Origin of the sequence: Vulcanisaeta distributa JCM 11217, from assembly GCF_001316005.1 — an archaeon.
GTDB lineage: Archaea > Thermoproteota > Thermoprotei > Thermoproteales > Thermocladiaceae > Vulcanisaeta > Vulcanisaeta distributa_B.
Map to the genome: position 1 here is coordinate 56,241 of NZ_BBBJ01000009.1, position 55,386 is coordinate 111,626.

The 55,386-nt window shown below is 45.4% G+C and carries 66 protein-coding genes and 14 pseudogenes (2 of these 80 running past the window's edge); 37 read left to right on the forward strand and 43 right to left on the reverse strand.

Annotated features, from left to right (window positions below; genetic code table 11):
* A protein-coding gene (locus JCM11217_RS10100) for an SRPBCC domain-containing protein (protein WP_243679179.1) crosses the window boundary here: on the forward strand, positions 1-78 show its end. The gene continues 330 nt to the left of window position 1, outside the view; the window shows 78 of its 408 coding nt (coding positions 331-408); its start codon lies beyond the left edge, outside the window; it ends in the stop codon at positions 76-78.
* Positions 79-128: 50 nt separating this feature from the next.
* Complete coding sequence (locus tag JCM11217_RS10105; RefSeq protein WP_054842845.1) at positions 129-968, forward strand: alpha/beta hydrolase; 840 nt, start codon at positions 129-131, stop codon at positions 966-968.
* Here the strand turns inward: JCM11217_RS10105 and JCM11217_RS10110 are convergent.
* Together JCM11217_RS10110 and JCM11217_RS10115 are read right to left on the reverse strand one after the other, a co-directional pair.
* Positions 942-1,937: a Gfo/Idh/MocA family oxidoreductase gene (locus JCM11217_RS10110; RefSeq protein ID WP_054842846.1), complete on the reverse strand. Its 996-nt coding sequence runs from the start codon at positions 1,935-1,937 to the stop codon at positions 942-944. The genes JCM11217_RS10105 and JCM11217_RS10110 overlap by 27 nt on opposite strands.
* 22 nt (positions 1,938-1,959) lie before the next feature.
* A complete protein-coding gene (locus tag JCM11217_RS10115) occupies positions 1,960-2,601 on the reverse strand; it encodes a flavin reductase family protein (protein WP_243679138.1) in 642 nt (213 codons plus the stop codon).
* A gap of 55 nt (positions 2,602-2,656) precedes the next feature.
* On the opposite strand from JCM11217_RS10115, the gene JCM11217_RS10120 reads away from it, so the two are divergent.
* Complete coding sequence (locus JCM11217_RS10120; RefSeq protein WP_054842848.1) at positions 2,657-3,289, forward strand: hypothetical protein; 633 nt, start codon at positions 2,657-2,659, stop codon at positions 3,287-3,289.
* Here JCM11217_RS10120 and JCM11217_RS16120 read toward each other — a convergent pair.
* Positions 3,284-3,652, reverse strand: a complete 369-nt coding sequence (locus JCM11217_RS16120) for a hypothetical protein (protein ID WP_243679139.1) — start codon at positions 3,650-3,652, stop codon at positions 3,284-3,286. The genes JCM11217_RS10120 and JCM11217_RS16120 overlap by 6 nt on opposite strands.
* Positions 3,653-3,693: 41 nt before the next feature.
* Positions 3,694-4,227 (reverse strand): hypothetical protein, encoded by a 534-nt coding sequence (locus tag JCM11217_RS16125; protein ID WP_243679140.1) that lies wholly within the window; start codon positions 4,225-4,227, stop codon positions 3,694-3,696.
* A gap of 276 nt (positions 4,228-4,503) precedes the next feature.
* On the opposite strand from JCM11217_RS16125, the pseudogene JCM11217_RS10130 reads away from it, so the two are divergent.
* Positions 4,504-5,174: pseudogene (locus JCM11217_RS10130) on the forward strand (metallophosphoesterase).
* A 222-nt stretch (positions 5,175-5,396) separates the two neighbouring features.
* Positions 5,397-5,600: pseudogene (locus JCM11217_RS10135) on the forward strand (TRAM domain-containing protein); the annotation flags it as partial.
* 131 nt (positions 5,601-5,731) lie between these two features.
* Here the strand turns inward: JCM11217_RS10135 and JCM11217_RS10140 are convergent.
* From JCM11217_RS10140 to JCM11217_RS16150, 8 genes and pseudogenes are all read right to left on the reverse strand, one after another.
* Complete coding sequence (locus JCM11217_RS10140; RefSeq protein ID WP_243679141.1) at positions 5,732-5,944, reverse strand: hypothetical protein; 213 nt, start codon at positions 5,942-5,944, stop codon at positions 5,732-5,734.
* A 22-nt stretch (positions 5,945-5,966) separates the two neighbouring features.
* On the reverse strand, positions 5,967-6,719 hold the full coding sequence (locus tag JCM11217_RS10145) for a hypothetical protein (protein ID WP_054842850.1): 753 nt from the start codon (positions 6,717-6,719) through the stop codon (positions 5,967-5,969).
* Between the two features lie 49 nt (positions 6,720-6,768).
* Positions 6,769-6,873, reverse strand: a pseudogene (locus tag JCM11217_RS16130) (NAD(P)-binding protein); the annotation flags it as partial.
* 60 nt (positions 6,874-6,933) lie between these two features.
* Entirely contained in the window at positions 6,934-7,926 is a 993-nt protein-coding gene (locus JCM11217_RS16135; RefSeq protein WP_243679180.1) for a glycosyltransferase family 2 protein, read from the reverse strand.
* A 46-nt stretch (positions 7,927-7,972) separates the two neighbouring features.
* Positions 7,973-8,485, reverse strand: a complete 513-nt coding sequence (locus JCM11217_RS16140) for a glycosyltransferase family 2 protein (protein WP_243679142.1) — start codon at positions 8,483-8,485, stop codon at positions 7,973-7,975.
* Positions 8,486-8,514: 29 nt separating this feature from the next.
* Positions 8,515-9,159 (reverse strand): DUF2067 domain-containing protein, encoded by a 645-nt coding sequence (locus JCM11217_RS10155; protein ID WP_054842851.1) that lies wholly within the window; start codon positions 9,157-9,159, stop codon positions 8,515-8,517.
* A gap of 30 nt (positions 9,160-9,189) precedes the next feature.
* Entirely contained in the window at positions 9,190-9,741 is a 552-nt protein-coding gene (locus JCM11217_RS16145) for a cation transporter dimerization domain-containing protein (protein ID WP_243679143.1), read from the reverse strand.
* Positions 9,742-9,745: 4 nt separating this feature from the next.
* The gene (locus JCM11217_RS16150) at positions 9,746-10,579 is read right to left on the reverse strand and encodes a cation diffusion facilitator family transporter (protein WP_243679144.1); all 834 of its coding nucleotides are present in this window, start codon (positions 10,577-10,579) and stop codon (positions 9,746-9,748) included.
* Between the two features lie 135 nt (positions 10,580-10,714).
* Here JCM11217_RS16150 and JCM11217_RS16155 point away from each other — a divergent pair, with 135 nt between their 5' ends.
* Positions 10,715-10,921, forward strand: coding sequence for a hypothetical protein (locus tag JCM11217_RS16155; RefSeq protein WP_243679145.1), 207 nt, complete (start codon positions 10,715-10,717; stop codon positions 10,919-10,921).
* Positions 10,912-11,718: a hypothetical protein gene (locus JCM11217_RS10165; RefSeq protein ID WP_243679146.1), complete on the forward strand. Its 807-nt coding sequence runs from the start codon at positions 10,912-10,914 to the stop codon at positions 11,716-11,718. The genes JCM11217_RS16155 and JCM11217_RS10165 overlap by 10 nt, the downstream gene beginning before the upstream one ends.
* A gap of 56 nt (positions 11,719-11,774) precedes the next feature.
* Here JCM11217_RS10165 and JCM11217_RS10170 read toward each other — a convergent pair whose 3' ends face one another.
* From JCM11217_RS10170 to JCM11217_RS10190, 5 genes are all read right to left on the reverse strand, one after another.
* Positions 11,775-12,338, reverse strand: coding sequence for a hypothetical protein (locus JCM11217_RS10170; protein WP_054842852.1), 564 nt, complete (start codon positions 12,336-12,338; stop codon positions 11,775-11,777).
* The gene (locus JCM11217_RS10175; protein WP_054842853.1) at positions 12,335-13,129 is read right to left on the reverse strand and encodes a hypothetical protein; all 795 of its coding nucleotides are present in this window, start codon (positions 13,127-13,129) and stop codon (positions 12,335-12,337) included. Before JCM11217_RS10175 ends, JCM11217_RS10170 begins: the two co-directional genes overlap by 4 nt.
* Positions 13,130-13,193: 64 nt before the next feature.
* Positions 13,194-13,880, reverse strand: a complete 687-nt coding sequence (locus tag JCM11217_RS10180; RefSeq protein WP_054842854.1) for an NDP-sugar synthase — start codon at positions 13,878-13,880, stop codon at positions 13,194-13,196.
* A 7-nt stretch (positions 13,881-13,887) separates the two neighbouring features.
* Positions 13,888-14,232 (reverse strand): hypothetical protein, encoded by a 345-nt coding sequence (locus JCM11217_RS10185; protein WP_054842855.1) that lies wholly within the window; start codon positions 14,230-14,232, stop codon positions 13,888-13,890.
* A 71-nt stretch (positions 14,233-14,303) separates the two neighbouring features.
* Positions 14,304-15,248 carry a carbohydrate kinase family protein gene (locus tag JCM11217_RS10190; RefSeq protein ID WP_054842893.1) on the reverse strand — a complete coding sequence of 315 codons (945 nt, stop codon included), beginning with the start codon at positions 15,246-15,248 and terminating at the stop codon, positions 14,304-14,306.
* A 64-nt stretch (positions 15,249-15,312) separates the two neighbouring features.
* On the opposite strand from JCM11217_RS10190, the gene JCM11217_RS10195 reads away from it, so the two are divergent.
* On the forward strand, positions 15,313-15,855 hold the full coding sequence (locus tag JCM11217_RS10195) for a hypothetical protein (RefSeq protein WP_054842856.1): 543 nt from the start codon (positions 15,313-15,315) through the stop codon (positions 15,853-15,855).
* Positions 15,856-15,857: 2 nt separating this feature from the next.
* Here the strand turns inward: JCM11217_RS10195 and JCM11217_RS10200 are convergent.
* Positions 15,858-17,666: pseudogene (locus JCM11217_RS10200) on the reverse strand (ATP-dependent DNA ligase).
* 133 nt (positions 17,667-17,799) lie between these two features.
* On the opposite strand from JCM11217_RS10200, the pseudogene JCM11217_RS10205 reads away from it, so the two are divergent.
* Positions 17,800-19,095, forward strand: a pseudogene (locus JCM11217_RS10205) (serine hydroxymethyltransferase).
* Positions 19,096-19,114: 19 nt separating this feature from the next.
* Positions 19,115-19,768 carry a hypothetical protein gene (locus JCM11217_RS10210; RefSeq protein WP_054842857.1) on the forward strand — a complete coding sequence of 218 codons (654 nt, stop codon included), beginning with the start codon at positions 19,115-19,117 and terminating at the stop codon, positions 19,766-19,768.
* A gap of 9 nt (positions 19,769-19,777) precedes the next feature.
* Here the strand turns inward: JCM11217_RS10210 and JCM11217_RS10215 are convergent, their stop codons facing one another.
* The 5 genes from JCM11217_RS10215 to JCM11217_RS16170 form a co-directional block, all read right to left on the reverse strand.
* Positions 19,778-20,530, reverse strand: a complete 753-nt coding sequence (locus JCM11217_RS10215) for a 30S ribosomal protein S4e (RefSeq protein WP_054842858.1) — start codon at positions 20,528-20,530, stop codon at positions 19,778-19,780.
* Positions 20,531-20,566: 36 nt separating this feature from the next.
* Positions 20,567-21,058 carry a 50S ribosomal protein L24 gene (gene rplX, locus JCM11217_RS10220; protein WP_054842859.1) on the reverse strand — a complete coding sequence of 164 codons (492 nt, stop codon included), beginning with the start codon at positions 21,056-21,058 and terminating at the stop codon, positions 20,567-20,569.
* 57 nt (positions 21,059-21,115) lie between these two features.
* The gene (locus JCM11217_RS16160) at positions 21,116-21,520 is read right to left on the reverse strand and encodes a DMT family transporter (RefSeq protein ID WP_243679147.1); all 405 of its coding nucleotides are present in this window, start codon (positions 21,518-21,520) and stop codon (positions 21,116-21,118) included.
* Positions 21,451-21,717 carry a hypothetical protein gene (locus tag JCM11217_RS16165; protein WP_243679181.1) on the reverse strand — a complete coding sequence of 89 codons (267 nt, stop codon included), beginning with the start codon at positions 21,715-21,717 and terminating at the stop codon, positions 21,451-21,453. Before JCM11217_RS16165 ends, JCM11217_RS16160 begins: the two co-directional genes overlap by 70 nt.
* 109 nt (positions 21,718-21,826) lie before the next feature.
* Positions 21,827-21,979, reverse strand: a complete 153-nt coding sequence (locus tag JCM11217_RS16170) for a hypothetical protein (RefSeq protein WP_243679148.1) — start codon at positions 21,977-21,979, stop codon at positions 21,827-21,829.
* A gap of 95 nt (positions 21,980-22,074) precedes the next feature.
* Between JCM11217_RS16170 and JCM11217_RS16175 the strand changes: the two genes are divergently transcribed.
* Together JCM11217_RS16175 and JCM11217_RS10230 are read left to right on the forward strand one after the other, a co-directional pair.
* Positions 22,075-22,215, forward strand: a complete 141-nt coding sequence (locus JCM11217_RS16175; RefSeq protein ID WP_243679149.1) for a hypothetical protein — start codon at positions 22,075-22,077, stop codon at positions 22,213-22,215.
* The gene (locus JCM11217_RS10230; protein ID WP_243679150.1) at positions 22,163-22,675 is read left to right on the forward strand and encodes a methyltransferase; all 513 of its coding nucleotides are present in this window, start codon (positions 22,163-22,165) and stop codon (positions 22,673-22,675) included. The genes JCM11217_RS16175 and JCM11217_RS10230 overlap by 53 nt, the downstream gene beginning before the upstream one ends.
* On the opposite strand, the gene JCM11217_RS16180 is transcribed toward JCM11217_RS10230, so the two are convergent.
* From JCM11217_RS16180 to JCM11217_RS10240, 5 genes and pseudogenes are all read right to left on the reverse strand, one after another.
* On the reverse strand, positions 22,672-23,010 hold the full coding sequence (locus JCM11217_RS16180; protein WP_243679182.1) for a HEAT repeat domain-containing protein: 339 nt from the start codon (positions 23,008-23,010) through the stop codon (positions 22,672-22,674). The genes JCM11217_RS10230 and JCM11217_RS16180 overlap by 4 nt on opposite strands.
* Before the next feature lie 234 nt (positions 23,011-23,244).
* Positions 23,245-23,313 (reverse strand): annotated as a pseudogene (locus JCM11217_RS16185) (hypothetical protein); the annotation flags it as partial.
* Positions 23,314-23,379: 66 nt separating this feature from the next.
* Positions 23,380-23,661 (reverse strand): hypothetical protein, encoded by a 282-nt coding sequence (locus tag JCM11217_RS16190; RefSeq protein ID WP_243679151.1) that lies wholly within the window; start codon positions 23,659-23,661, stop codon positions 23,380-23,382.
* Positions 23,658-24,899 (reverse strand): M1 family metallopeptidase, encoded by a 1,242-nt coding sequence (locus tag JCM11217_RS16195; protein ID WP_243679152.1) that lies wholly within the window; start codon positions 24,897-24,899, stop codon positions 23,658-23,660. Before JCM11217_RS16195 ends, JCM11217_RS16190 begins: the two co-directional genes overlap by 4 nt.
* 335 nt (positions 24,900-25,234) lie before the next feature.
* Positions 25,235-25,423, reverse strand: a complete 189-nt coding sequence (locus JCM11217_RS10240) for a sulfurtransferase TusA family protein (RefSeq protein ID WP_243679153.1) — start codon at positions 25,421-25,423, stop codon at positions 25,235-25,237.
* 201 nt (positions 25,424-25,624) lie between these two features.
* Between JCM11217_RS10240 and JCM11217_RS10245 the strand changes: the two genes are divergently transcribed.
* From JCM11217_RS10245 to thyX, 12 genes and pseudogenes are all read left to right on the forward strand, one after another.
* Positions 25,625-26,209, forward strand: a complete 585-nt coding sequence (locus tag JCM11217_RS10245) for a hypothetical protein (protein WP_054842860.1) — start codon at positions 25,625-25,627, stop codon at positions 26,207-26,209.
* A 131-nt stretch (positions 26,210-26,340) separates the two neighbouring features.
* Positions 26,341-26,550 (forward strand): acetyl-coenzyme A synthetase N-terminal domain-containing protein, encoded by a 210-nt coding sequence (locus tag JCM11217_RS16200; RefSeq protein ID WP_243679154.1) that lies wholly within the window; start codon positions 26,341-26,343, stop codon positions 26,548-26,550.
* A pseudogene (gene acs, locus JCM11217_RS10250) lies at positions 26,522-28,355 on the forward strand (acetate--CoA ligase). Before JCM11217_RS16200 ends, acs begins: the two are co-directional and overlap by 29 nt.
* Positions 28,356-28,359: 4 nt before the next feature.
* Positions 28,360-28,923 carry a GPR1/FUN34/YaaH family transporter gene (locus JCM11217_RS10255; protein WP_054842861.1) on the forward strand — a complete coding sequence of 188 codons (564 nt, stop codon included), beginning with the start codon at positions 28,360-28,362 and terminating at the stop codon, positions 28,921-28,923.
* A 168-nt stretch (positions 28,924-29,091) separates the two neighbouring features.
* On the forward strand, positions 29,092-31,188 hold the full coding sequence (locus tag JCM11217_RS10260; RefSeq protein WP_243679155.1) for an ABC transporter substrate-binding protein: 2,097 nt from the start codon (positions 29,092-29,094) through the stop codon (positions 31,186-31,188).
* Between the two features lie 140 nt (positions 31,189-31,328).
* Positions 31,329-31,793: a hypothetical protein gene (locus JCM11217_RS16205; RefSeq protein WP_243679156.1), complete on the forward strand. Its 465-nt coding sequence runs from the start codon at positions 31,329-31,331 to the stop codon at positions 31,791-31,793.
* Positions 31,760-32,370, forward strand: a pseudogene (locus tag JCM11217_RS16210) (ABC transporter permease). The gene JCM11217_RS16205 and the pseudogene JCM11217_RS16210 overlap by 34 nt, the downstream one beginning before the upstream one ends.
* 430 nt (positions 32,371-32,800) lie before the next feature.
* Positions 32,801-33,156, forward strand: a pseudogene (locus JCM11217_RS16215) (ABC transporter permease subunit).
* A complete protein-coding gene (locus JCM11217_RS16220) occupies positions 33,150-33,305 on the forward strand; it encodes a hypothetical protein (RefSeq protein ID WP_243679157.1) in 156 nt (51 codons plus the stop codon). Before JCM11217_RS16215 ends, JCM11217_RS16220 begins: the two are co-directional and overlap by 7 nt.
* Positions 33,306-33,428: 123 nt before the next feature.
* The gene (locus JCM11217_RS10275; RefSeq protein ID WP_243679183.1) at positions 33,429-34,304 is read left to right on the forward strand and encodes an ABC transporter ATP-binding protein; all 876 of its coding nucleotides are present in this window, start codon (positions 33,429-33,431) and stop codon (positions 34,302-34,304) included.
* Entirely contained in the window at positions 34,304-35,260 is a 957-nt protein-coding gene (locus JCM11217_RS10280; protein WP_054842862.1) for an ABC transporter ATP-binding protein, read from the forward strand. The genes JCM11217_RS10275 and JCM11217_RS10280 overlap by 1 nt, the downstream gene beginning before the upstream one ends.
* Positions 35,261-35,312: 52 nt before the next feature.
* The gene (gene thyX, locus JCM11217_RS10285; RefSeq protein WP_054842863.1) at positions 35,313-36,107 is read left to right on the forward strand and encodes an FAD-dependent thymidylate synthase; all 795 of its coding nucleotides are present in this window, start codon (positions 35,313-35,315) and stop codon (positions 36,105-36,107) included.
* Here the strand turns inward: thyX and JCM11217_RS10290 are convergent.
* A complete protein-coding gene (locus tag JCM11217_RS10290) occupies positions 36,091-37,260 on the reverse strand; it encodes a hypothetical protein (protein WP_054842864.1) in 1,170 nt (389 codons plus the stop codon). The genes thyX and JCM11217_RS10290 overlap by 17 nt on opposite strands.
* 42 nt (positions 37,261-37,302) lie before the next feature.
* Positions 37,303-37,566 (reverse strand): hypothetical protein, encoded by a 264-nt coding sequence (locus JCM11217_RS10295; protein ID WP_054842865.1) that lies wholly within the window; start codon positions 37,564-37,566, stop codon positions 37,303-37,305.
* Between the two features lie 83 nt (positions 37,567-37,649).
* On the opposite strand from JCM11217_RS10295, the gene JCM11217_RS10300 reads away from it, so the two are divergent.
* The gene (locus JCM11217_RS10300) at positions 37,650-38,732 is read left to right on the forward strand and encodes a glucose-1-phosphate thymidylyltransferase (protein WP_054842866.1); all 1,083 of its coding nucleotides are present in this window, start codon (positions 37,650-37,652) and stop codon (positions 38,730-38,732) included.
* On the opposite strand, the gene JCM11217_RS16225 is transcribed toward JCM11217_RS10300, so the two are convergent.
* From JCM11217_RS16225 to JCM11217_RS10310, 3 genes are all read right to left on the reverse strand, one after another.
* Positions 38,729-38,956: a hypothetical protein gene (locus tag JCM11217_RS16225; protein ID WP_243679158.1), complete on the reverse strand. Its 228-nt coding sequence runs from the start codon at positions 38,954-38,956 to the stop codon at positions 38,729-38,731. The two genes, JCM11217_RS10300 and JCM11217_RS16225, sit on opposite strands and share 4 nt — an antisense overlap.
* Positions 38,928-39,731: an SDR family oxidoreductase gene (locus JCM11217_RS10305; RefSeq protein WP_243679159.1), complete on the reverse strand. Its 804-nt coding sequence runs from the start codon at positions 39,729-39,731 to the stop codon at positions 38,928-38,930. The genes JCM11217_RS16225 and JCM11217_RS10305 overlap by 29 nt, the downstream gene beginning before the upstream one ends.
* Before the next feature lie 700 nt (positions 39,732-40,431).
* A complete protein-coding gene (locus tag JCM11217_RS10310) occupies positions 40,432-40,986 on the reverse strand; it encodes a PaREP1 family protein (protein WP_054842867.1) in 555 nt (184 codons plus the stop codon).
* A 195-nt stretch (positions 40,987-41,181) separates the two neighbouring features.
* Here JCM11217_RS10310 and JCM11217_RS10315 point away from each other — a divergent pair, with 195 nt between their 5' ends.
* The 3 genes from JCM11217_RS10315 to JCM11217_RS10325 all read left to right on the forward strand — a co-directional run bounded on the left by JCM11217_RS10315 (position 41,182) and on the right by JCM11217_RS10325 (position 42,397).
* The gene (locus JCM11217_RS10315) at positions 41,182-41,562 is read left to right on the forward strand and encodes a HEPN domain-containing protein (RefSeq protein WP_054842868.1); all 381 of its coding nucleotides are present in this window, start codon (positions 41,182-41,184) and stop codon (positions 41,560-41,562) included.
* A complete protein-coding gene (locus tag JCM11217_RS10320) occupies positions 41,559-41,771 on the forward strand; it encodes a nucleotidyltransferase domain-containing protein (protein WP_054842869.1) in 213 nt (70 codons plus the stop codon). The genes JCM11217_RS10315 and JCM11217_RS10320 overlap by 4 nt, the downstream gene beginning before the upstream one ends.
* A 302-nt stretch (positions 41,772-42,073) precedes the next feature.
* Positions 42,074-42,397, forward strand: a complete 324-nt coding sequence (locus JCM11217_RS10325) for a hypothetical protein (RefSeq protein ID WP_054842870.1) — start codon at positions 42,074-42,076, stop codon at positions 42,395-42,397.
* Between the two features lie 4 nt (positions 42,398-42,401).
* On the opposite strand, the gene JCM11217_RS16230 is transcribed toward JCM11217_RS10325, so the two are convergent.
* The 5 genes from JCM11217_RS16230 to JCM11217_RS10335 all read right to left on the reverse strand — a co-directional run bounded on the left by JCM11217_RS16230 (position 42,402) and on the right by JCM11217_RS10335 (position 45,056).
* Entirely contained in the window at positions 42,402-42,893 is a 492-nt protein-coding gene (locus tag JCM11217_RS16230; RefSeq protein ID WP_243679160.1) for a hypothetical protein, read from the reverse strand.
* Positions 42,894-42,898: 5 nt separating this feature from the next.
* A complete protein-coding gene (locus JCM11217_RS16235; protein WP_243679161.1) occupies positions 42,899-43,531 on the reverse strand; it encodes a hypothetical protein in 633 nt (210 codons plus the stop codon).
* A gap of 2 nt (positions 43,532-43,533) precedes the next feature.
* Positions 43,534-43,863 carry a hypothetical protein gene (locus JCM11217_RS16240; protein WP_243679162.1) on the reverse strand — a complete coding sequence of 110 codons (330 nt, stop codon included), beginning with the start codon at positions 43,861-43,863 and terminating at the stop codon, positions 43,534-43,536.
* Between the two features lie 97 nt (positions 43,864-43,960).
* Positions 43,961-44,698: a hypothetical protein gene (locus JCM11217_RS16245; protein ID WP_243679163.1), complete on the reverse strand. Its 738-nt coding sequence runs from the start codon at positions 44,696-44,698 to the stop codon at positions 43,961-43,963.
* A gap of 31 nt (positions 44,699-44,729) precedes the next feature.
* A complete protein-coding gene (locus JCM11217_RS10335) occupies positions 44,730-45,056 on the reverse strand; it encodes a hypothetical protein (protein WP_243679164.1) in 327 nt (108 codons plus the stop codon).
* Between the two features lie 52 nt (positions 45,057-45,108).
* On the opposite strand from JCM11217_RS10335, the pseudogene JCM11217_RS10340 reads away from it, so the two are divergent.
* The 5 genes and pseudogenes from JCM11217_RS10340 to JCM11217_RS10360 form a co-directional block, all read left to right on the forward strand.
* Positions 45,109-45,726 (forward strand): annotated as a pseudogene (locus JCM11217_RS10340) (proteasome subunit beta).
* A 245-nt stretch (positions 45,727-45,971) separates the two neighbouring features.
* Positions 45,972-46,277 (forward strand): hypothetical protein, encoded by a 306-nt coding sequence (locus JCM11217_RS16250; protein WP_243679165.1) that lies wholly within the window; start codon positions 45,972-45,974, stop codon positions 46,275-46,277.
* 47 nt (positions 46,278-46,324) lie between these two features.
* A pseudogene (locus JCM11217_RS10350) lies at positions 46,325-47,112 on the forward strand (THUMP domain-containing protein); the annotation flags it as partial.
* Between the two features lie 150 nt (positions 47,113-47,262).
* Positions 47,263-47,541 carry a rhodanese-like domain-containing protein gene (locus JCM11217_RS16255; RefSeq protein WP_243679184.1) on the forward strand — a complete coding sequence of 93 codons (279 nt, stop codon included), beginning with the start codon at positions 47,263-47,265 and terminating at the stop codon, positions 47,539-47,541.
* Positions 47,538-48,151, forward strand: a pseudogene (locus tag JCM11217_RS10360) (endonuclease V); the annotation flags it as partial. The gene JCM11217_RS16255 and the pseudogene JCM11217_RS10360, both read left to right, overlap by 4 nt.
* A gap of 169 nt (positions 48,152-48,320) precedes the next feature.
* Here the strand turns inward: JCM11217_RS10360 and JCM11217_RS10365 are convergent.
* From JCM11217_RS10365 to JCM11217_RS10380, 4 genes and pseudogenes are all read right to left on the reverse strand, one after another.
* Positions 48,321-48,845: a hypothetical protein gene (locus JCM11217_RS10365; RefSeq protein ID WP_054842875.1), complete on the reverse strand. Its 525-nt coding sequence runs from the start codon at positions 48,843-48,845 to the stop codon at positions 48,321-48,323.
* 54 nt (positions 48,846-48,899) lie between these two features.
* A complete protein-coding gene (locus JCM11217_RS10370) occupies positions 48,900-49,223 on the reverse strand; it encodes a hypothetical protein (RefSeq protein WP_054842876.1) in 324 nt (107 codons plus the stop codon).
* Between the two features lie 55 nt (positions 49,224-49,278).
* Positions 49,279-50,784: pseudogene (locus JCM11217_RS10375) on the reverse strand (APC family permease); the annotation flags it as partial.
* A 225-nt stretch (positions 50,785-51,009) separates the two neighbouring features.
* Positions 51,010-51,315 carry a hypothetical protein gene (locus JCM11217_RS10380; RefSeq protein ID WP_243679166.1) on the reverse strand — a complete coding sequence of 102 codons (306 nt, stop codon included), beginning with the start codon at positions 51,313-51,315 and terminating at the stop codon, positions 51,010-51,012.
* A 272-nt stretch (positions 51,316-51,587) separates the two neighbouring features.
* Between JCM11217_RS10380 and JCM11217_RS10385 the strand changes: the two genes are divergently transcribed.
* The 3 genes from JCM11217_RS10385 (at position 51,588) to JCM11217_RS10395 (ending at position 54,088) form a co-directional block, all read left to right on the forward strand.
* Positions 51,588-52,955 carry a hypothetical protein gene (locus JCM11217_RS10385; RefSeq protein WP_054842877.1) on the forward strand — a complete coding sequence of 456 codons (1,368 nt, stop codon included), beginning with the start codon at positions 51,588-51,590 and terminating at the stop codon, positions 52,953-52,955.
* A 195-nt stretch (positions 52,956-53,150) separates the two neighbouring features.
* Complete coding sequence (locus JCM11217_RS10390) at positions 53,151-53,327, forward strand: hypothetical protein (RefSeq protein ID WP_243679167.1); 177 nt, start codon at positions 53,151-53,153, stop codon at positions 53,325-53,327.
* Positions 53,328-53,488: 161 nt separating this feature from the next.
* Positions 53,489-54,088, forward strand: a complete 600-nt coding sequence (locus JCM11217_RS10395) for a hypothetical protein (RefSeq protein ID WP_243679168.1) — start codon at positions 53,489-53,491, stop codon at positions 54,086-54,088.
* Positions 54,089-54,224: 136 nt separating this feature from the next.
* On the opposite strand, the gene JCM11217_RS10400 is transcribed toward JCM11217_RS10395, so the two are convergent.
* Entirely contained in the window at positions 54,225-54,605 is a 381-nt protein-coding gene (locus JCM11217_RS10400; protein ID WP_243679169.1) for a PaREP1 family protein, read from the reverse strand.
* A 209-nt stretch (positions 54,606-54,814) separates the two neighbouring features.
* Here JCM11217_RS10400 and JCM11217_RS16260 point away from each other — a divergent pair.
* Positions 54,815-55,386: pseudogene (locus JCM11217_RS16260) on the forward strand (ABC transporter ATP-binding protein); it runs 204 nt beyond the window's last position.

Genomic DNA, 55,386 nt, shown 5'->3' on the forward strand with positions numbered 1-55,386 from the left:
TTTGTTAACATAGACTCACTGGTTAAGAGGATTTCCGAGGATACTATTCACGGATTTATAGAATGCCTATTAAAGTAAGTAGTTTATGTATCTCGTAAACTTAAAAGTAGATAATAGGAACTTAACTCATGACTCAGAGGGTTGAGGATAGGATTTCATTGAGTACGGGCGTTAATGCGTATTACAGGTGTTGGTTGGCTGATAAGCCGTTGGGTCTTGTAATTGGGGGGGTTCATGGCTTCGCAGAACACAGCGGTAGGTATGGTGATTTCGGTAATTACCTATCGAGTAACGGATACTCTCTATGCATGCAGGACCTGAGGGGGGGTCATGGATTGACGGCGAGCCCTAGGGATCTTGGTTACGTGGATAGCTTCGATCTATTCCTAAATGACCTTGAGGAATTCATAGAACTAATGCTTAAGAGGACGGGCTTCAACTCGGCATTTCTATTTGGCCACTCAATGGGTGGCTTAATAGTGCTTCATTACCTGGGAAGGATTGGTAAGGGAATCCACGCCGCAGTGACGAGCGGCGCAGCTGCGATAGTCAATGTTAGCGCAGGTTCCTGGTTCATGCTATCACTACTTAATACATTATCACCAAGGTATAGATTAAACTTACCGATAAATCCTGAGCTCCTTACTCACGATAAGAAGGTAGTGGAGGAGTACGTAAATGACCCACTCGTCTTTAAGAAGCCAACGGTCAGGATACTATACGAGCTCGTTAAGGCATCGAGGAGTGTTTGGAAGTATGTTGATAACATATCGGTACCCATAATGATGATGCATGGTGGCGAGGATAAGGTGGTACCACTAAGGGCCACCCAGGAGGTATTCAGTAAATTAAGGATTAATGATAAGGTGATGAGGATCTACGATGGTATGTACCACGAAATACTAAATGAATTGAACAGGGAGGTTGTTTACAAGGATGTGCTAAACTGGTTGAAAGCCCATACTTAACTCACCGCAGCTTTTATACGCGTCTAATACGGCCTTTAAATCACGTAGTGCAATCTCAGGTGGCATTGGGACATCGGTATTATTAAGCACTGATTGAATGAAGAGCTCAATTTCCCTCTCAACAGTATTAACCTTCTCAATAACTACCTCATCCTGCTTACCGTCAATGCTCATTAATAAATCACCGTACGGCTTACCAGGAACTCGACTACCTGGGTCCTCCGTTATGAAGCCGTGCTCGCCGTAAATCTCAAAGGCCGGTGCCCTATCACCACCTGGTGACGACCAGGAATAAAGCAGGACACCCACAGCGCCACTCCTGAACCTAAATATTGATGCACTAATATCCTCACCCTCAAGTCCAGCAAAGCCGTGCGCACATACCGATTTAACCTCCGTATAATCACCACCAAGGTTTAACAAAGTATCAACATAGTGAATACCACCATCGATAAGCGCACCACCACCCATTAACTCCCTAATCCTCCTCCAACCACCTGGCGAGTTATACTGAAGCTTCCTAACTATTATCATTGAGACCCTGCCCAATTGCCTCATTAGCTCCCTGGCCTTCCATACCGATGGATCAAAGTAGTGATTCTCAAGTACCATGAACTTCTTACCATTTGACTTGGCAACGTTTATTACGTTCATGGCCTCCTCCACAGTCCTTGCTATTGGCTTCTCAAGCATCACGTGTTTACCAGCCTCGAGAGCCGCTATGCTCATGGGCATGTGAGCATCGTGGCTAACCACAAGGTCTACTATATCCACGTCAGACCTAAGTACATCACTATACCTCGTGAAGTAGCCATTAGCGCTATACTTTCTATAACAGTCCCTTGCGTACTCCTCAGTCCTACTAAACACGTAAACTTCCAGCCCATACTTATCACGAAGTTTTGATAGCGCATTTAAGTGAACCTGACCAAATCCTCTACACCCAACAACCGCAATTTTAAGTGGCATTCGCTACAACGTTAATGCCATCTTATTTAAGGGATTTCTTGGCAAACACTTTCCTCGGATCAACCCTGTGAAATACCCTGCCAGCCCCCCCATGGAGTGGTATGTTTGTCTTGCTGAAGTCTATGCTCCACTCATCGGCAATCCCAGGTTTCACCTTAACCTTTAACACCTCAAAGACAAAGAGCGTACTTTCACCAACATCTAGCCTATTCATAACCCTCACCTCATACACGGCAATTGCATCCCTCCAGGTCGGTGCCTTAACAATATCACTCGGTATTAGCTGTACCTTAAATTCCCTTATCTTATCCACGTCCCTACCTGAGACGGAACCAAGTTGATAAATTAAGTCGACATGCTCAATGCTCGGCACATTAATCGTGGCCTCAGGGTGGTAATTAAGGCATTGATACGTGAATGTCTCCCTATAAACAGCCACACCAATCGTTGGTGGCTCCTCTGATATTGGTAAATTCCAGCTGGCGGGCATTATATTCACCCTATCACCTGGACATAACGTAACCAGTAGGATTGTTGGTCTTGGATGTAGAAGCCTGTAGAATACGCCATTGTATTCTATGAATGACACGCATAGAGAGTCCACGGTACTTAAAAACCTAGTTCCTCGTTCTCTAGCAATATTACTTACATATTTTCTATACATTATCAATTATTGTAAGTATATGATAATTTTATTTCGTAGAGCCAAGTGATAGTTGATGTATGATTACGTAATTAACTGCGGAAGAATCAATGAGGACTCACTGGTCGGCTCATCGATTAAGGAGGTCATTAATTGGGCAGTGAGTAAGGTCATGGGTAATGAGAGGGCATTGGTCATAATGGGTGAGTCAGGTAGTGGTAAAACCACGGCATTGCTAGCAATAATGAATAGGTTGAGGAGGTTGAGAATACCTGTGGCCTACGTAAATACGTATAATGAGCTTGGACTTAGGTCTGTAAAATTCGTTGATTGCCATAATGACCCAGGTGCAAGAGTCCTTCTAATTGACGACATCGACGCCGTATTCACAGTGCCTAGAATGGCTCAGGGCTTTATTAATAAGGTTCTTGAATTTAATGGTACGGTAATTACCACATTAACGATACCACTACTTGTGGGTAATGACCTGGAGATACTCGAACCATTAATAAAGTTCCTGCACTCTGCGCAGAGGGTGTTTATTGAGTATCGTGATGAGGACTTAAGGGTCTTTGCCCAGAGAATTGGTATTAACTATGTGAGACCTGCTATGAAAACGCCGGGCATGGTGCTAAGGAACTTCAGGAAAATGGGTAATAGCGAATCGACAATTAATAACGTGCTTAATGATAACGACGTAGTACTATAGGATTCCGCGGAACTCATCCCTAGTTCTCTCAATGAGTAATTCCGAGCAATCAAGTATGTTTGTGCTACCCAGGTCTATTAGGTTTATGCCAATACCATTTATCTTGAAGATCTCAGGGTCAATCCAAGTTATTTTAAGGAGGTTAGGATTAATACTGCCTTGGATTGTTGATGCTGTGAGTGCGTGCTCGCCATTTATCGAATACTCAATAATACTATCCCTCTCATCAAACTTAACGTCAAAATACTCACTGAGGGTGTTAAGATCCTCCCTCAATACATAGGCTTTGATGTATGTATCACTCAACTTATTATTGCTTATCAAATACTCAGCAGCGTCAGCGTTTGTTGGGACCCTATTCAAGCCCTTAGTTAGTAGATATATGTACGTGTCAGCGAGAGTGTCTAACCCAAATGTGTCGGGTTTAATACAAAGTATATTGGCAGCGCTATCAGGCTCTCCACCACTATGTTCGTTGGGTTTTCAAACACTTTCTCGAGGGGGGGCATTAACGATTCGCTATCAATACTCCTTACCCTAACATCAATACCGTACTTTCTCATTAATGATTTATCGAGATAAGCCACCCTCTCACCCTCACGTATTGACTTATCCTTACACGTCACTGAGAGTACGCCTTCATTTGTGCTTATTGATATGCAATCATTGAATTCTGCGTATTTAATATTATCAATTGACCAATTATTTATCTTCGCTAAGTCAGCGAGTAGGGCTACGGAATCCTCCGCAACTATGTAATCAATGTTCTTACCATCAACCCTATAATCATAGGCATTGTATGGGTATAGGTTGATTATGTCCTCGGTGCTCAGCGACATTATTGAGCCCTCCTTAATCGCCTTAACTATGAAGGCTTCCTTAACCATGTCCCCCCCAATTATCCTCTTGATCCTTACTAGGATCTCAAGCGCATTCATTTAATTAATGATTGAAATTAAAATTTAAAAACTTATCAACTGATTTTAGCCATCACTACGTCAATGCCCAAATCCCTGAACCCAAGTATAACTTATTTAAGTTAATAAATTAATTATGCATACGTGGACATCACAACGATTAAGGAATTCCTCAGGGAGAACATCGACAAGCTATACAGCGAGTTTAGCGCCTATGAGCCACTCCTTAGGATTACGGCTAATAAAGCCGTAATAATTGGGGACTTGCATGGAGATGTTGATACATTATTACGAATAATGAATAAGTTCCCGCCGGATAATTGGACGTACATAATGCTTGGGGATTACGTGGATAGGGGTGAGCATCAAATAGAGACGTTGTACCTCACATTAAGGCTATTTCTCGAGCATAAGGCCGTGGTACTAAGGGTAATCATGAATCACCATTAACTAATTACGAATATGGATTCTACATGGAATTGCTGAGGAAATTTGGGCCTTACGATGGTGACTCCATCTATGATAGGTTAAAGGACGTATTTTCTCAAATGCCCATATCAGCAACCCTGAATGATAAGTACTTCCTAGTCCACGGCGGTTTACCCATAAATAATATTAGCATTGATAATATAGCCAAACTCCCAAAGCCCGATGAGATACCTAACAATGAAACAACGTTTCAATTACTATGGAATGACCCATCAGACGATATTAAGTATTACGAGCCAAACATCCTTAGAGGGCCGGGCACTTACGTTTTTGGACCTGCATTAACGGAGAATTTCCTCAGCAATAGTGGGTTGAAGATGATTATTCGAGGGCATGAATATACGCCACAGGGTTATAAGTGGAACCATGGAGGTAAGGTGCTCACGGTATTTTCATCTAAAGCTGGTCCATATAGTGGTACGAAACCTCACGTGGCGGTTCTTGATAATGATTCATTAAATATTGTTGATGTTTCATAGTTATGCCGTGCATTGGTTAATGATTAATTGCTCAGTCTGGGGGGGCTTGGCTCAGTCATTGGTCCTAATCAGAGGTGGTCATCACACGCATTAATTGGTTAATAAGGCTGTTTAAATATTAATTGTCTTAGAATGATTTATAAAGGGGGGGTCTTTCTTCATTAATGATGTAAGGCGGTTACTACGTCCGAGTCCGAAAGACCGAGAAGGAGAAACTTCCAAAGAGGTAGGGGCAGAGGTCCAAGAGGTCCTAAGCCTGTAAATGTTGGTGATGTGCTGGAGGTAAACATAGTTGAGACGTCCAAGAGGGGTGACGGTATTGCCAGGGTGAAGGGTTTCGTTATCTTCGTGCCCAATACAAAGCCAGGAGATAAGGTTAAGGTTAAGATAACGAAGATCGGCAGAACATACGCGGTGGCTGAGGTCACGCAGGAGGGAACGCAAACGACGACGCAGGGAGCCACTGAGGGTACGGAGGAAGAGACTGGAACCGAGGAATTCGAAGAGGAGTCTGAGGAGTAGCGCTTTCATTAACTTAGGTTCCTACTGAATTAAAATTATCTGTGCAGTGTTCTCCTGATTATTATCTCAGGTCCTTTCAGTACTGAGAACTTGATCATGGACATAGGCACTTGGTAATACCAAGTACTTCCTCGCATTATCCTCTTAATAAGGTTCCTGGTATTTGATATGGAAAATGCACTTACACCAAGCCTTCCCATGACTAAGTGATCAATTCCATAAGTACCCAATGATAAGTAATAAGCCAATGATAAGTTCCTAATTAATGGTCTAATAACCCCCCAGATAATTATTTGCAAACTCCGCTGGATTACTTGAGTGCCTTAAGGCTAATGCCGCTAATGCACCGCTATACATTGCGTAGAAAATGCCCTCGCCAGTGGTTGGGTCAGCAAGTCCAGCCGCATCACCAACCAGGGCTATGCGCTTAGAGACTAATTTATCGCGGGCTCTAATCGGTATGGGATGACCACGTACATCCCCCTCTCGTAACCCAAGCTCACCTATATACTTAATTAATTGGGTCTTGTAGTTACCCCAATGTATTGATCCAATACCAACATCATACTCTCCATTACCCCGCGGAAATACCCATGAGTAACCCCACTTAATCCTCGTCATATCTATTATACACGCATCATTTAAGTAACTGCCATGCGCTATGGTCATGAATGCCATCGCCGTATTCCTCCTAATATCATTACCCAGTTGCTTCGCTATTACAGAGTTAGCGCCATCAGCGGCAATCACGTACCTGCCAGTATACGTATTGTTCATACCAACAACATTTACGTACTCTCCATGAACGTTAACCCTAATAACCCTATCAACAAGATACTCAGCGCCGATTTTTAGGGCATTAGATAGTAAGTAATTATCGAATTCGTCCCTGGAGACCACGCTTATTATTGGCTCATTATCAGTCAGTAGGAAGGAACCAGCACTATTAATGACAACCACTCTCCTACATGCATCCCTAATTACGCCATTTAATTCAATACCGAGATTCTTAAGTAGAGTCACAGACTTCTGCGTTAAACCACCCCCACAGTTTAACCCTTGGAAATCGAAATCTATCTAATACTAATACCCTCAAGCCAAGCCGTGCGGCTATGTACGCGGCTATCGAACCTGATGGGCCGGCACCAATCACTATGGCATCATATATATTGACCATGCCCACCTAAAATGGAATAGGCACTTTTAATTCATAAACCCTCCATTAATTTCCAGACAATCATCTACGTGGGATTACTAGTCTGAACCCATACAAAAGAATTGCTAATATGCTGGCTATGTAAAACGTAGTTAGCAATTGATTATTTAATATCAATATTATCATTACAGTAATTAGCATTAGAATAATTGATAATTCATGAATTAAGCCCCCCCTTAGGAATGAGTATCTACGGGTCAGGTAGCCCTTTGGTGTTGGTGTCCACTCCCACTCATCTGTTATTAATGACTCTATTGAGTATATGAGCATTGGAAATGACATCAGCGCCGCAAGTAGGGCTGATTTTGCAGCGTTTACCAGGAAGTCCCATGCTTTATAACCAATACCGCCGCTGATTAACCATAGTATTATAGTCAGTGGCAATGTGACGATTGCGTTTAGCGCCTCAAGGAGTAGTATTGGTATTGGTGGGATTAAAACGCCAATTACTGAAAGGACCACGGTTGTAAGTATTGATAATGCGGCAAAGGACATGCTTGGGAATTGAAGCATCCAAAGCACGCCATCCACCTTCTCCCATATAGTGGCGTCATTGCTCATGAGTAGTAACCTCAGGTTATGCTTCATATTCCAAATGCTATTAAATAACCACCTACTGAACTGCTTCTTGAATGCTAGATACGTACTCGGCACCTCACTGTAAACGTCAGAATCGATTAGCCCAACCTTATAACCTCTCGATCTCAATCTTATACTAAGATCAAGGTCTTCACCTGTGCACTCGCAAAAGCCATTAATTGAATTAAGGACTTCCCTCCAAATCACTAGGTTGTTCCCAGTTATTGCCGGAAAACCACCGCTTAGAAATCTACCCCTAATGAAAACTTCATTATACACATCGTACATGAACTTTAGGAGTCTCGAAATAGCATTATCAGTTATGTAGTAGCCCTTCCATACCGCGGTGACGGCATCATAACCACTTAATAATGCATTAACAGCCTTTAATAAGTAGTCGCTGGGCATTACCGTATCAACATCGAATACGGCGATAACCTCACCCCTTGCGTACTTAATACCGTAGTTGAGGGCACCACCCTTATAACCCCCTATTAACTGCCCTATGTATTATCCTGGCATTTATGCCCAACCTACTCGCAATGGGCATTATTATCTTCGTAAGGCTGTTTACATAGTACTCAGGGTCATCACTTATAAATAACACCTCAAGTAGTTCCCTAGGGTAGTTTAGCGATGCTATGGTTCGTAGACTTCGTTCTATGGTTAAAGCATCCTCGTTCTTAATGGGTATTAGTATTGATATGAATGGTAAATCACGCAACGACTCACTGAACCTTCCTAACGAGTTGTTCCCATTATTACGTGCCCTTACGTACCTTAGACTCGTTATGCCATACCTCACTAATACTGCTATTTGTATAAGGCTTAGTATGAGCATGGTTATTGCTATTACGTACGTTACTGAGAGTATTGCCATTGCTACCGGCGTTAATGGTCTCGTTATTAACCCCCAGGGGTATTGGTTCATTACGTATTGCTGAATTAACTCCTTAGTCAATTCCTTAATCTCGATATACTCATTACTACTCATTACGTAATGCCAAGTATTAATTTAGACCCTTAATTTGTGTTTCTCTCACTCTCCATGAGCTCCTGAAGTTTTAATAATGCGTGTTTATAATCCATGGATAGAACGAGCAATTCGGTATCGCCGTACTTCGTTAATAACCCCCCCTTATCGAGTAATTCCCTAATACTGTCTTTAACGTCCTTACCCATTAATAAAGCATAAAGCGCTATTATCCTCTTAGCCTGTGCCGAAACCTCCGCATCAATTAACTCACTATAGATCCTGGAGATGCTCTCAGCAAGACTTACTAAGTCCTCAAGTTTGATGTCTCCCATAATCCTTATCTTAGAGCCATCTAGCTCGGCATTTACACCCCTAATCTGCAGTAGGTCGATTAATAGGTCAATGGGTATCGCAGCGCTAAGCCTAGCCTTACTAAGTATCAACGATACGTCGTAGGCGCGGACGCCGAACTTACCCCTCATTAACTTAATGTCATTATACACGCGCTTAATCTCCATGGAGTAAAGCTCAACCTCATGAGGCTCACCCTGTATTGAGACCCAGACCCTAATCCCACTGCCTGTGTCGTATCGAATCAGCAACTCCCTACTCTTAATCTTGCTAGTGAGCATTTCCATGAATGTCAACGCCTCACTCATGTTACTAAACGTGAATACAAACTCCCTACGCACTATTGATCACATTATAACTCAGGTAATGGGTTATAAGGATTTGGTGTCAGGTAACACGGAGACTACCACGTGGTACGGCATGCTATATACCTTAGCCACCTCGCCCTCTATTTCGGTGGCGATGTTATGAGCCTCGGTAATACTCATGTTCTGCGGCAAATACACTAATATGCGCATGGCGCTGATTCCCTCAATATCAATAACATTAATGTCGCCTATACGTCCACCATACTTAGAGCAAACAGCATTCACAGCCCTTCTAATCTCATCAATATTCCCCCCCACCCTTTTATCGGGTTCTAGGTGAATCCAAACCATTGCATTGGGTATTACCTGCCTTATCCTGCCCTCCACCTCATTTATGGCCTTATTAACATCGCCTAGCTTAGCATCACTCCTAACAACCACGTGCATACTTACTACCACACTGTTTTGGGATTTCATTATGTTCAATTCATGAATATTCATAATTAGTGGGTTCTTAATACCTGCAAGGGCTCTCTCCACCTTTTCGCGGAGCTCAGGCTCTACGTGAACCATGACTATTGATGGACCAACTTCACGCCTTATTGCTGATTCCACGTTGTCAGCGATACTGTGTGCCTCGGCAATACTTAAGTGGTCGGAAACCCCCTATTGTTACTTCTATATGAGCCATTGAGCCAATCCTCCTAGCCCTAACATCCTTCACTGAAACGACGCCCTGCACCGACTTGGTAATGTCGGTAACTCTCCTAATGAGGTCCTCAGACGTTCTATCCATTAATTCATCAATTGACGCCCTCATTATGCGTGCACTAATTACTGAGAAGTAAATGACTATTGCAAAGGCAACCAGGGCATCAAGGATTGTGCCCCACTCATTAAATAGGCTGATGCTTAACCTCTCCATTAATAAGCCGATAATCATAAGGGCAACGACGGAAACCTCAATGGCTACATCGCTCAGGAAGTGGTAAGAATCAGCCTCAAGAGCCCTACTATTCCACTTAGTCGCTACCCTCCTTAATGCCCTTGATCTATTCACGTCAATGGCTATCGCTATTGCCATAACGACTATGGCAATAACATCGGGGCTAAACGGCATCCTAGTTATTATACGCTCAGCGCTTTCATACCCAATGAGTATGCCGGCCACGATTATGAATAAAGAACCGAAAAGCCCGCCAATACTCTCAGCCTTACCATGACCAAATGGGTGCTCCTTATCGGGAGGCTTGGAGCCCACATTAACGGCGATTAACGTTATCGCTGTTACGAGAATATCAAGGAATGTGTGCATGGCCTCTGCAAGAACGGCGAGGGAATTTGTGAGTAGCCATGCGGTTATGTTCATAGCTGTTATTAGCACTGACGCTAGTAGTGAGAATAGGGCGACCCTAGTCTTCTCATTACTCATGTACGTGTAAAGGCTTTTCATGCCTACCTCATTATCCCGAGAATTGCTAATTAACCTATCTTTAGGCATGCTTTAAATCGATAACTGATTCGATATCAGTTTAAAAAGCTAACTGCTGGAGAAGGGTTTATTAACCCCAACTTTAGGGTAACCCTAATGATGCCAAAATCAGGAATTGGACTAATACAGTCGGCAAATCTAATATTGCTTTCACTAGCCATGGTGGTGCTTGGGCTTGGAATATTCAACATAAACTTCCTGCTACACCCACCAAGCCAGCTACCCGTCATCGAAATACTAATAGTGTCCTTATTCCTAGGAATGCTTCATGGAATAACACCTGATGAGCACACATGCCGATAACCTTCAGCTACGCAGTCGGTGAATACAGTACGAGAGGAGGCATGAAGGCGGGCTTCCTATTCTCACTAGGCTTCACGATACAGAGGGCCCTCTTAACGACACTAGGTTATATAGGGCTCGCCTACTTCTACATGAAGTATAATTTGGATGGTCCTGTCTATTTCGTGGTCGGTCTCGTAATGGCCATAGCAGGTTCATACATATTGAGGGGGGGTAAGTACATACACCTGCCAATTGATGTGCTACTTGGTGGGCATCAACACCATACAAATGAGGCTAAGAGAATACCACTTCATGAGGCTCATCCGAGGGAGGTTCCCATAAAGATGACTATAGTTCACGGATTAATAGCTGGGTTTGGCTTTGGTGCGTATGCTTCGATAATCACGTTCGTGTTAGCCCCCCCAGAGATGCCCAGTATTTGGTATGCACCATTGCCTGGTCTCATGTTTGGTATTGGTACGATGATAATGCAGGTAATACTTGGCGCAATATTTGGCGGTTCGTTAAGGGCTAAGAAGTTCACGGAGGAGGAGATTAAGTACGTTGGTAGGAAGACAGCGGGAATAACGCTTTACTATGGAGGTATCGTGTTTGCGTTAGTTGGTTTATTAATAATATTCCTACCACAAATTGATGCCTGGGCAATAAGCACAGGGATACCAATACCAAACCTAAACGCAATTGATATAGGCTTCCTACTAGTCATTTCGGTGGTTGGTATAATTGGTCTATACGGTATAATAAGGTCGTATAAGGAGGCCGTTAAAATACATAGGTTAAATTCCTCACATTAAATACAATGAAATTAAGATCTATTTAAATAAAATCAAAAAATAAAACTCTATCGGAATTAAGGTTTTGACTCGGTCTTTATTAATGCCAGTGCTTGAACAACCCTCCTCACAAGCTCCAGGTCTGCCTTAACCCTGTTATACACGTCCTCAGGTATTTCACCCCTAGCCTTGCTATCCTCAAGTTCCTTAATCATGCCGTCAACTTGGTCCGTAGTTAACGATGTTACATCCATTGACCTAAACCAGTGTTCCTTAATACCCTTATCAATCTCATCAATCTTTGACTTAGCCTCATCATACATATTAGTTAGTTTTGTTAAGGTATCCGTTAACTCCGCGGAGGACTTGGAGTACTCATCATCATCTATTAAGCCAAGTTCCTTCTTAACCTTAAGCATGTCCAGTTCCTCACGTATTGAGTCAATACTCGCCTTAAGTTCATTAATCCTGAGTTCCAGCAATATGTTATCAACATCCCAATTCCTCTTAACATTGCCAACGGCATTCTTGTAGTCTGACCACATGTTGTTAAGGCGTTTTATTTGTTCGGTGTAATTATCGTACGTCTTATTAATCTGCTTTAGTAACTCCTCGTAAATCTTCAGCATTTCCTCGCTCATGATATCACCCCCCCCTCAATCTCGGCCTTCAGCTTCTCATAAACCTCCTTACTAATCTTACCATCCCTATACATCTCCTCAAGCTTAGCCAGCGAGAGCTTAAGCTTACTGATCTCCGGCGTTACCGTAGTCATAAGCAACCTCTTATAATGTTGATTAATTGTTGATTCAACGTCTTGATACCTAGTATTCAATTCCTTAAGCTTATCACCAATCCTATCAAGCTTCTTCTGAATACTATCCTTAAGCTTATTATAAGTATCATCATTAATGAGGCCCATACTCCTCCTAAGCTCAACCTCTTTAAGATCCTCATTGTACTTATTACGAATCCTCTCAAGAATAACCATGTACCTCCTCAGCTTCGCCTTCTCAACCTCCCAACTCTGTCTGGTTGATTGCACGGAGTTCTCGTAATCCTTCCACTTATCATTAAGCGACTTAGCATTGCTCTCAAACTTCGATATTATCGACTCACTGCTCCTAATCAACTCATCCTCAGCATCACCAGCAATCTCAACACGTGCAGCAGTTGCAGCAACTGGTGCCGCGGTAACTACCTGCTGGGTTTGCTGCTGGGCCTGCTGTTGTAATGGTTGTACGGTCTGTGACGGTTTAGTTTCAGCCTTTGCCTGAGCACCCCCCCTAGTCTTCATGTACTGAACGTATATTGGACACTCAAAATAATCACCAAAGCAGTACCACTGGAATGGGTTAATTGGTCTCTGTGCATATGTACATACATAACCGCTTGCTGTCCTTTCAAGCCCTGGACAAACAGCCCTAGACATTATTAATAATCCCTGTATTTTAATTGTTTATATATGTTGCGTTGAATGATTTACGAAGCAATGGTCATGTTACTAACGAGTTAAGATAATCCTGAGGTACGCCAAGATCCACGTAATTACCATCGGTTAGAAAAACCATTATCCTCATACCACTTTGCCGTAGATACTCAATGTACTTATTCATGTCAAGTCGTTCCTTATTCAATCTCTTAATCAACGAACCTCTCATTACGTATATGCCAGTAACTATCGGCAGGGTAATAGTGGGTTTCTCAAGCCAACCCCCCCTAAATTCACCACCAGGACCTATATCAAGTACTCCATACCTGGCGGTTAATTTATACCTAATTGAAATTATGGTTACATCAGCGTTGCTTGATCTATGGTAATCAAGGGCCTTTAATAGAGGTACGTCAGTTAGTACATCGCCATTAATTACCACGACATCGTCATCGTCGTTCACGAGGTCTCTCACGTACCATAACTGACCCGCGGTACCCAATAATTGATCGGCAATGACGAACTTAATGCCAGGCATGGAATTGTTCAGTAATGAGATTACCTTATCGGCCATGTATGCGGTAACTACGATTAAATCATCATAATTAAGGCCTTGCGACTTTATCCAGTTCAGTATGTGTTCAATTATTAAACCATTGCGAAGTGGAAGGTAGGGCTTGGGAACTAGGTATGTTAATGGTCTAAGCCTCTCACCAAGCCCCCCCGCGGTTAGGATAACCGCTTTAATCATTCACGGTCTACATGTAATCCTTAAGTCCAAGCTTCTTAAGATGCTTATTAATCACAGAGGCCTGCTTATCAAGCTTCTTAGCCTCCTCAACAATATCCCTCTCCTTCGTCTCCATATTCCTAAGATCAAGCAGGCACCTACCGTCTGGAGCCATTACATGAGCCTCACAGACGGCGTACTGACATTTATAGCCAATGCAAGGTCCTCCAAACAATGTACATTGGGTAACCACCCTATTACCCTGCCTAACTATCTTCAACGCCTTCTTGGCGCACCTGAAGTATTGGAAGTTGCACCAAGTACCATCACAATACTTAACCTTAACCTGGGCGTTGACATTAACCTTAGACACGGTAATCCCCCCCTAACTCCTATACACAGTGTAGTCACTACATATATAAGTTTTTTCCATTACTAAATAACTTAGGAATAACCAAGCCTACTCAATATCTCATTAGCTAATTTAGCGTAACCAAGGGATTCGAGAAAATCAACGACCTCGTTTAACCTGGGCGATGATCTGGCGCCTTTTCGGGTGACCTTAAGCGATGCCGTCGCATTGGCAAAGATGAGCTTGTCTATTGGGTCTAGGTCTAGTACGGAGGCAACTACGTAAGCTGCGGCAAACGTATCACCGGCACCCGTGGTATCCACAGGGGGAACCTTAAATGCATCAGAGTACTTGACCTCACCATCCCTAAGTAATAATGCTCCGCGGGGGGGACCGAGGGTAACTATCAACTCCCTAACCCTAACCCTACTCGCTATATTCTCTGCAGCCCTAACAACATTCTCTGAATGACCTAACTCCCTAGCCTCGAAACTATTCATGAACCAAATGTCAACATTATTCATGACATCCCTAATAACGTCAAGCCCCTTCCTAGCTAGTGGCGTACCTCCATCAACAGAGACCGTTAGCCCCATGGACTTGGCAATGCGCTTTGCCATCTCAATGATCTCGGTTCTACCAAGGGCCACGTGGACGTGTGATACGCCGTTCATGACCTCATCAGTAATGTCATTGGGTGTTAATCCAAGGTTAGCCCCCCCTGAATACCTAATCATTCGCTTGGAACCATCGAGACCCACAATCACAATTACGGTGCCCGTCTTTTCATGGCTTATGCGCTTTATGAACCTTGTATCGACTCCCTCAGACTCCAATTCCTTAATGAGCATATCACCAAATTGGTCATTACCCACAGACCCAAGGAATCTAGAGCCGAGCCCAAGCCTCGCCACTGCAACGGAGAAATTAGCCGCTGAGCCTCCACCACCCATGTAGGTCTCGTACGCATCAACTGACTCATCAGGCCTTGGTATTGCGTCGGTTTTAACGTATATATCTAGGTTTAAGTTACCCATTGATAGTACTACGGCCTGCTTCTTCACGCGTAGCTTTATTAACTGGACTTATTAATTCTTAACCGTGGACAATGCGGTAGATGTAAAGAGGTTACTTGAGCTTAGGGATAAGTTGGATAGTAGGATTAAGGAGCTTCAGGAGGAGCTTGATCTATTGAATGAAGTTAAGAGCGTCATTGATAGTATAATTAAGTCGCAGTCAATAGTTCCTGCCACGGAGCTAGTGAGTAAGCCGCAGGACTTAGGCAAATTGGTGGAGACTAGGGAGATTAGGTCTAGGGTTGGTAATGAGTTATTGGGTACTGTCGAGGTTTATGAAAATGGTGTGAGCATTAAGCCAATAAAGCCCTTCAATAAGGATAATACGGCCTTCAGGAGGTTCTTTAGGGATAAGATACTCGAGGGTTTTAAGCAGGAGGATGATAAGTTGGTTAAGGATGGGCAATTAAGGCGTGAGGAGGCCTTTAATTATGAGATTAAGCTTGATGGTGATAATGTGGTTGGCATAGTCATTAGGAATTACAGGAGTGATGAGAGGCTTAGGGAAATAATTAGGGCGATTAGGTGGACGTTGGAGAGGGTGTTGAAGGAGGAAGGTGGTGAGTAATTTCATGGATTCGTGCCCTCCTCTATCTTTACCTTCTTCTGCTCCTTATATATCTCGAGTATTTCATCGACAGTCGTTGCCTGCTCCGGCGACTTATCCGTCCTATACCTCCCAGTGAACCTTGGGAACCTAATGGCCAAGCCAACGTCAGGCCTAATAGCACCCATGCAGCAGGTATGGAGTGGGCTTAGGGTTATCTCCGCACCTATTATCTCAAGAACCACTGCAGGCACGAACCACACATCAGGCTCCATCTTAGAGACAACCCTTGGATGTCTATGAGGTATCCTATACGGGTCAAGCATCTGCTTAAGCTTTACCAAGTCCTCATCTGTGAATCCACTACCCACCTTACTCACTGTGTAGAATTGATCGGTCTTTGGATCGTAGGCCGCGATGAGTAGCGCTCCGTATGTGCCAGCCCTCTTACCGCGGCCCCCCCAAAAGGCGCCCACGACAACCAGGTCAAGCGTGTCCGTCAACTCACTCCTGTAGTCGCGCTTATACTTAATCCAGAGCCAACCCCCCCTGGCGCCCATTTCATAAATAGAGTCAGCCTTAATGGACTTACACATCACACCCTCACAACCATCGCTTATAGCCTCATGGAAGAACTTATCAAGTTCCTCAGCATCATTTATTATCCTCCACGTCGCCAAATGAACATACTCACTGGGCTTAAGGATCTCTAACAACTTCCTCTTCCTATCAATGAGCGGCAGGTTTGTTAGGTCCTGACCATCAACGTACATGACATCGAACAGGAATATATTAACCGGGTACTCCTTCATAGCCTCCTTAATATCGTGCTTCCTCTTCCTATGCATCAACTCCTGGAAAGGCCTAAACTCACCCGTGTCTGGGTCAATAGCTATTATTTCACCCTCAACAATGAATTCCTTAGCGTCGATAGCCTCCTTAACGTATTCAGCAACGTCAGGGTACGCATGAGTTATATTCTCGAGCCTCCTACTGAATATTCTAACCTCACCATCTGGTCTTATGCACCTGGGCCCTCTCCCCATCATACTTATACTCAACCATCGCAGTACCACCAAGCTTAGCCAGTATCTCCGCCGGCGTATTTAGTCTCTCGGCAAGCATTGGCTGTATCGGCACACCAGGCGTCACGTGAATCTTGGCTAGGGCGTCCTGACCCTCCTGGGCAACTAGCCTAGCTATATAACCGAGGTCTGGGTAAATGTGGTAAGCCCTCTCGAGGGCATCCCTAGAAACTTTATATGCATCTGACAATGCATCAAGTATTGTCATATCAGCAACACCAAGTCTCAGCCTACCAATTACGAACCTGGCAATGTACTTAGCCTCCTCAGGCTTAGCCCTTGAGAATAGGTATGTTAGGAGCTTAACCTTAGTGTCCTGTGCCCCCTCACCACTTGCCTTGGCTATCGACATTAGCGTATCGTAGACCTTACCCATCGTCAACTCCTCAACACCTCCACCTCCGAAGAACTCAAGTATTGACTTACCACCACTCTGCTGAGGCTTACTACTCATTATTCTCCTGGCCGTCTCACCAACATCGCCAAGTCTCTTGTAAAGATCCTCAACCTGCTTAATGGGTGTGCCAGTGGCGTTGGCAATGGCCCTAAAGGTAAGCTTCTCGGCAACACCAAGCTCCACACCCTCCCAGTCAGGCCTTAGTTGACCAAGTATGAAGTAGATGACCTTATCAATGACGTTGGGTGGGGGGTCTTCTTGAGGAGTGATGAGAGTAGCTTAGCCATTACGGTCCTCTGAGTGGTCGCCTCAATACTCTCGAGTGCCTTCACCACATCGATGAACTTAATATCATTACTACCAGTGGACATCACTTTAATATACTCTTAGAGATTAATTAATCCACCGCTCCGTAATACCCTAAGAATAGGTTGGGTGGGCAGGGCATTAAAGCTTTAATAGATTATCGTTAAACCTTAGTAAATGCCATTAGACCCGGACTCAGTATTGAACGATGTATTAAACATAGTGAAGGTACATAATAAGTGGCGTAGATTAGAGACAATAAACCTCATACCCAGCGAGAATGTAATGTCGCCACTGGCCGAGTACGTCTACTTAAATGATATGGAGGGCAGATATGCTGAAGGTACACTAGGCAGTAGGTATTACCAAGGCACTAAGTATATTGATAAGCTTGAGGGCCTTCTCGCGAACTTAATGGGTGAGTTATTTCATGCTAAGTTCGTTGATGTTAGGCCCATCTCAGGTACGATAGCCAACGCAGCAGTTTACGCAGCGTTGACGCAGCCTGGCGATACGATAATGTCGGTGCCGCTTAATTCAGGGGGGGTCATATAAGTCATAAAACGACGGGTGCACCTGGGATTTTCAAGCTAAAGGTTGTTGATTTGCCGTGGGATAATGAGGAGTTCAATGTTGATGTTGATGAGAGTATTAAGTTAATTAGGGAGGTTAGGCCGAAGATTGTTATACTCGGTGGTTCTGTGTACTTATTCCCGCATCCAGTTAAGGAGCTCCTTGATGTTACTCATGAGGTTAATGCAGTATTACTTCATGATTCGGCGCATGTGCTTGGTCTGATTGCGGGTGGGGGCATTTCCAAATCCGCTTGATCTAGGTGCTGATATAATGACATCATCAACTCATAAGACATTCCCTGGCCCTCAGGGTGGCGTTATATTTACTAATAGGGAGGATTTGTTTAAGGTTATTCAGAGGGCTGTGTTTCCTGGATTGACCTCGAATTATCACCATCATAGGTATGCCGCGACTGCCGTGACCGCAATCGAAATGATGAAATTCGGTAAAGCATATGCGGAGCAGGTCGTTAATAATGCGCGGACTTTAGCGGAGGAGTTGCATGCACTTGGGTTTAAGGTTATTGCCGAGAATAGGGGTTTCACGAGGACCCACCAGGTGCTCGTTGACGTGTCTAACGTTGGTGGTGGTACTAAGTCAGCCATCCTACTTGAGGAGGCTAACATTATTGTGAATAAAAATGCGCTACCCTGGGACAAGGGCTTCAGGGACCCAAGTGGACTTAGGCTTGGTGTTCAGGAGATGACGAGGTTTGGCATGGGTAAGGATGAGATGAGGGTTATTGCCGAATTCATGGCGCGGGTCCTCATAAGGAGGGAGGATCCAGGTAATGTTAGGAAGGAGGTTATTGAGTTTAGGAGGGAGTTTACACAGGTTAAGTATGGCTTAACACCTAAGGACGTTGGTATTGACGTTGGCATAAACATGCTAATGTAATGCGGTCGTTGAGGTTACAATGCGCGGCGGCATTGTTCTCGACCCAATGGAGTGGTTATTAGTTAGGAATTATTACATGACGATGCTTCCTCAACTGAACTTTAGCGGTGATTACCTAGCTGCTGAATTAGCGCCCAGCTTTTGCAACTATGATGGTGATTTAAGGGAATTCAGGTGGGACGTGGTTAATGTGGTGATGCCAGCGGCTGAGGTGAGGCCTAGTGATGATGGTTTATTGATTGCGGTTGAGGGTTACTCGGTTAGGCTTCTTCGTGATTGGGGATTGAACCCTGACATCGTCGTCACGGATTTTGACTTCATGCCTGAGGAGTTAATTAATTGTGATTGCTTGGTGCTTGGTCATGCGCATGGAGATAACATTGAGTATTACCCTAAGTATGCATCTAAAGTTAGGAAGTTACTACCTACAGTCCAGGTATGGCCTAGGGGTTGTTCATTACTAATTCCTGGATTTACCGATGGTGATAGGGCTGTTTATCTCGCTTATTACATGGGTTCTCGGGAGATTAGGATTTACGGCTTTAACCCAGGTAAGACCGTGAAGAGAAACGATGAGATAAAGAGGGCGAAGCTAGAGATTGCTAAGGCATTAATTGATAGGGTTATTCGAAAGGCCGTGGGTAGTAATACCATGATTAAACTGATAAAATGACAGTTACAGTTATTGAGATTGTGCCTGTTGTAACATTATGGTTATTAGGGGGGGCTTTTCCCTACCCACTGCAAATAGGTAGTCCATTATTGTTCTGACCTCCTTACCATCGCTCGTCACAATCTTCACGGTGGACTCCCTCTTCCTATAGGTTTGTATTATCTCGGTTATCTTGCCGTAGTAACCCACGTTCTTACCATCGACAATGAGCCCCCCCAGCGAACCTAGCTCAAGCTTTACGTGATCGACTATCTTATTCTCGTTAATGTCAATGAGTACTGAGTCAAGCGTATCGTACTTGCTACCCTCCTCATAGGGTAGTTGTATGTTTCTACCATCGTGCAGGTTAAGCTGTATTTGCCCACCCTTAACCATTGTCTTATTCTCAACCCTGCAAAGCTTATACCTAGCCTCCTCCTGGCTTATTGGTACTGGCCATAGGAACTTGGTTGGGTGTGGAACCATTCGGTAAATCTCATTGGTTGGTATAATCTCGACAACGTCCATTAAACCAACGGGGGGGTACTTGTAATCCCTCCTCACCCTACCATCAACCTTAATCAACCCCCCCTTACCAATTACGTACCTAGCCTCCCTGAGGGTCTTCGCGTATCTAAGGACATCCCTAACGAGTAATGCCAGCGGCAATGACTTAGCCAGTGGGTGCGGTCCAGGGCTCGGCCTAACAACCCATACAGCCTCCTTTGTCGATATCGGCCACCACTCAGGTGCTTGATAACGCCTTAAGTGCCTACTGGGCATTAGGCATCACCGTGGGGAACCCCCCCATTTAAAGGCTTACTGCTGCTTCTGCTCACCGCCACCGCCCTGACCACCAACGACGATTACTTCAGGCTTCCTTAACGCCCTGGCCTCCTTAGCCTCCTCAAGCTTCTTCAGGTACTCCTCGCGCTGCTTCCTAGCCCTCTCAATGGCCTCAAGCCTCCTCTTATCGCTGGTGTCTAACTCAACAATCATGACCTTTGACGGGTGTATTGGGTAATAAACGGTTTCACCACTCGGTTTCTTCAGGGTTGCGTTCTCCACGTAAATCCTCATCTTCCTCAAATCAACATCGACAACCTTACCCCCCCTAACGCCCTTAAAGTCTCCCCCCCTGAGTATAAGCACGGTATCACCCTTCCTAATAGGCAATCTCTTAACGCCGTACTGTCTCTGTAGGTCCTCACTAAGCCTTGCAGTCATTAACCTATGCCTAACATGGAGTGGCGCGTTGAATAACGCCTTCCTCTGCTTCCTCGGTTGCTTAGACCTTGTTAATGTGGCCATGTAAGAACCCGCTTAAGCTAATTACTTAAAAATTTTTAGTACGCCAATGGGTCACGGCTAGGTCGAGGCGAGGTAAATACCAACGAACATTACGGCTGAGCCAATAATCTCCGGTATGGTTGGTTGAATACCCATTATTAAGTAATTGAGCACGAGTGTCAATGCAGGGACCGTGAATATATACGGCGTTGAATTCGCAACCCCCCCAATAGAATTAACAAGTAGGTACCAAACGAGAAACAGAACCGCACCACCAACCACAGAGGTGCCCAGTAAATTATCGATAAACCCAGGCGCCCACTCAATACTTGTGAATGCCCTGGGACCATCAAGTAGTAATCCCATTACGGCAAGCAGTACTGAACCAACTATGAACATGTTAGACACGACAATCAACCCATCATTATCACCCAACTTCCTAAAGTATATACTATATAGGGCCCAAAATATGGCATTAACCACCGTAAGCAACGCGCAATTAATGAGACACCCCCCCTTATTATTGAGGACACGCCATAAATAATAACGCCAATAAACCCAATAATTGCCCCCCCAATAACGTTAAGAGTCCTTGGCCTCTCATGAATTAGAATAATCGATAGTGGTATTGCGAATAGGGGCATTGTATAGCCGAATATGGCTGATGACCCTGGATCTATGTAAACCAGGCCATAGGCCCAAAGCGCCGTGCTTAGTGAGGAGAATAGGCTCAGGAGGCTAAGTCCCTGTTCAGTATTACGTAGTACCTCCCATTAATTAATGCGGCTGCTATAGCCAACAGGCTCCAGCTATTGCATACCTAATCGACATGTAGCCCAACGGCATTGCATATCTTAATCCAAATTTCACGAAGAAGTAATTAAATGATGCTGAGAATACGTAAATCAGTAGGTAACCAATGAATAGTGATTTCCTCATCAACAATGACGGGTTATGGTGTGCTTAAAAACCGTTCTTCCTGAAAATAATGAAAGGGATAAAAGGCTTGTTCCTAAGGGGGGGTCTTTAGAGTATTAATGCATTATTACGATAGGGAACCCGTCTTTAAGGAGATGAGGGTTAGGAGGATCCATACCGTGATTAGGGGGATTTCCGTTGACCTTCGTGCTGGCTCCTGGGGGGGTCTTCTCGAGCGAGGACGTGGACGCAGGGACTAGGTTGTTGGCTGAGAACATGGTTATAATGAATGATTGGGACATACTCGACATGGGATGCGGTTATGGCGTCCTCGGCATTGTGGCGGCGAAGCTAGCGCCGAGGGGTAGGGTGGTCATGGTTGACATAAACAAGCTCGCGGTTAAGCTAGCGGCTATTAACATTAAGATTAATAGGGTAGACAATGCGGAAGTTCGACTAAGCGACCTATACAGCGCGGTTCAGGGTGAGAGGTTTAATACTATTATTTCAAATCCGCCAATAACCGCCGGTCTCGACTTAAATAGGAGATTGATAATTGAGGCTAAGGACCACCTCAAGCCCGGCGGCCTACTGCAGATTGTGGTGCCAAAGAAGTTGAGGTCACGGTTTGAGGAGATCCTATACGGTAATTACGACATTGTAGAGAGACTGGCTAAGTCAGGTAATTACATAGCCTATGTGGCTAAAGTCATGAGTTAGCCCTTCGCCTCCATCCTGTCCAGCCTATCCATAATCCTCCTCTGCTCCTCCCTAATCCTCTCAATCTCCTCCCTTAGCCTTGCATACTCAACACCCCTCTGCATCTGCTCCCGAATCTTCCTGGCAACGTCCCTCGCATAACGCCTTATACGGCCATCCAAGTCCCTACTGGCTAATTCATCGAGTATATCCAGGAACCTCGGGTCCAGGGAACTCTCCACGGCAGCCACGGCGGCATACCTAACCCTGTAATACGGGTCCTTAAGTAACTCCCTAATCCTATCATAAACCCTCCTAACGCCCACGAACTTACCCAGGGATTGGGTCGCGACCATCCTAACGAGGGTTGGCCTACCGAGTTCCGTATACTTAACTAATGTGTCAATCGCCTCATCGGTACCCAGCTCGGAAAGTCCCTGTAGTGCGCCCTGGGCTATTACGTAGTTATGGCTTGGGTAGTCAAGGGCCTTAATGAGTTCTCCAGCGTAATCAAGCATCCCCCCCAACTTACCAAGTGATTGGGCAGCCTTTGACCTAACGTAGTAACTCTCGGATGTATTCTCGAGGATTGACGTGAGCACTCTAGCCACATCCCTATTGCCCTTGAAGTTGCCCAGGGCCTCCACGATGGCTTGCCTAACCCTTGGGTGCCTCTCGTTATTTAATGCGTTGAGTAGCGCCTTGAGCGCATCCTCCGTACCTACCTACCGACTGCCTGCGGCCTCAGCCCTGACACCCCCCCAGAATGGGTCGCTCATTAATGCCTTACTCAACTCCTCAACAGCCCTGGCACTGCCATCCCTGGCCAATGCATCTATGGCCTCAAGCCTACAGGGTAGGTTTTCACTACTTAATTCTGCAATGGCCTCCTCAACACCCTTATCGGCACTCACGGACTTAACGCCTACCTTGAATTGAGGATCAATGCATATGTACTGTGGCCTCTCGCTAGCTGGTACGTATATCGTGGCCTCCCTCTCATTCATTTCGAACCTAAATATGTCGACCCTACCACCTGGTACTTAATCTCAAATTCTAGAGGCAATCTATAGATTGGGTATGAGTCATCCCCCCCCTGGGCCTGGCTAATACTTAGCTTAATAAGTTTATTAGCTGGGTCATAACTCCAGGAATACTTAATAACGGGGGGGTGACCTGACGAGTAGACGAACTGGGTGAAGAACCAATCAAGCGGTTGCCCAGAAACCTCCTCGAGGGCCTTCCTGAGGTCCTCCGTATCAGCATTACCATGGGCATGCCTAGTTAGGTATAGATTTATACCTCTCCTGAATGCTTCATCACCGAGTAGGTTACGGAGGGTGTGCAGGACTAGGCTGCCCTTCTCATACGTATGCCTATCAAACATCTCCTCAGGGTCTCTATACAACCTCGTGACTATTGGCCTTGCGTACCTATTGCCGTACTCATTGAGGTAATTCCTGAGGTTCTGGTAAAGCTCGTATAGGAACTCATCACGTCCCTTGGCATGCTCCATGTAGAGCGCTTCGAAATATGTGGCAAAGGCCTCGTTAAGCCATATATTAGCCCAGTCCTTAGTCGTGACGTAATCACCAAACCACTGATGGGCAAGTTCATGGGCGACCAAGCCATCTGATGTGAAGTCCTCCATGTCTGGGCATGGGAATCTGGAACCTGGGCAGTGGGCATGCTCATCGTGTAACGTGGTGTCTGTGACTATTGTTACCGTGGTGTTCTCCATACCGCCATAAATGAATTCACTAACGGCAACATGCTTATAATTGGGCCATGGGTACTTAACGCCTGTGTAATCACTGTAAAACCTTATCATGTCGCACGTCCTATAGAAGCTAAACCTAGCCCTATCACCGTAACCCCTTGGTACGTAGTGCTCAATAGTTATTCCATCACAATCCTCCCTAACAACCTCAAACTCACCTGCTGCAAAGGCCACGAGGTATGCTGAGTGAGGCTTATCCAACCGCCAGTGCCACAACACCTCATTACCCAGGTCCTTAGTCTCCACTAAAACACCGTTTGAAACCGCGGTCCAGGTCTTCGGAACTATTATCAATAACTCACTTGTGAATTTAACATTTGGATAGTCAGGCATTGGTATCCAGTAATGATTATCCTCACTCTCACCCTGCGTCCAAACCATGGGCACCCTATCCCTGTAATGCTCATCTGGCAGTACGAAGTAAAGACCCTTCCTGGGCTTTGTTTCGTAGCCCACCTGTACCATGTGACTACCTGGCTAAGGTATACCCTTAACGTCCTGCCGTCATACTCGAACTTGGCATCCTGCCCATCAACCTTAACCGACACTATCCTCATCTCAGCAGCATCAAACTCAATATAGTCCCTGCCTAGTGGTACATCAACACTATATTCCGCCAGCCCCCTCTATTGCCTTCTCGTTAGTTTTAACCCTTACTTGAGCTTAGGTGCCTCAGGGTGTAACCGTAGTACCTGGGGGGGAATTGAATTCTATAATCAGGGTATACGAAGTTCCTACCAATCAGGTAGCCGGCCTTATCAAAGGACACGTGGTATGGCGTTAAACGAAGTTAATATGCATTACCCAATTTGGAAAAACCTCACCTTAAGAACCGAGAGCTTATACACCCTATTCTGCTCCTCAGCCCTGACGATCCTCTGCCCAAGCAGTGGGAATAGCCTCTTCAATGTTAGGTAGCACTCCTCATCATCGAGTATAAACGTTATCACAGAGCCCACCGGCACATCGCGGAAGCTCTGTATGGCCAATGTACTGCCGTATGGGCAACCAATACCCCCTTAAGTCAACCGTCAACTCGCCAACCCTCATAAGCAATCAATGAGTATTGGCATACTTTAGGCATAATGCACTGCGCATTTTTTGCATAAGTCCCTTTATACGGCATTAATCTATTTTAGGTAAAGGCCTAGGGAGGATTTATAAGTCTCGGAATTAATAATAATAAGTTCATGTCCGCAGGTAGGGACCTCATTAACCAAGTGATTATGGAGATTGAGAATTCAATCCTAAAACCCCCCCTTGAGGACATTGAGAGTAGTGCCGAGGGGATTCTCGAGAACTTATCAGAAAGTATGAATATTGAGAAGCCCAAGGTGATAGCCACGGTAAACCCCCCCACTAACGAGTGTATTGAGTACGTGGATAGGGATCAGCAATGCCAAGTGATTACTGGTAAGTACTTCCCAGAGGAGTCAATAATACTCATTAATTACAGGATCGACATGAACACACTCCTCCACCTATTTGCCCATCACGTACACGCTATTGAAATGGGTAGGGCTAAGTATGTCAGGGCCAGGAGACTCGAGGAGTTGAGACTTCCCTGGGAGTTAAGGCCCACTGAGATTGTGGCCATATACAGGACTGCGCAGTTGGTACGCATGCTTCAGCCCAGGGCCTGGAGGATCTATAACGAGGAGATTAAGCCCAGGATTAAGGAGATTGATGAGAAGTTTAATAGTGTGAGATTTACTGTGAATTACATAGAGAGACAGGTGGAGCACATACTGAGTAGTAAAAGGTCCATTCAGTAGCATTTAAAGAGCATTTGATTTACGATAATTATGTATTTGAATATTATCATTATTATACTGTTTATACTGTTATAATAATTATGCATTGTCGATAAAGCTTATAAAACTCTATAACTTAGTATTACCTCTGTATGTCAGTAACATGGGCTCTACCCTTTAAAGAAAAAATCATTCCCGAGATTGGAAAGGAAAGGGCGGTAGATCCTGAGGAGTACAAGAGAATTCATAGTGAGAGCCTTAAGGACATTGAGGCCTTCTGGTCAAATATTGCCAGGGAGCTTGAGTGGTTCAAACCCTGGGATAAAGTACTTGTTGCCGATCCACAGCCCCCCATTCTATAAGTGGTTTATTGGCGGTAGGTTAAATGCATCGTACCTGGCACTGGATAGGCATGTTAAGGGTGGTAGGAAGAATAAGGTGGCGATTATTTGGGAGGGCGAGCCAGTTGATCAAGGTGGTAATCCACTTGAGGTTCGTAAGCTTACGTATTACGACCTATGGCGTGAGGTTAATAGGCTTGCCTACGTACTTAAGAATAAGTTCGGCCTTAAGAAGGGCGATACCATAGGCATTTACTTACCAATGATTCCCGAGCTTCCAATAGCAATGCTTGCGGCTGCGAGGCTCGGCGTAATATTTACGGTAGTCTTCAGCGGATTCACGGCACAGGCGTTAGCCGATAGGCTTAATGACGCTGAGGCCAAGCTGGTGATAACCGCTGACGGTGGTTATAGGCGTGGTAGGGTGATTAGGCTTAAGGACATTGTTGATAAGGCCCTTGAGCAGTCGCCCACGGTTAAGAACGTAATTGTCTTCAGGAGGGTTGGTCTTAATGATGTTAACATGGTTAAGGGCAGGGACTACTGGTGGCATGAATTAATGAGTGACGTACCAATGAACACCTACGTGGAGCCTGAACCCGTGGAGAGCGAGCATCCCTTGTACATACTATACACGTCAGGCACTACGGGCAAGCCCAAGGGCATTGTTCATGACACAGGCGGCTACATGGTGTTACTCCACGCGACCATGAAGTGGGTATTCGACGCCAGGGAGGACGACATTCACTTCTGCACCGCGGACATTGGTTGGGTAACTGGGCACAGCTACATAGTGTTTGGGCCGCTCCTTGAGGGCATGACAACGATAATGTACGAGGCGCGCCCGACTACCCGAACCCAGACCGTTGGTGGGCGATTGCAGAGAGGTATGGAGCGACCATACTGTATACGAGCCCCCACGGGTATAAGGACACTTATGAGGTTTGGTGATGACTGGGTTAAGAAGCATGACCTTAGTACGATAAGGCTCATCCACTCAGTTGGTGAGCCAATAAACCCAGAGGCCTGGAGGTGGCTCTGGAAGTTGGCGGGTAGGGAGAAGGTGCCCTTCGGCTCCACCTGGTGGATGACCGAGACGGGTGGTATATTGATATCCCACGCACCAGGTCTCGCCCTGGTACCACTCAAGCCAGGTACTAATGGGCCACCACTGCCCGGCGTTGATGCGGACGTTGTTGATGATAATGGAAACCCAGTACAGCCGGGACAGAGGGGGGGCTACCTCGTAATTAAGAGGCCTTGGCCAGGAATGCTATTGACGATTTGGAAGGATCCGGACAGGTACGTCAAGACCTACTGGAGTAAATTCCCTGGAATGTTCTACGCAGGTGACTACGCGGTTAAGGATGAGGACGGCTACTTCTGGATACTCGGTAGGGCTGATGAGGTAATTAAGGTCGCCGGCCATAGGCTCGGCACGTATGAGCTTGAGTCAGCGTTAATACAGCATCCAGCGGTGGCCGAGGCCGCGGTTGTCGGCGTTCCAGACCCTGTTAAGGGCGAGGTTCCGGTGGCCTACGTAGTCCTTAAGCAGGGCTACCAACTCCGAGCAATTAAAGGCTGAGTTGAATAATACGGTTAGGGAGCTCGTGGGGGGGCCAATAGCCACGTTATCGAATATATTCTTCGTGACTAAGCTACCGAAGACCAGGAGTGGTAAGATAATGAGGAGGTTGGTCAAGGCAGTCGTCACTGGACAGCCACTGGGTGATGTGACTACACTCGAGGATGAAGCTAGCGTTGAGGAGGTTAAGAGGGCTTACGAGGAGTTTAAGGCTGAATTAGAAAAGCTCGGTAAAGGGTGAGCGAATGCCCGAGAAAACAGCCAACCCGGCACCACTCGGGCTCTCGGGCTTTGCATTAACCACGTTAGTCCTCAGCCTATTCAATGCGCACATAATAACCGCGGGTTCAGACGTTGTGATTGGACTGGCAGCGTTCTACGGCGGTTTAGCTCAAATAGTCGCGGGTTTATATGAATGGAGAAGTGGAAATACCTTCGGTTACGCCGCATTCTTTACATACGGCGCGTTTTGGGAGTGGTACTTCATAACAGTGCTGCTCCTTGATATGCACATAATCTCCGTTACACCGGCCGCCATAAGCGCGGTCCTAGCAGCCTTCGGAATTTTCACATTCATATTCTGGATATACACCTTCAGGCTTAATTGGGCACTATGGCTAGTATTCCTAACGCTTTGGCTAACCTTCTTCTTACTCGCGGCGGGCTTAACAATTGTGGGTGGCTACGTCGGTATAATAACCGCATTATTAGCCTGGTACACAGCATTTGCAATGGTATATCAAGAGGTATTCAATAAACCAGCGCCATTGTTAAGCTCACAGCCAATAAAGGTGAAGGCAGTAACATAGATTATGACGTAATTGAATAATTAAAAGGTTAATTATAATCTATTTATACTTAGAACGATCATTTGTACATTTATATTTAATAACTTTTTAACTAAATTATCTCTAAACCATAGTATTAATAGATGGTGGTGAGTAAAACTTTTAAGGATAAATAATTGGCTTTGATTTATGCCGAAATCCCTTAACAAGGTAGGAATTTCAAAGGCGGCGTTAGTGGGCATAATTGTGGTTGTTGTTGTGGTTGTTGCTGTTGGTGCTTATTTTGCTGTGACTTATCACCCGACTAAGAAGGTTGTTACTCCGCCGACTGTTACGAAGCCCACGGTTACTATCATTTCAAATCAGACAATTACCCTAGCACCACCAAACCCAAACGAACTAATTGACTTGACTGATGTGGCATCGCCTGATTGTCTTGATCCAGCCACGGGCTTTTGGACGATGGATGAGCCGATATTCAATGTTGTTTATCAAGAGTTGGTAACTTGGAATGGTAGTAATTATTTCCAGGTTGTTCCTATGTTGGCGACTAACTGGACCATCAGCCCAGACTACAAGCACTACATCTTCACCCTGAGACGAGGCGTTTACTTCACCGACGGTGAGCCATTCAACGCAACAGTCGTTTGGTTCAGCCTATACAGAACAATAATCATGGGACAAGGACCAGGAATAAGCAATTACGGATCATTACTATTCCACATGAGTGTTTATAGTCAGTACGGTATTGCAATACCGTGGGGGGGTGCCTGCCACGCGCTCGCCTACGCAACCGGCAATAATGCGTACATAAGCAATGTAACGCTCTGTGCCAATGCATTGGCGTATGTATTAAGTAACTTCAATGTTCAGAACGCGACCATCCAGAAGATGATGAGCTACCCAGACCAGGCGGTGGTGGTTCTTGGGCCTTATGAGGTTGAGATAAACCTGATACACCCATACATGTACTTCCTACTTGATATTGCATCGTGGTGGGGTGCCATGGTCCCACCAGCCTACGTTGACGCTCATGGCGGTGTTCAGGTAAACTCACCAAATAGCTACTTATGCCAGTATGGAATGCCGGGAACCGGCCCATACGAGATACAGAGCGTTACAGGAACACCAGGGGAATTCACAGAGATAGTCCTAACACTCAACCCCCCCAACTACTGGGGCAATAAGTATCCACCTGGTTCGTTACCGGTACTCGATCAACCTGGTCATATACAGACCATTGTTTTGAAGATCTCAGAATCACACACCGACAGGGTCGAATTGTTCGCGGAGAACCAGGCCCAGCTATCCTACGTGAGCTCGCCATTCCTAGACCAGGTCTACAGTGCTTGGTCACCATACAACCAGTACCTGCCGCCAACGGCGATCATCCACATTGATTGGGATCTAACGCCCGAGTGTATAATGATGCTTTCAATGAACACGCAGAGGTGGCCTACGAACATAACGGACTTCAGGTTAGCAATTGAGCACGCCATTAATTACACGGCGTTGCTATACACGTACTACTCACCACTACTAAACACAACACTAGCAACATACTACCTAGGACCATTCACGCCGCTTAACCCAGCACTATACAACCCAGACCACCTACCATTCTACAGCTACAACCCGAACCTAGCCATTGAGTACCTCAATGAATCGGGTTGGGAGGGCGACTTCTACACAGTACTACCCAACGGCACAGTCATCGGCAACCCAAGTGGCCAGAAACTACCTTCAATACCCATATACGTAATACCACCAGTAACACCACAGTTAGAGGAGCAACTTGAGATAGTATCTCAAGACCTAAGTCAGATAGGTATACCGACCGCCGTGAGTTACGTAACCTCGTCAGAGTTTGATAGCTGGACATCGCCATCGGTTAGTGGCAGGTTAATATACGGTGTTGGTTGGTGCGCAGACTGGCCAGACCCGATAATGCAGATGGCAATATCAATACTAACCGGCTCACTACCGACTGGTGACTATGCCTGGTATAACAACCCGAAGGTTACGAACTTACTCTATGAGGCTGCATTCACGACTAACCTGACCGAGCAGGTACAGATAGCTAAGCAGGTGTATAAGATAGTTTATGACCAAGCACCATATGTTTGGATACCTGACCCAGTACCATACTTCCTGGTGCAGCCGTACGTGAAGGGCATAATAGTTACGTGGACGGGCTACTACTACAACACTATGTACTACAAGCCAGTGACCATAACTGTTGTGACGTACTCCAATGGAACCAAGGTGGTGCAGGTAAGCTCATAGTATAAATAATTTCTATAATTATTTCAAAATTTATATTATTATTTTTATAATCAATACAGATCAATTTATAATCCTAGGTATTTTTAGGACTATGTACATGTGGGTAAGCTTTTTAAAGGAACGATTATTCCTGTTGCTTGATGGCTGGTCGTGATTTCCTAATATTCGTAATAAGGAGATTTATTAATGCCATAATAACGCTATTGCTATTGCTCCTATTGATGTTTGTTCTTGTTCATGCCATTTACACGACACCATTGGCACTAGCCAGGCTTTATGCAGGTCCCCACCCCACAATGGCTCAGTTAGAGACCATAGTTAAGGAGTATCACCTTGATGCTCCACTTTATGTTCAGTTCATTAACTACCTAATAAATGTCTTTAGCGGTAACCTTGGCTATGACCCAATCTACAAGGAACCTGAGGCATACATAATAATGCATTACCTACCAATAACGCTGACATTCATGATACCCGCAGTGATAATAACAGTGCTTCTCGGGACCTACCTAGCGCCATTGCCTCAGCGAATAGGAATAAGTGGGCTGATTACCTCATTAGGGCATTCTACATATTTACCTGGTCCTCACCGCCGTACTTCATAGCCCTACTCCTATTATTAATATTCGCCATATGGCTTGAGCCATGGACCCACCTACCAACAAGCGGCTATGTGAACCCACTACTCCCTAGACCAAAGCCAATAACGGGCTGGCCCCTAATTGATGCATTGATTGAGCATGACTGGGCCTATGCCGAGAGCTACTTAATCCACATGATACTGCCTATGTTCGCAGTAGTCCTTTATAGCTTTGGCGTCTACACTAGGATGGCTAGGAACACCATGCTTGACGTTCTCGAGAGCGACTACGTGAGGCTCGCCTACGTTAAGGGTCTCTCAAGAAGGGTGGTGGTTTATAGGGTTGGCTTGAGGAATGCCCTAATACCATTGGTCACGCTAATGGTCCTGACCTTCGCACTGGCCTGGACGGGGGGGCTTACGTCGCTGAGGACGTGTTTGACTACCACGGAATGGGCTACATAACGACGGTGGCAATCACTAGCGTTGATCCATTAATGGTTTACGACATAACACTATTCGTGGGAATATCGGTGATAATCGCCAACTTCATCGCTGACATACTCTATGGAATACTTGATCCGAGGGTGAGGATAACATGACGGAGCAGGTAACGGAGAAGAGAGCAGCCGGTGGATTTACAGCAGCCGCCTGGAATTGGATTAAGTTAATATCCAGGGACCAGCAGGCCTTGTTGGCCTTATCATAGTTGCTGCCTTCGTCATTTGGTCAATAATACAGGGAATACTCGAGATATTAGCTGGGTACCTTAGGGATCCGAGCTTGGCTGGATATTACTACCGTACAACCCATTCGCCCAAAACCTCGCTGGCGCCTTCCAGCCACCATCATGGGCCCACCTAATGGGGGGACCAACTACATGGGTCAGGACATACTATCAAGGATACTATACTCAATACCCTATAGCGCCGCTTACCCAGCCTTCCTGGTGGTGCTCTCGGCAATACTTATTGGGGGGGCAGCCCTAGCATTAGTGCCGGTTACCTAGGTGGTTGGTGGGATGAGATACTCATGAGGATAACAGACGCCTTCCTCTCGGTACCTGCCATAATACTCGCCATAGTTGTCTCGGTACTGCTTAAGGCGAGCTTCATAGGCATGATTTACTCCTTCATAATTGTTTGGTGGCCAATATACGCGAGGCTCTTCAGGCTGAGACCCTTAGGGTTAAGGCCATGGATTACATAGCCGCGGCCCAGCTATACGGCGTGTCACCGCTAAAGCTCTTCTTTAAGTACCTATTTATTAACACCATTGATCCAATAATAGCCTATGCAATGCTTGACTTTGGCAATGTGATACTGGCGGCGGCAATACTGAACTTCATAGGGGGTTGGGCTACAACCTGGCCTTCCAATACTTGGTGAGATGGCATCTGACGGCGTTAGTTGGGGGATTCCCGAAGTATTGGTGGTGGGCCGTGTTCCCAAGCGTAACAATATTAATAATTGCGCTGGGCTTCGTACTGCTTGGTGATAGGTTGCAGGACATAATAGGTGGTAGGGCTGTGTACTGAGGTGGTGGGTATGGTCCTCCTATCAATTAGAGACTTATACGTCGGCTATAAGACGGTTATGGGGGGGAGCTCCACGTACTTGACGATATAAACCTGGACATTGATAAGGGCGAGATTGTCGGTATCGTTGGCGAGAGCGGCTCTGGAAAGTCAACCCTAGGCCAGGCAATTGCCAGGGTATTGCCGGGCAATGCCGTTGTGTCGGGGGGGAAGATAATGGTTGACGGAGTTAACCTGCTGGAGCTGAGTGAGAAGGAGATGGAGAAGTACAGGGGGGGCACAACCGTATTCATGGTTCTGCAAAACCCATTCACGAGCCTTAACCCGGTGAAGACCGTGGGCTACCAGCTCATGGAGGCTGCCAGGATTAGGATGGAGAGGAGCGGTGAGAGGTATAGTGAGGATAGGGCTTATGAAATGGCCATTCAAGCGCTTAAGGACCTCAGGTTCCCAGACCCAGAGATAATAATGCTGAGGTACCCACACCAACTCTCTGGCGGTCAGATCCAGAGGGTTGTGCTTGCAATGTCATTAATACTGAGGCCAAAGATACTCATCGCCGATGAGCCAACGTCGGCTTTAGACGTCACAATACAGGCCCAGGTAATAAACCTATTCAAGCAATTAAGCAAGGAGATGGAGACCGCAATACTATTCATAACCCACGACATAAGCCTAGCCTACGTAATATCCACAAGGCTGGTGGTACTCTATGCGGGTCGTATAATGGAGGATGGAGACATAGAGTCGGTGATTAGGGAGCCAATGCATCCATACACCCAGGGATTAATAGCGGGTGTGCCCGACCTATCGAAGTTCGTCAGTGGTAAGGTTAAGCTACAGTCAATACCTGGGAATCCACCATCATTCCTAGACCTACCAAGTGGTTGTAAGTTCCACCCGAGGTGCCCATACGTTAAGGACATATGCAAGGTTCAGGAACCCAAATTATTAAGAGTGAATAATAGAATAGTTAGGTGCTGGCTATACGGTGAGTGATGGTTATGCCCCCAATAGTTAAGACAATAAACCTAAGGAAGTACTACCTAGCCTATAAGATGGGGCTGTTGGACAGGTTATTTGGTAAGAAGCCCGCCTGGGTTAGGGCTGTGGATAACGTGAGCATTGAGATTGAGGAGGGCGAGACGCTGGGGGGGCTTATTGGCGAGAGCGGCTCTGGAAAGACCACGTTGGGCAAGTTACTAGTTACTCTCGAGAGACCTGATGGTGGTGAGTACTACTTCATGGGTGAGAAGGTTACTGAGGATAAGATACCCTGGGTTAGGCAGCAGGTGGCCATGGTATTCCAAAACCCATATAGCTCACTTAACCCGAGACTATCCGTTAAGGAGATAATCTCAGAACCACTTGGGCATTTTGACGAGGATAAGGTTAGGGAGGCCATGGAGATGGTGGGCCTTAACTATAGGGAGCATGGTAATAAGAGGCCCAGGGAGTTGAGTGGTGGTCAGGTTCAGAGGGTTGCCATTGCTAGGGCAATTATTAAGAGGCCGAGGTTCATAGTCCTTGATGAACCAACCTCAGCTTTAGACGCGTCGCTGCAGGCCCAGGTGCTCAACCTATTGATGGACCTTAAGGAGCAGTTGAAGCTTACCTACCTATTCATAACCCATAACATAGCCGTGGCGTATTATATATCCGATAGGGTCGCCATCATGTATGCGGGTAAGATAGTAGAGATGGGTGACGTTGACGAGATATTCAAGAAGCCAATGCACCCATACACTCAGTTGCTGCTTAAGTCTGTGCCAACGATAGGTAAGAAAGAATTGGAGCCTCCAACCGGTGAGGTACCAAGCCTGGTTAATCCACCACCTGGCTGTAGATTCCACCCAAGATGTCCATACGCAATGAGCATCTGTAAGGAGAAGGAACCGCAGTTAATGAGAGTTGATAATAGGCAGGTTGCCTGCTGGCTGTATCAACAGCAGTAATACCTCTTAATTTACACCCTACCCAGTTTTAATTAGGTGTCGGTTTATAAGTGTGCAGGAGGTAAAGGTAAATGTGGTCAACATAATTAAACCAAGGGTTGAGCTTGTGCTTACCTGGGGGGGTAGTGAGGAGTTAGTTGCTGCGATGACCGACGTTGTTTATAGGGCGTACTCCATCGAGGATGCTATCAAAAGGGTTAGGGAAAGGCCTGAGCTTGTGGCTAGGAGGATAACGGGCTTCCTTAGGGATGGACATCACAGCGTTCTTGAGTTCATGGGTGCTAGTTGGCTTGTTGAGGGTAGTAGGGCGTTCACGCATGAGCTCGTTAGGCATAGGGTAGCTAGTTACTGGCAGGAGAGCCAGAGGTACGTGGACTACGCTAAGGGACAATTGCGCTATGTATTACCACCGAGCTTGGCCAATCAATGGGCTGGTTACCTGGATGATGCGTCGCAAGCCTACATAAAGGCTAGGGAGGGATTAGCGCCGGAGGATGCCAGGTACTTACTGCCCAATGCGATGGCTAGTAGGGTTTGGGTTCAGATGAATGCTAGGGAATTCTTCCTGAACTTCATACCGCTTAGGACTGGCTTGGGCGCATTTCATGAAATTAGGCTCATTGCCTGGCTCATGTTTGATTCGTTAATTGATAAGTTCCCAATAATAGCCAAGTGGGTTTGGGACAACCTACCGAGGCTACACCCAGACTACTGCAGGGGGGGCATTGACAAGCTAAGTGGTGCTTACGGGACGAGCGACTGCAGGGTGGTTAGCGTTAAGGATGCCTTCAATAAATGGGAAATGGAAATACCGAAGGGAATCGCCAGCTTTATCTCTCAGTCTTAGTGAACGGCGTAATTAATGGTCTTGCGAACCCTGGAACCTGATCAATTAGGGCCTTGGGTAATGGCTTAACTAGGTAGAGGACAATAATCAGTGTGGATATACTAACTAATTGAGCCAATGGCCAGGTAATTGGCGGATCTGGAATTGGCACAGCACAGGAGGAGATGATGGTTAGGATCAGGGACAAACCAATAACCAGAACATTAATGCTTTTAGCGTTCCACCGCTCACTAAACCAAAAGGCCACCAGGGTCAGTACGTAGATTAGGTAATTACTGGCTATGGCCATGTAAATCCCAATAAAATGAAGAATCACGTAGGCAAGCAACCCAAGGCCGAGGCCGACGACGTTTGCAAGCAGTGCATACCAGCCTCTGCCAATTACCCAGTAGTAGGACGTGTAAATACCAGCTATTACGGCTAATGGAGTATAACCAAGTAGTACGGAGGCGTAGGGTATTGACCTAACGTATTCGCCACTAATAATTCCTATCATCGGCAGGGCGGGTAGCGCGAGGACTATTAATTGGGCGAGTAGTGACGCGGCTATGAATGACGGTATTGCATATTCACGGAACGCCCTACCCACGTCAATGCCAGCGCCAAGCCCCTGGGACAACCTGCTATTCATCACTGTGGATACGGCAGGGCCCAGGGCAGTCACGGCATTGGCTATTGCAGCTGCTAATCCATAAATGCCTGTAAATCTAGGGCCAAGGTAAATGTAGACTAAGTACACAATCAAGTTGAAGCTCAACGTACCCATATAGCCAAGTATCCATGATTGAAACCCAAACTCCAGGAATCCCCTCGCACCACGCCTTATCACGCCAATACCAAGCAGTGGATTTACCAAGCCCTTAACGATGCCTACATAATAAAGCAGCTGAGCCAATGAGCCTAGGAGTACGGATATGGCCAGCGCATAGACATTACGCATGACGATAATCAACAACACCTGGAGCACCCTCATTACGAGCATGTTGATTGTCGAGCCCATGCCCTGGGATGCAACCCTACCCACCAACCATAGATAGAGACCAAGGGCGCCAGCGATTGACTGTATAAAGACCGTGGCCACATAGATATACGCGGTACCAAACAACCACCCGGGTATGCCATTACTCGCATATAATGGGGGTGGCCAGGGCAATCGCTAGGCCATAGATGACGGCCATAATCAATGACATTAAGATCATGGCTGAGAAGTAGGGCTTGGCGTCACCACCCCCCTGGCATACTTAATGGCGCCCTCCCTAGCAATGGCACCTGATATGCCTGGTATCGGTATTAAGGCACCTATTGAATTTATTATTGCGAATAATGCGTTGTAATAGCCATACTGCGCCAGTGGTATATACCTCGTTAAAACAACTATGTAGGCAATCGCCAATGCATAGTTGACCGCGGTGGGCAGGTAATTAAGCACAACGGCAACAACGGCACTCTCCTTAACCATTCATGAACCAACCATACCCAGCATTTTAAATATTATGGATATCAATAATACGCCATAAAAATTAATTCTAAAAGAGATAATCAATGCCTATAAATGGTGTTATTCTCGTTGCCGGTGAAGGCACCAGGCTTAGGCCATTAACGTATACGTTGCCAAAGCCCTTAATACCAATAATGGGTAAGCCTCTGGTCACGAGGATAATAGAGGGGGGGTTAATGGGCAATGGCATTAATAATATCCACGTGGTCGTGGGCCGCCTAGGCTTTCTATTTAGGCAAGCGCTTGGTGATGGGTCGAGCCTGGGCGTGAGCATTAAGTATGTTGAGCAGAGGGAGAGGCTTGGTATCGCGCATGCGATTTATAGGGCCATTGAGGAGGGCGCGGATGGCGAGTTAATAGTGCACCTAGGCGATAATTACTTCGGCGAGGGCCTCGATAGGTTCATCCGCGAGTTCAGGGAGGGCGATTACGACGTCTACGTAGTACTAACTAGGCATAAGGATCCAACCAGGTTTGGTAATGCCGTGATTAAGGATGGCAAGATAGTGAAGCTTATCGAAAAGCCCAGGGAACCGCCACCCAATAGCTTCGTGATGACTGGACTATACATGTTTAGGGATTCTAACGACGTAAAGAGGGCCTTCAGTACGCTTAAACCATCCGCTAGGGGGGGTGAGTATGAAATAACGGACTTAATACAGTGGTTCATAGACAATGACAGGAAGGTAGGTTACTCAGTGACTAATAGTTGGTGGAAAGACATGGGAACACCCCCCCAGGACATACTCGATCTACTTTACTTAATGCTTGATGAGGTTAAACCAAGGATTGAAGGTGAGGTTAGGGGGGGTGAGGTTAATGGCAGGGTCGTGATAGAGCGTGGAGCTGTAATTGAGGGTAAGGTACACGGACCAGCTTACATAGGTAGGGGGGGTTCAATGGTTGGTAAGGATACGGTGATTGAACATTATGTTGATGTTGAATTAAATGTGTTGATAAATGGCGGTAGCCTAAGCAGGTCACTGGTGCTTAGTGACGCATCGCTTGAGTTGGGTAGGGCTAGGCTTGTTGATAGTATTATTGGTCCTAAATCAAGGGTCAGGCTTAGCAGCGGTAATTATAGCTTAATACTTGGTGAGGGCAACAGTATAATTAGCACCACTTAATAACTATCCAGCAGCTTCGGATTTTGCTCAAGGAGCTTCTTATACCACTTAACAGTGAACCACCTATCCTCAGGCTTTAAGTGACCGGTGAGTAATTCATGGTATACCTGCTTAACGCCATCATCCACATTGTAAAGCGCAGCGAAGTTCAGCACATCCCTAATGCGCCTGAAGTTAACTCTATAACTCCTGGCGTCAACCACACCCCCTGAACCTGATCTCACCACCAACTATGCTCTGCACGATCCTGGCCATCTCAATGACCCTAAAGTTTTGCTCATCAGAGCCCACATTAAATACCATGCCATTAACCTTGTCACTTGGTGCCTCAAGCACTGTACCAATGGCCCTTACGACATCCATAACATGAACAAGAGGTCTTTCCTGCATTCCATCACCCTCAACGTAAATAACCCCCCCCTCAGTGAATGCGGATAACGTCATGGCATTTATCACAAGGTCAAACCTCATCCTAACCGATGGTCCATAGACGGTGGCAAACCTCAGTGCCGTTACCGTAAACCTACTACTTGCCAGAGGAAGTACGTCCTTCTCAGCCAACAGGTTAGCCTTAGCATAGGTCGTTAATGGGTTCGGTTCGGTATTCTCATCAGCAACACCGCTCTGCCTGCCATAAACACTACAGCTTGACGCAAGTACATACCTAGAGACTCCAACCTCACTGGCAAGCTTAGCCAACCTAGCCCTAGCCCTATAATTAATATCGAGCGTCCACTGAGGATTTAACTCGCCAGCTGGGTCATTGGACAATGCGGCAAGGTCTACAACAGCGTCAACGCCGTTAAGTACGTCCTTGCTTATTGACCTGGTGTCAGCTTTAATAAGTTCGAAGTTCCTCTCACCAACTACGTGTTTAAGCACGTCATCGCCGAAAAATAACCTATCGACACACTTGACACTGTAACCTTTCCTAATTAAGTATGGCGTTAATAACGTGCCTATGTAACCACCACACCCCCCCGTGATTAGGACCCTCATACTAATGCTGACATTAATATTTACTTTTAAGAATTTCCAATTCTAGGTTAGTTCATTATTATCTAAGGCAATAATAAGGTATTGTATTAGCACGTTCTATTGTTAATTAGGTGTGGCTTTTGTTGGTATTGCTACGATAATCACTGTAGTGGTGGCATTGCATAATCAACGTCATCCTTAGCCTATTGGCTCGGCGGGAAGTTCGCGGGGGGGGTAGAGTTAGAGTCCAGGTTTGGTAATGTTGATTTAAGGCTTAATCAAATTGAAGATTTATTCAATAGAATTGAAAGTAGAATTAATGAGTTTGAGAATAGGATTAATAGGGTTGGGAGTAGGATTAGTAGTATTGAAGCTAGGATTGAAAGGCTTGAAAGCGCGTTCACGTAATTCTCCGAGGTTCTCATAACGGCATTAGAGACCAAGGGCATTACGTGCACGGGTAGAAAGAGGTCTTTAATCACGGCGTCTGGGCATAGGATTGAGGCTGAGGTACTCGATTACGAGAGGGTTTTGACCCTCTAATTGAGTGAGGATGTTAAGGAAACACTTAGGGGTGCGGGCGTAAGTGACCCAGATAATTGGCTTAATAACGATGAAGACTGCAGGTTTAATACCCGACGTAACAATAAGTAGACTTAGGAAAACCGAGGCATTCTTATTCGCAACTCATTAACCTGCATTATAGACGTAAACAACGCCCTTACTTAATACCCCCCCTCCTCAACTCATTTAATGCGTTCTCGAGTTCGTCACTCCACTTCATCCTCTGCTTTAGGTTCTCAATTCTATTCGCCAACTCCTTTATGAGATTCACTACGGCGGTTGCTGCTTCCTGCCTATCCCTGAACTTCGACAAAGCTAAATCCGGGTCTGGCCCGTTGTATTGGTAGTCGTGTAGTTCCAGGGCTGTGCTTGTGGCGAAGTAAATCCCCCCCGCATACCCAATCTCCTCAAGCAATTGCGACAACGCCTTCATCCTCGTTGTTGGAACCCTCGGAACAGCCCTATTCATGAGCCAACTCCTCTCCTCCTCGGTCCTAGCAACCCTAACCAACTTATCAAGCTCAAGTCTGAGCAAAGCCGCCAACAAAGCCCTCCAAGCCTGGAAAGCCCTACCAACCGCATCCCTAACCAAACCCTCATTAAGAAACCGCAAGGCCAAACCACCCTCAACCAAAGCCTCCAACAACCTAGCACTCACGTAATCCTCCACGGTAGGCTTAGGCAAAGGTCTCTCAATAGCTTCAGTATTCACAAGTTGGCTTTTTGGCTTCCCTTATAAATACTTATTGAAGGTTGGTTTACTGCTAGGTTCAGTTATCCTAAATTTACTCAATACGCCTTCACGGTCTTCCTTTAACTTTATAACCATTTATCTATCCTCGTTGGGTATTTTGTACATCATCGTTGTACGAAGCATTTTTATCTCTAGGAGCTAAGTTTTTATTAAATGTCCTCTTACCAGCGTTGGGTTGATTGGCTTGATGAGGCGAGGGATGACTTAGCCGCAGCAATTGACTTAATGAGGCTTGGTAGGTACTCGAAGGCTTGCTACTTCGCACAGCAAGCTGCTGAGAAGGCGCTTAAGGCCCTTTTAATTAGGAGGTTGAATCGGTATGAACACACCCACAGCGTCAGGGAGTTGCTCGAGATACTTAGGAATAATGGCGTTGATGTTAGTGATGAATTAATTAGGGTTGGTGATGAGCTCGATAGGTATTACGTACCAACACGATACCCAAACGCGTGGCCCTCGGGCGCACCACATAGGCACTACACGGAGGAGGATGCCAGAAGGGCTGTGGACCATGCCAGTGGTGGGCTTTGTTGAGTCGAATCTATGAGGTTGCGAGGAGGAACAAAATTAAGGACCCGAACCAATTAATACAGGCAATCAACAGAGCCATTAATGGCCTCAACCCCCCCATTGCTGCCTTCATAATCGGCTCATTGGCCCGCGGTGAATTTGTAATGGGTATGAGCGACATAGACCTAGTGGTTATAGTGAGTGGCGAGCCCCCCCATTTAGGGCTAGGGTAATTGGGTCACCACTGGGTGATGTGGAAATAGTGATATTCACACTCGACGAACTCTGCAAATACCACATGAATAACAACATAATGCTTGAATCACTAAGAACTGGCGTACCAATCATAGGCGACCCAAAGGAACTACTAAAACAATGTAAATAATGAACGGCGACCCCCACCATTAGGGGGGGCAAGGTCGCTCAATGACCGTTTGCGTTACCAACAATTAGTAACTAAGTAAGTAAAACGAGAAAGCCAGGGAGTCTGCATGGAGAAAGGTTTATAAAAGCGTTACCAATTATTGGTAACGCAATGGGTCAGAGACTGGGGGGGGTTCCCCTGTTTGGTTTGGCGAGGTTGCTTGAGGTTATTGAGGAGTTTGATTCTCGTAGGGGGGGTCGTGATCCCTATACCCGTGAGTTGCTTGGTTACCTGCGTATGTGGGGGGGTTATGGTGAGGATTTACTTTTGTTGGCTTGGGATTTGGGGGGGCTTGTTGAGAGGTATGATGATTACTGTGATCCCAGGACCCAGAGGGTTTGTAGGTTTAATAGGGTTAGCAGGAGGGGGGGTCGTGAGTTCCTGAGACACTATAGGGCCTTAATGCGACTGCTCGGTCAAGTTGATGGTGGGTAGTGATTTATGTGGTGGCTGAGATTATTACGGTGATTAGGCCTATTATGAATAGTATGCCGAAGGCCCTGAGGACCCCCCCTGGTTCGTAGAGTTGCGGCGCCATGTTTGTGAAGCCCAGGGCCCAGACTACGTAGAATAGTAGCATTAGTGTGAGTCCAAGGATTAGTAGTGCCCTCTTTAATTTTGGCTTGAGCCTTAGCCTCGGCGTTAATGGTAATGCGGCGGCTATTGGTAAAGCCGCCAGGCTTATTAATAATGACTTGCTTGGGTTCTCGAGTGCCTTAATAATCATTGGTGTTGGGCAGTGCGTTGATTTTAGGGGGGGCTTTATTGATATAGGGCTTATGGTTATATTCGTGGGTATCACCATAGCATTTGTTTTTATTAATAGGCTTATTGATGAGTTGATCCAATTATTTACAGTAATCACGCTCTTTAATACATATACCCCACTCTTCGTTATGTTCATAGACACCGATTGATTCACCACATTCATTAATACTACCAACACGTGGGTCTTATAGGCGTTGTCCTATTTACTGTGTACATCACGGTGTATGTAGGCACATTACTTGGGTAACTAAACGTAGTATTGCCATTAATTATTTCCATGCCTGAACCTCCAGATATGTATAGTATTAATGATTGATTTGTGTGTATGTTTACTTCGTAGATTCCTGGTTTAACGTTGGTGTTTAAGTTAAAGGTTATTGGGTATGGTTTCATGCCTTGCGTAATTGGTGGTGCCTCAGCAGTAGAATTTGCGATTGTCTGTCCATTCCTAAGTATTATCAATGATAGGGTGGCTGGCTGATCTGTGTATGAGACTCCGTAAATAATAACATTGTGCATTCTCCCTGAGAAATTTAATCCGAGGTTGAAGGATATAATAGACCCCCCCGCACTCACTGGTAGTATTACGCTCGTGAGTTGCGTCGACATGACCTGGGATATTCGTGATACACCAATCGCCGTAGTTACTACATAGGTACCTGGTGGTATTGTTAATTCACTGGTATTTATCGAGATGTTGTCTTGGTACAGCCCACCAGGTATTGTTAGCAAGGAGTTATTCTCGGTGTAGTTTATGGCATTAATAATTAAGTGATTAGCCACTACCTCATAATCATTCATTACTAATGGGCCTGTGTAGCTATAATCACGAGCTGGTAATCACCGCATATTGCGTATACACCATTTACTTGGTTGATAGGCGCTATATAACCTATGACTTGCCTACCTGGGTCAATGACCATTAAGGGATATGTCAAGAGCACTGTGCTCTCGACATAACCCCCCCTTGGCGCAAGTAATGCAAGACTATAAATATCAGCATAATCCTTACTTAATGATCCCCCCCAGTTAATGCCCACCTGCCCGATTCCCTGGTATGGTGGCCACATTGGTGATATTGGTGATGTTAATGCCGTTATTATTATCGCCACGGCAAGCGTTAATACGGCCAATTTACCCTCACGTAACCTGCCGAGAGCCTCGACAAGCGTTATTATGAGGATTGCGGGAACAATAGCCGTAAAGCCAACGCCTCCGAGTACCGTGCTACTAGGCTGGTATGGCCGTGCCCAGGGTGGCCAGTTGTATGAAGGATGTTGTTGATAGTAGGTAAATGACTTGGTTAAGTATTCCCTGTGCCGTTATTTCATGGATTATTGAGTATGCTCCGGCTATCCAGTAGTAGGTGAAGGCTGCCAAGCCTATGGTTATCACGTATTGACTCGACTCATTAAACTCCCTCTTAATGAACCAGTGGGCTATTGGGACCAATACGTTAAGTAGGTTGGTGGTTGGGCTTAAGAATGCCATTAATGCCGAGAGGGTGGTGCTGATGAGCCTGTTATCCCTATCAACGTGGTAGTACGTGACTATGGCTAATGCCGTTGATAATGCCTGCGGAAGCCAGGGATTAGCCATTAAATTTATGAGTGAGGCATTAATTATTGATGTGAGGACTAGGAGGAGAGTGAAGCCTATTTCCAAACCTCTAGCCCTACTTAATTTATACGTGTAGATTGCGATTAATGAGTTTGTGATTACTATGAGGAGCGCTATGAATATTGGTAGGTAACCACTCATCACTAGTGGGCCAAGTAATAGGCTTTGACCAAGGTCATTAGCATTAATGCTTAATACGCCCATGGACTTCAAGATCAATTCCCCCCCAAGGCCGTAGTAATAACCACTCCCATTAAATAATTGTAACCAAACGTAAATAGTCTCAACCATGCTGATTATGTACGTCACCACTCCAATCAATGGCTTAATTATTAATTCGCGTTTCATGAATAATTAATGAAGATAAAACAATGACTCTTTAATGCTTTACCTCAATGTAGCGTAGGCAGTGCCTAATACCAATTATTAAGTATATTAATTCATTGATTACCTCGCCCAGGGACTTGCCACTACCCATTATCGTGATCGGCATTTCAATCCTCAACTCATCACCAACGGCTTTAATCATTAATTGATTAAGCACTGGGTCACCCTTCACGTAACTCATTAATACATCCAGTATCTTGCTAAGTTCATTAACCCTTACTATGCATGGCACGTAATTAACGCCATTAACGACATACTTGCTATAGTCCATGTCGCACTCAACATGGATGTCACCCTCATTCCTAATGAGAGTGCTCACACTAAGTGCTGCTGGGTATAACTTTTTAAAGGGAATGCCCATTAATTGCTTGATGTCATCAATTGAGGAATTAATAACTGGGACTGCGGTTGGGATTAAGGCGAGCGATGGCGTTGTGCTTGCTGCCGAAAAGAGGGTTGCCTATGGATTCACGATGTTTAGCAGGTCTGGTAAGAAGGTGTTTAAGGTTAATGATAACATTGGCATCGCTCAATAGGAATACTGGCCGACATGCAGGTACTCACCAAGATCGCGAAGGCCTACATGTCGCTCTACGCCCTCGACACAAAGACTAGGCCGAGCATTAGGTCAGCGGCTAAGCTACTATCATACGTGTTATTTGCCAACAGGGTTCTGCCATACTTCGTGGAGGTGCTAGTTGGTGGCGTTGATGATGAGGGGCCACACCTCTTCATAATGGATTCGCTTGGTTCGTTAATTGAGGATGATTATGCGGCAGTGGGTACAGGCACGAAATTGGCCATTGCCATACTCGAGAGTAATTACAGGCCTGGAATGACTGTTAAGGAGGCCAGGGAATTAGCCATTAAGGCAATAAACCAGAGCATATCTAGGGACCCAGTCTCTGGGGGATGGCATCGACATACTAACAATAACTAGCAACAGTTCGACAGAGGAGACAATACCGCTGCAGCCACTGCGGTTATAAAGGATTATGTGCCCCCCCGCCTTGGAGGAGCACAGCCTCATCGGTGGGTCAATCCCAACTCAGTCGGCCCACGCCAGCGGGGCTATTCATTAGTAATAAAGGGTGTTTTAGTACCTTTTACCGTAAAGACTTAAGAACTGCCACACGCATATCTTCGCAGGTGATGTGCCTCCACGGGACTGAGGACCTGATGAAATTGGTCTTTGCTGAACCTAGTGAGTTTTCATAATTTGCGTTACCAATTATTGGTAACGCAAACGGTCATTGAGCGAGGCAGCATTAATAATGTTGGTCGTCGCCTACTTGAGGTAGATTTTTATTCATGGGTGTTTGCTTCTGCCTGTAATCGCTTTATGGCGTTGATATTGGTTAGGTATGGTGAGGTTGCGATTAAGGGAGTGGGTACGAGGTCCAGGATGGAGAGGCTGCTCATGCATAACATACTCAGTGGTTTGAGGGGGGGCGTTGGTGTTGGTGCTAAAGTCACGAGGTCCCAGGGTAGGCTGTTTGTTGAGGTTCCCGATGATAGGTTAGGGAGAGTGTTGATTTGATTAGTCGGGTTTTTGGTGTTAAGTCCTTATCGCCTGTTAGGGCTTATGTGTTTAAGGAGTTGAATGATATAGTAAATGCGGCGGTTAAGGAATGGAGTGACCTAATTAGGGGTAAGAGGTTCGCGGTTAGGGTTCACAGGGTTGGTTCGCACAACTTTACCTCAATGGACGTTGCCAAGGCTGTTGGCGCTGCGCTTAAGCCATTTAGTGCGGGTGTTGATCTTGAGAGGCCTGATATCGAGTTGTTCATTGAGGTTAGGGACGATAAGGCGTACCTATTCACTGAGGTGATTAATGGCCCTGGCGGGCTACCACTCGGTTCTGAGGGTAGGTTGCTGGCGTTGATATCGGGTGGCTTTGACTCACCGGTTGCCGCCTGGTTCATGATGAGGAGGGGGGGCTCCTACGTAGATGCATTATTCTGCTCCCTGGCCTACCCCCCCATTGATGTTATTAACTTCCTCAGGGTTTCACACGCATTATTTAGTAGGTGGTCCATTGGCTATGACCCGAGGCTATTCATAATTGATTGCTCGCCATTGATCAATGAGTTTAGGGCCAAGGCTAACCCACACATGTGGAGTGTGCTGTTTAAGAGGGTTCTTTATGAGGTTGCCTCCAGGGTTGCCAGGTCAATAGGCGCGTTGGGGGGGTTAGTGACTGGTGAATCGCTTGGCCAGGTTTCGTCGCAGACCCTCCATAACCTAATGGCTATTGAGCATGGAGTTGATATGCCCATCTACAGGCCGTTGATTGGCTTGATAAGGATGACATAATGGATTATGCCAGGAGGATTGGGACTTACGAGGAGTCAATGAGGACTGAGGAGTTCTGCGCCATATTCTCCGAGAAGCCGAGGACGAGGGTTACAATTGATGAGTTAGATGGTGAGTTTAAGAAGCTCGATCAAAGCCTCATCAATAACCTACTTAACAGCATTGTGACCCTGAGAGCCAGTGCAGCTGATAAGGTCGTTGATGAGTTGATGCTTGGCACAAGTGATGTAGAGATCGATCACGTGCCTGAGAACGCCGTGGTCATTGACCTAAGGAGTAGGAGTGAGTATGAGGCGTGGCATTACCCAGGTGCTGTAAATGTGGATGTTGATGAGTTGGTGAGTACGGCTGAGGCCATGGGTAGGGATAAGGTCTACGTACTATACTGCAGCAGGGGCCTTAGCAGTAGGTGGGGTGCGCTTGAGCTTAGGAGATTGGGTTTCAAGGCATTCTCCATAGACATTAATAGGTTGAGGAGGTCGTCATGAGGGTGTCTAGGGGGGGACCTAGCGAGGGCTACGTGAGGTCTAGGGTGCCCAGGGGGGGATTTCACCTTGAGATCGCCAGGAGTATCCAGAGGGCATTGGCGAGTAGGGTTGTTGAGGAGGACTTAGTCAATATCGATAATGTTGACTTGGTATCAGGAGTTGACGTGGCGTATATTAGCCATGGCGATGTGGAGATAGGAGTTTCAGTTGCCAGTACTTACTCCCTGGGTAAGTCGTCGATTATTGAATGGAGTTGTTGGGTTGGCCCGGTGACTTTCCCCTACGTACCAACACTGCTATCCTTCAGGGAGTTAAAGCCTGTGGTGAATGCATACCTCAGGTTGAGGACTAAGCCTCAGGTGGTCCTAATTGATGGTCACGGTAGGGCACACCCATATAGGCTTGGCATTGCCAGTCACTTCGGCGTGTGTATGCGCATACCCACTATTGGTGTCGCAAAGTCATTACTATATGGTAAGGTGGATAGGGTTGAGGGGGGCCAATACTTGATATAGGCACAAACGAGGTTATTGGCTGGGCAATTCAGTGCGCGCCGAGCAAGCCGACCTACGTCAGTGTTGGTTATGGGATTTCGCTGAGGAGTGCCGTTAACCTTATCAAGAGACTATGCGTGGGTTCTCAAATGCCAATACCAATACTTCACTCTCACAACATGGCCAATAGCCTAAAGAGGAGGATTATGAAAAAATTAAGTGAGGAATCAATCGAGGAATTGGATAGTGAATGTAGGTCATCAATGGAGAACTACCTTTGATTCATCACCACTTCTCGCTAAGCTTCTCAGGTATTAGTAATTTCTGTCTCTCAATAACGTATGTCCTAGCATCCCTAATCATCGAATCAATGACCTGCGGATTAGCCCTGGCCTTGGCAGAGTCCAGTATTGCCTTGGCGGTATCCACGAGCCTTAGGTCATACTCAACGAGCTTCTCTAAGTTCTCGGGGAACACCTTAAACCTATCATGCATACCAGCATCACCGGTTGGTGAGCCCCCCCAGACCTCGGCTATTAAACTCCTTAGGTCACTTAGCACGGTCTCGTATTGCTGTATTAATGGGTCGAATGGGTTATTACGGGCTACCTCCTCCTCAGCCCTCTGAATGAAGTTAAGGGCTTCTTCGAGCATTGAGGCCACGGTCTTCCTAACGAGGAAGTCGTCCTGCCTAATCAAGTCCTTAACCTTATAACCCCTAAACCCAGGTACCATTAGTTGCAGCCGTTCTAATGGGCTTAACGGGGGGGACTCCGAAATTGGTGGTTTTGTTTCATTGCCTGAAGACATTGATTACTTATCTATGCTCAATTTTATAAACCTAGCTTGGTAATTGAATGGGAATCAGCACTCAACTCCTACGACATCCTTACACGAGTTAAGCAATTCCCTGTATAGATGGGTTAAAATCCTGGCAGCCTTGATCTTAGTATCCAATGCCTCAAGCAACTCGTAATAAGCCCTTCTAAGTATTTCCCTAACATCCTCAGGCCTTGTTTTCAATGATAATTCAAAACTAACGGTGTGACACACAACCTTAACAATTGGTTCCTCAACACACCCCCCCGTCAACCTGATAATCACCCTACCCTCATCAACCCTAAACTCAGGAACTAAGTTTAAGCTGGATAGAACCCAATTACCACCAATTGGTGTTACGTCAGGCATGGTGTGTTAATAAAATTCATTTTACTTTTAAAGCAATACATTGTATGGAGAATTCTCATGATTTAGTTGGCGGTGTTTCGTATGGTTTTGGTAGTCCTGAGTATATGCCCCCCCATACGTAGAATACTATGGCCAGTATCGTGACCGTGACCATGTCCCATGGGAACTTGAGTATCGGCATTGGGCCACCCGCGGTCTGCCCAATGTAGGTCATCAAAACCATAACAAGCATGTAAACAATATACCAAATGGAATTCTTAAGACCAGCCTTAACCCTATATATAACGCCGAATATTATCGAGAGCACGAACACGAGCAATACTCCATAAGGCGTGGCAGGCCAACCACTCCAATAAATAATCCACGTGGCGAATATGAAGGCCAAAGCACCAATTATTGCCGGTGCAGGAACCCTATAAACACCACTTAACCCCCCCTGTTTTCTGGAAACAACGAGTGAAACAGGTATTACTGAGAAGCCTAGATAGCCGGCAACTACGGCCTCCTCAATTATCGTGTATACCGTCGGTATTGGCGAGAGTAGGGCTAGCACAAGGCCTGCCAAGCCAAATATTATTAGTGCCCAGTAGGGTATTGCGTACCTCTCGTGGATCTCACCAACCCTCGCACCGACGTACTTAGACCTATACATTGAGAATAATACCCTGGAGCCAGCACCGAGGTATATGTAACCTACCACGAATGGCCCCAGTATACCGACTATTGTGGCTATTACTAATAGGTATGTAAGGCTGTACTTACCCGCAATGAACATAACTGGGTTGTAGGCTGAAGTGATCATCGTTAGGTCAGCCCAATCACCAGGCTTAACACCAAAAATGCCCCAATTAAGTGAAGCGACGTAAGCCACTGCGAATAATACGTAAACAAGGGTTTGACCAATCACCACAAGAAGTACGGCGAGTGGTAAATCCCTCTGTGGATTCTTCATTTCCTCGGCATAGTCAGGTATGACTCTCGTGCCGCCAAAGGCGAACATGGCGAATGGTATTGATGAGAACATGGCCGCAGCGCCATAGGGCATGAAGCCTCCAGGTAGTCCTGCGAAGTTCTGCGGCATGAAGACGGCGATCATTAAACCAACCGGTATTATCAGGTAAAGGATTAGCTTGAATATACCGATACCTGTTGTCGTGACTCCGAAGCCTTAACGCCATAGTAATTAAATGGTACCATCAGCAGTATTAGCGCTGCTGCTACGCCGGCGCCGAGCCACGTAGGTATGCCTGTTGGTGTGAGTAGGTTGTGCGTGAAGTAGTTTATTCCGTAAACCACGGCGATGGCTTCAGCGGGTGGTATGAATAGGTACCAAACCATTGATGCCCAGGCATTGAGGAGGTTAGTCACAGGACCATGAGTGTAGTAGGCGTAACGAGCAGGACCACCAGCCTCGGGATAGAGCGTACCCATCTCCATGTACGTGAGACTTATGAAGAAGTAGAATATGCCGCCTAATATCCAACCAAGTACGACGGCTGGTCCACTCATAACCATCATTTGAGGGGGCAGAGAACAGTATGCCAGTACCAATCGCACCCACGAGCCCTATTATTGTTAACTCAAATAGGCTTAGTTCCTTACGTAAACTAACCCCCCCTGCCTACTCTGCCCACCCTCAGAACCTGGCATATTTGTCAAGCAATATCCTGTCTTTTAAATTTTATCATTTATCTCGATTTAAGTAATCCTAAGTGTAAAACTTTTATCATAGCATCATTAGCCATGTAGTAATTCCTTAATTCTATTAGAAATCAAACGCTTAATCTTAACGGGGGCTTAAGTCTCTTCCTTCAATTATTTTCCTACCGTTAATTATTAATGCTGGTAAGTCAAATATTTCGTATTCCCTCAATTCGTTGATTATTGGCATGAATTCAGCAGGACCCTCGCCGCCGAGCATCATTCCACGTATTACGTCGATGTAATCCCTACTAATCTTCACTGATATGAACCTAATAATGCTATCATTAAGCCCCAGCTCACTCATTACCTCCCTAATAATGCCCTTAATCATTTCCAAATACTTATCATCCCTATCCTCGATCATGTAGAGCTTAATGTTTATTATCATTCAATTACTAATTAACAATCAATTACTAATAAACCCTACCCCCCCTCATTGAACATCATTAACCAAACCGAGCAGCCAAATACCCACCTATGGCCCCCCCCACAAGAATATTCACCACAATAAAAACGCCAATCTTAGATTATTTTAAATCTGTAAGAGACCTAATATAGCTGTAATTTACTTTATAAGGAAAAGGAACTTATCTTAAAGCAAGGTTATGCAATTAAAGTGACTTATTAGTTCAGTTGAGAAGATTCATCTAAGAATATTTCATGGAACTTAAGGCATGTTGGGGGGGTATTAGGAAGGGTAAACGATTAAGATGTAGTGAGGAAATAAGAGATCGAGATGTTTTAAGTGAGGCTGAAAGGTTAATTAACGAGTTTCTTAACCGAATTAAGGAACATAGAAATATTTTATTTAGTGGCTTAACAACACCGTTTGATCCATATATTAACGACTTAACTAATCTCTTCAGCAATATTAATGCTAAATTAGATGAGTTCAAGAACATTGTATTAAACGAAAACAACAAGAAAGAGCTTGAGTTTTTAATGACAATTCGCTATATCATTAAGGTATTACTAAAATTAGTTAAGGAGGCCAAGGAGTGGTGGTTAAGGATCGGAAGGTCTGAACTAGAGAAATTAGTTGATGGAATAATTAACGGCAAGATAACGGTAATTATAAGAGGTGAATTAAAAAAGGATAAAGACTTCATGGTACACTTATACACAGAGCATTTAGCAGTTATAATAAATAGAATTGCTAAAAGTGGGAGTGTGGTAATGCATATAACATTCACGGGCCTTAAAGATGCGTATGTGGTAGTGCCAAGGCTCTTTGATGACGATAAGCTGAGGGCTATGCAGAATGGTTGGTTAATGACTGACGGTACTATTCATAAAGGGGGTTACCCGGAGATGGGTACTAATTATCTATGGCAGGTCATTGCATGGTTAATGGTTTTCCCGGGCAAGAATCATGTAGACGTAAGCGGTATAAGCATTAATAATGGCGTCCGCGTTATATGGCTCCTAACGGCCCTTGACCTTAAGTTTGAGGGTAGAGATGTTAATGCCATTAAGTATGGAATCGCCGAGGATGTCGCTAAATACAGTAATGAATTATTCAAGGTATTCTTATTACCTGCCTTATTAGCTGACGGTAATTTTAACATTAGAAAAAAGATTGTCAAACTTGCGATAGGTGTCGTAAAGTATGAGCTATGGAAGCCAATAATTAAGAATTTAATGAACATGAACTTTAGTGAGCATGACCATGAATATATAAAGGAGTTTAGAATTAATTCATCAAAGGCGGTCACCTTAGTAAGGGACATGCTTAGCGACTCGTTCATTAGAGTAATGATTGAAGTATTAAGTATGTTCAATGATGCGAAGAAACTTAGACAATTAATCGAGCTTGCCAATGCGAGAACCAAAGCATTAGGTAGTTCGATGATAGAGATAAATGGTATTAAACTAACAATAAATATAAATGATAAAGGCAATATGGAATTAAGAGCTTACGTAAGGATAAAGCAAAGGCTGATGAAATTGCAAAAAGACTTAAGGCTATTGACATTAATGCTAAAGTATCTAAGCGAGGTAAAAGATACGCAATATACGTTCCTATGAGTGAGGTAAAAAGACTTGAATTGCTTAAAAAACTTGTCTGTAAGAAGCTTATCGAGATACTTAATGAAGTGAGAAATGAGAACAATACGAAGAGAATACGAAAGATAGAGAAAGTATTAACAAGATTAAACTGTGGAGGATCTACTCAGGATTGCGAACTCGATAAAAATTAAAAATTATATTTATGGGATTACGATGCTTGGAGTGCCCTACTACCCAATATACATACTGCCCACGGCCGGGATGCCGAGTGGTTTACCGCAATTAGTGGTACCACCAACGCAGCAGCGCCAGCAGCCACAGCAGGGTGGTTCGAGTCAATCAAGCGACTTTGAGATTAGTGGGGGGCTAATGATTGGCTATGAGCCATAGCGTCTTAAAAAAGTCTTGGGACGTACAAGAACTCTGAAATAATCCTTGAGGAGGTCAGGATTGATAATCTACCATGCTTCATAAACTTATCAACACTTAATCAGGGAAAGGTACCTGAAATACTCATTGAATTAAGCACTGGCTGTCATCACTATAATGCAATGATTAGGGTGACTAGGAAGTTCATGGAATTATTCGGCGTGGAGACGGCCAGAGTAACGGCGGTTAGGCTAGCTAGGGCGCTGGGCATTGAGGATTACGAGGCAGTTGAGCGTGGGGGGGACATTGAATTAAGGATAAGGAAGAAGCCAAGCCATTACCCAGAGTGGGTTAGTCAAAACATTGATTCCGTAATTAATGCGTTTAGCGAGGTACTGGCATCACTCGGCATAGTTAATCAATCAATGATCACTCAGCCCCCGATTACTCAGTCACAGCAGGAGGTCACGCAAGCACCACAGGAGGTGCAAACACCAGTAATTACTCCTCAGCCAGTCACTACGAGTACATTAGCGGCTAGTGTGATTAAGACCTACGGTAGTGTTGATAATCAAAGCCTAGTGTTACGGTCGCTGGGTGGGAATACCCACGTCGAATTGTGTCTTGAGAGGATGGGTAGTTGTAAACCATTAGTCACAGTAAGGGCTAAACCACTTGAGGTGGTAATACATGAGGACGCTGTGAAGGCTTTTGGTGAGAACAGGGCAATTGAGTACGCCACTTGGCTCGCCAATGCCTCTATATCAGTGATTATGAAATAAACGAGGTAGATAATGAGGTGGTGCTTAAGTCAAGGGATGGTGCGGATAATGCGTTAACCAACGACTTAATCAAGGTTATGGATATAATAGCAAGTAAGTACCTAAGTAGGGAGTAAATTAAGGAAATTAAAATTAATTACGATTTTTCTCTGGCTTGTGTGATCAATTCCTTAGCCCTAGCTATGAACTTGGCAATTACCTGCCTGGCAACGTCATCACTCGTTATCTTACTAATAACGCCAGTTGGGTCTGGCTCATTGTATTGATACTCATGCATCACCAGGGCAAGTGATGTTAATTCGACAATGTCGGCACTTCTCTCAGCTAATTTACTTGCGATTTCCATAAGCATATTCGTAGGCATAACAGCGAGTACCCAGTCGTTCCTCGAAACCCTAACGTTATGGCCGACCTTCTTATAACCTGGGAAATTAAATAAATCCCTATTCCTAATGGCTAAGTACGATAGGTAAGACTTCCAGGCCTGGAAAGCCTTGCCTGCGGCATTTCTAAGCAATCCATCATTGAGGAACTTCTCGGCTATCCCTATTTCGGCCTGAGCTCCATAAGCCTTGACTTACCTATTTCATCTAGGTTAAGCTTGATTTCAATCATTTTTACATAAGAATTAACTATTGAGAGCCTTAAAAGATATTGGTTTTAATGTAATTGCACCTTTCCTGAGAAAAATCTTAAGTAAATACTGAATGAAGCAATACAATGATAATGAAGTTGAGCATTAATAATTTGATTGTTGGTTATGGAAGTAGAATAATCATTAATGGATTAACCGTGGAATTCAATGAAGGCAGAACAGTCATACTGGGTCCCAATGGTTCGGGTAAGACGACACTGTTAAGGGCCATTGCCGGCGTGTTAAAGCCGTTGAGCGGTTCAATAATGCTTGATGGTAAACCGTTGCGTGGAGGTGACGTGGGTTACATTAGTCATGCAGGTGGGCTTGATCCTAACATGACCGTGCGAGAACCTGGAGTTTTATGCCGAGGTTAAGGGCGCTAATAACTTAGATGAGGTAGTTGATAGGCTTGGTATCAGGGGGTTTATTGAATACTAGGGTGGGTTTCCTAAGTAATGGCCAGAGGAGGATTGTTGAGGTAGCCATAGCCATGTTGGGTAATCCCAGGGTTTACGTGCTTGATGAACCCACGGATGGGCTTGACGTGAACTTCGCAGGTAGGGTTAGGGAAATCGTGAAGAGTTTACACGGCATTATTATATACACAACGCACGTATCAGCCGAGGCCCTTGAATTGGCTGATGACTTATTAATTATGAGG

What these genes read in the sequence shown, in the direction of transcription:
- JCM11217_RS10105 (WP_054842845.1), top strand. Translation starts at nt 129, where the DNA reads ATGACTCAGAGGGTTGAGGATAGGATTTCATTGAGTACGGGCGTTAAT.
- JCM11217_RS10110 (WP_054842846.1), bottom strand. Translation starts at nt 1,937, where the DNA reads ATGCCACTTAAAATTGCGGTTGTTGGGTGTAGAGGATTTGGTCAGGTT.
- JCM11217_RS10115 (WP_243679138.1), bottom strand. Translation starts at nt 2,601, where the DNA reads ATGTATAGAAAATATGTAAGTAATATTGCTAGAGAACGAGGAACTAGG.
- JCM11217_RS10120 (WP_054842848.1), top strand. Translation starts at nt 2,657, where the DNA reads ATGTATGATTACGTAATTAACTGCGGAAGAATCAATGAGGACTCACTG.
- JCM11217_RS16125 (WP_243679140.1), bottom strand. Translation starts at nt 4,227, where the DNA reads ATGAATGCGCTTGAGATCCTAGTAAGGATCAAGAGGATAATTGGGGGG.
- JCM11217_RS16140 (WP_243679142.1), bottom strand. Translation starts at nt 8,485, where the DNA reads ATGAGTAGTAATGAGTATATCGAGATTAAGGAATTGACTAAGGAGTTA.
- JCM11217_RS16150 (WP_243679144.1), bottom strand. Translation starts at nt 10,579, where the DNA reads ATGAAAAGCCTTTACACGTACATGAGTAATGAGAAGACTAGGGTCGCC.
- JCM11217_RS16155 (WP_243679145.1), top strand. Translation starts at nt 10,715, where the DNA reads ATGATGCCAAAATCAGGAATTGGACTAATACAGTCGGCAAATCTAATA.
- JCM11217_RS10165 (WP_243679146.1), top strand. Translation starts at nt 10,912, where the DNA reads ATGCCGATAACCTTCAGCTACGCAGTCGGTGAATACAGTACGAGAGGA.
- JCM11217_RS10170 (WP_054842852.1), bottom strand. Translation starts at nt 12,338, where the DNA reads ATGAGCGAGGAAATGCTGAAGATTTACGAGGAGTTACTAAAGCAGATT.
- JCM11217_RS10175 (WP_054842853.1), bottom strand. Translation starts at nt 13,129, where the DNA reads ATGTCTAGGGCTGTTTGTCCAGGGCTTGAAAGGACAGCAAGCGGTTAT.
- JCM11217_RS10180 (WP_054842854.1), bottom strand. Translation starts at nt 13,880, where the DNA reads ATGATTAAAGCGGTTATCCTAACCGCGGGGGGGCTTGGTGAGAGGCTT.
- JCM11217_RS10190 (WP_054842893.1), bottom strand. Translation starts at nt 15,248, where the DNA reads ATGGGTAACTTAAACCTAGATATATACGTTAAAACCGACGCAATACCA.
- JCM11217_RS10210 (WP_054842857.1), top strand. Translation starts at nt 19,115, where the DNA reads ATGCGCGGCGGCATTGTTCTCGACCCAATGGAGTGGTTATTAGTTAGG.
- JCM11217_RS10215 (WP_054842858.1), bottom strand. Translation starts at nt 20,530, where the DNA reads ATGCCCAGTAGGCACTTAAGGCGTTATCAAGCACCTGAGTGGTGGCCG.
- rplX (WP_054842859.1), bottom strand. Translation starts at nt 21,058, where the DNA reads ATGGCCACATTAACAAGGTCTAAGCAACCGAGGAAGCAGAGGAAGGCG.
- JCM11217_RS16175 (WP_243679149.1), top strand. Translation starts at nt 22,075, where the DNA reads ATGCATTATTACGATAGGGAACCCGTCTTTAAGGAGATGAGGGTTAGG.
- JCM11217_RS16180 (WP_243679182.1), bottom strand. Translation starts at nt 23,010, where the DNA reads ATGGTCGCGACCCAATCCCTGGGTAAGTTCGTGGGCGTTAGGAGGGTT.
- JCM11217_RS16190 (WP_243679151.1), bottom strand. Translation starts at nt 23,661, where the DNA reads ATGAATGAGAGGGAGGCCACGATATACGTACCAGCTAGCGAGAGGCCA.
- JCM11217_RS16195 (WP_243679152.1), bottom strand. Translation starts at nt 24,899, where the DNA reads ATGGTACAGGTGGGCTACGAAACAAAGCCCAGGAAGGGTCTTTACTTC.
- JCM11217_RS10245 (WP_054842860.1), top strand. Translation starts at nt 25,625, where the DNA reads ATGTCCGCAGGTAGGGACCTCATTAACCAAGTGATTATGGAGATTGAG.
- JCM11217_RS16200 (WP_243679154.1), top strand. Translation starts at nt 26,341, where the DNA reads ATGTCAGTAACATGGGCTCTACCCTTTAAAGAAAAAATCATTCCCGAG.
- JCM11217_RS10255 (WP_054842861.1), top strand. Translation starts at nt 28,360, where the DNA reads ATGCCCGAGAAAACAGCCAACCCGGCACCACTCGGGCTCTCGGGCTTT.
- JCM11217_RS10260 (WP_243679155.1), top strand. Translation starts at nt 29,092, where the DNA reads ATGCCGAAATCCCTTAACAAGGTAGGAATTTCAAAGGCGGCGTTAGTG.
- JCM11217_RS16205 (WP_243679156.1), top strand. Translation starts at nt 31,329, where the DNA reads ATGGCTGGTCGTGATTTCCTAATATTCGTAATAAGGAGATTTATTAAT.
- JCM11217_RS10280 (WP_054842862.1), top strand. Translation starts at nt 34,304, where the DNA reads ATGGTTATGCCCCCAATAGTTAAGACAATAAACCTAAGGAAGTACTAC.
- JCM11217_RS10295 (WP_054842865.1), bottom strand. Translation starts at nt 37,566, where the DNA reads ATGGTTAAGGAGAGTGCCGTTGTTGCCGTTGTGCTTAATTACCTGCCC.
- JCM11217_RS10300 (WP_054842866.1), top strand. Translation starts at nt 37,650, where the DNA reads ATGCCTATAAATGGTGTTATTCTCGTTGCCGGTGAAGGCACCAGGCTT.
- JCM11217_RS10305 (WP_243679159.1), bottom strand. Translation starts at nt 39,731, where the DNA reads ATGAGGGTCCTAATCACGGGGGGGTGTGGTGGTTACATAGGCACGTTA.
- JCM11217_RS10315 (WP_054842868.1), top strand. Translation starts at nt 41,182, where the DNA reads ATGTCCTCTTACCAGCGTTGGGTTGATTGGCTTGATGAGGCGAGGGAT.
- JCM11217_RS10325 (WP_054842870.1), top strand. Translation starts at nt 42,074, where the DNA reads ATGGGTCAGAGACTGGGGGGGGTTCCCCTGTTTGGTTTGGCGAGGTTG.
- JCM11217_RS16230 (WP_243679160.1), bottom strand. Translation starts at nt 42,893, where the DNA reads ATGAATGTGGTGAATCAATCGGTGTCTATGAACATAACGAAGAGTGGG.
- JCM11217_RS16235 (WP_243679161.1), bottom strand. Translation starts at nt 43,531, where the DNA reads ATGAATGATTATGAGGTAGTGGCTAATCACTTAATTATTAATGCCATA.
- JCM11217_RS16245 (WP_243679163.1), bottom strand. Translation starts at nt 44,698, where the DNA reads ATGAAACGCGAATTAATAATTAAGCCATTGATTGGAGTGGTGACGTAC.
- JCM11217_RS16255 (WP_243679184.1), top strand. Translation starts at nt 47,263, where the DNA reads ATGCTTGGCACAAGTGATGTAGAGATCGATCACGTGCCTGAGAACGCC.
- JCM11217_RS10365 (WP_054842875.1), bottom strand. Translation starts at nt 48,845, where the DNA reads ATGTCTTCAGGCAATGAAACAAAACCACCAATTTCGGAGTCCCCCCCG.
- JCM11217_RS10370 (WP_054842876.1), bottom strand. Translation starts at nt 49,223, where the DNA reads ATGCCTGACGTAACACCAATTGGTGGTAATTGGGTTCTATCCAGCTTA.
- JCM11217_RS10380 (WP_243679166.1), bottom strand. Translation starts at nt 51,315, where the DNA reads ATGATAATAAACATTAAGCTCTACATGATCGAGGATAGGGATGATAAG.
- JCM11217_RS10385 (WP_054842877.1), top strand. Translation starts at nt 51,588, where the DNA reads ATGGAACTTAAGGCATGTTGGGGGGGTATTAGGAAGGGTAAACGATTA.
- JCM11217_RS10390 (WP_243679167.1), top strand. Translation starts at nt 53,151, where the DNA reads ATGCTTGGAGTGCCCTACTACCCAATATACATACTGCCCACGGCCGGG.
- JCM11217_RS10395 (WP_243679168.1), top strand. Translation starts at nt 53,489, where the DNA reads ATGATTAGGGTGACTAGGAAGTTCATGGAATTATTCGGCGTGGAGACG.